The 56276-nt window shown below is 67.4% G+C and carries 51 protein-coding genes (1 of these 51 running past the window's edge); 33 read left to right on the top strand and 18 right to left on the bottom strand.

Annotation, left to right across the window (positions count from 1 at the left end; all coding sequences use genetic code 11):
* The 8 genes in view from KHO18_RS15670 to KHO18_RS15635 are tightly spaced (at most 56 nt apart) and all read left to right on the top strand, a layout consistent with a single transcriptional unit that may run on beyond the window.
* Positions 1-21, top strand: the end of a protein-coding gene (locus KHO18_RS15670; RefSeq protein WP_144197763.1) for an IclR family transcriptional regulator. It extends 819 nt beyond the left edge of the window; only the last 21 of its 840 coding nucleotides appear in the window; its start codon lies off the left edge, out of view; it ends in the stop codon at positions 19-21.
* A 22-nt stretch (positions 22-43) separates the two neighbouring features.
* The gene (locus tag KHO18_RS15665; RefSeq protein WP_144197764.1) at positions 44-847 is read left to right on the top strand and encodes an SDR family oxidoreductase; all 804 of its coding nucleotides are present in this window, start codon (positions 44-46) and stop codon (positions 845-847) included.
* On the top strand, positions 840-2594 hold the full coding sequence (locus tag KHO18_RS15660; protein ID WP_211943488.1) for a thiamine pyrophosphate-binding protein: 1755 nt from the start codon (positions 840-842) through the stop codon (positions 2592-2594). The genes KHO18_RS15665 and KHO18_RS15660 overlap by 8 nt, the downstream gene beginning before the upstream one ends.
* Before the next feature lie 19 nt (positions 2595-2613).
* Positions 2614-3420, top strand: a complete 807-nt coding sequence (locus KHO18_RS15655) for an aspartate dehydrogenase (protein ID WP_144197766.1) — start codon at positions 2614-2616, stop codon at positions 3418-3420.
* A 12-nt stretch (positions 3421-3432) separates the two neighbouring features.
* Positions 3433-4908, top strand: coding sequence for an aldehyde dehydrogenase (locus KHO18_RS15650; RefSeq protein ID WP_144197767.1), 1476 nt, complete (start codon positions 3433-3435; stop codon positions 4906-4908).
* A 34-nt stretch (positions 4909-4942) separates the two neighbouring features.
* On the top strand, positions 4943-5908 hold the full coding sequence (locus KHO18_RS15645; RefSeq protein WP_144197768.1) for a VOC family protein: 966 nt from the start codon (positions 4943-4945) through the stop codon (positions 5906-5908).
* A gap of 56 nt (positions 5909-5964) precedes the next feature.
* A complete protein-coding gene (locus KHO18_RS15640; RefSeq protein ID WP_211943487.1) occupies positions 5965-6921 on the top strand; it encodes a PDR/VanB family oxidoreductase in 957 nt (318 codons plus the stop codon).
* A gap of 22 nt (positions 6922-6943) precedes the next feature.
* Positions 6944-8368: an MFS transporter gene (locus tag KHO18_RS15635; RefSeq protein ID WP_186296828.1), complete on the top strand. Its 1425-nt coding sequence runs from the start codon at positions 6944-6946 to the stop codon at positions 8366-8368.
* Positions 8369-8482: 114 nt separating this feature from the next.
* Here KHO18_RS15635 and KHO18_RS15630 read toward each other — a convergent pair whose 3' ends face one another.
* Entirely contained in the window at positions 8483-8998 is a 516-nt protein-coding gene (locus KHO18_RS15630) for a MarR family winged helix-turn-helix transcriptional regulator (RefSeq protein ID WP_144197770.1), read from the bottom strand.
* A gap of 373 nt (positions 8999-9371) precedes the next feature.
* Between KHO18_RS15630 and KHO18_RS15625 the strand changes: the two genes are divergently transcribed.
* The 4 genes from KHO18_RS15625 (at position 9372) to KHO18_RS15610 (ending at position 14055) form a co-directional block, all read left to right on the top strand.
* Complete coding sequence (locus KHO18_RS15625; protein ID WP_144197771.1) at positions 9372-10238, top strand: IclR family transcriptional regulator; 867 nt, start codon at positions 9372-9374, stop codon at positions 10236-10238.
* Between the two features lie 110 nt (positions 10239-10348).
* Positions 10349-11320, top strand: coding sequence for a Bug family tripartite tricarboxylate transporter substrate binding protein (locus KHO18_RS15620; RefSeq protein ID WP_377732614.1), 972 nt, complete (start codon positions 10349-10351; stop codon positions 11318-11320).
* Between the two features lie 127 nt (positions 11321-11447).
* On the top strand, positions 11448-11888 hold the full coding sequence (locus KHO18_RS15615) for a (2Fe-2S)-binding protein (protein ID WP_211943485.1): 441 nt from the start codon (positions 11448-11450) through the stop codon (positions 11886-11888).
* Positions 11872-14055, top strand: coding sequence for a xanthine dehydrogenase family protein molybdopterin-binding subunit (locus tag KHO18_RS15610; protein ID WP_211943484.1), 2184 nt, complete (start codon positions 11872-11874; stop codon positions 14053-14055). Before KHO18_RS15615 ends, KHO18_RS15610 begins: the two co-directional genes overlap by 17 nt.
* Before the next feature lie 22 nt (positions 14056-14077).
* Here the strand turns inward: KHO18_RS15610 and KHO18_RS15605 are convergent, their stop codons facing one another.
* The 4 genes from KHO18_RS15605 to KHO18_RS15590 form a co-directional block, all read right to left on the bottom strand.
* A complete protein-coding gene (locus KHO18_RS15605; RefSeq protein ID WP_211943483.1) occupies positions 14078-14929 on the bottom strand; it encodes an IclR family transcriptional regulator in 852 nt (283 codons plus the stop codon).
* A gap of 40 nt (positions 14930-14969) precedes the next feature.
* Positions 14970-16106 carry an FAD-dependent monooxygenase gene (locus KHO18_RS15600; protein ID WP_211943482.1) on the bottom strand — a complete coding sequence of 379 codons (1137 nt, stop codon included), beginning with the start codon at positions 16104-16106 and terminating at the stop codon, positions 14970-14972.
* 137 nt (positions 16107-16243) lie between these two features.
* Positions 16244-17035, bottom strand: coding sequence for an anti-sigma factor family protein (locus KHO18_RS15595; RefSeq protein WP_144197776.1), 792 nt, complete (start codon positions 17033-17035; stop codon positions 16244-16246).
* Positions 17032-17550, bottom strand: a complete 519-nt coding sequence (locus KHO18_RS15590) for a sigma-70 family RNA polymerase sigma factor (RefSeq protein ID WP_144197777.1) — start codon at positions 17548-17550, stop codon at positions 17032-17034. The genes KHO18_RS15595 and KHO18_RS15590 overlap by 4 nt, the downstream gene beginning before the upstream one ends.
* A gap of 273 nt (positions 17551-17823) precedes the next feature.
* On the opposite strand from KHO18_RS15590, the gene KHO18_RS15585 reads away from it, so the two are divergent.
* The 3 genes from KHO18_RS15585 to KHO18_RS15575 all read left to right on the top strand — a co-directional run bounded on the left by KHO18_RS15585 (position 17824) and on the right by KHO18_RS15575 (position 20312).
* Positions 17824-18396, top strand: coding sequence for a hypothetical protein (locus KHO18_RS15585; protein WP_211943504.1), 573 nt, complete (start codon positions 17824-17826; stop codon positions 18394-18396).
* 28 nt (positions 18397-18424) lie between these two features.
* The gene (locus KHO18_RS15580; protein WP_092293408.1) at positions 18425-18628 is read left to right on the top strand and encodes a CsbD family protein; all 204 of its coding nucleotides are present in this window, start codon (positions 18425-18427) and stop codon (positions 18626-18628) included.
* Between the two features lie 247 nt (positions 18629-18875).
* On the top strand, positions 18876-20312 hold the full coding sequence (locus tag KHO18_RS15575; protein WP_144197778.1) for a sensor histidine kinase: 1437 nt from the start codon (positions 18876-18878) through the stop codon (positions 20310-20312).
* 23 nt (positions 20313-20335) lie between these two features.
* Here KHO18_RS15575 and KHO18_RS15570 read toward each other — a convergent pair whose 3' ends face one another.
* On the bottom strand, positions 20336-20833 hold the full coding sequence (locus tag KHO18_RS15570; protein WP_144197779.1) for an acyl-CoA thioesterase: 498 nt from the start codon (positions 20831-20833) through the stop codon (positions 20336-20338).
* 228 nt (positions 20834-21061) lie between these two features.
* On the opposite strand from KHO18_RS15570, the gene KHO18_RS15565 reads away from it, so the two are divergent.
* The 5 genes from KHO18_RS15565 (at position 21062) to KHO18_RS15550 (ending at position 26586) form a co-directional block, all read left to right on the top strand.
* Positions 21062-21814 carry a GntR family transcriptional regulator gene (locus tag KHO18_RS15565; RefSeq protein ID WP_144197780.1) on the top strand — a complete coding sequence of 251 codons (753 nt, stop codon included), beginning with the start codon at positions 21062-21064 and terminating at the stop codon, positions 21812-21814.
* 70 nt (positions 21815-21884) lie between these two features.
* Positions 21885-23429 carry an acetolactate synthase large subunit gene (locus tag KHO18_RS15560; RefSeq protein WP_144197836.1) on the top strand — a complete coding sequence of 515 codons (1545 nt, stop codon included), beginning with the start codon at positions 21885-21887 and terminating at the stop codon, positions 23427-23429.
* A 19-nt stretch (positions 23430-23448) separates the two neighbouring features.
* Positions 23449-23874 carry a Zn-ribbon domain-containing OB-fold protein gene (locus KHO18_RS28465; RefSeq protein ID WP_244844826.1) on the top strand — a complete coding sequence of 142 codons (426 nt, stop codon included), beginning with the start codon at positions 23449-23451 and terminating at the stop codon, positions 23872-23874.
* A gap of 3 nt (positions 23875-23877) precedes the next feature.
* Positions 23878-25056: a thiolase gene (locus tag KHO18_RS15555; RefSeq protein WP_144197782.1), complete on the top strand. Its 1179-nt coding sequence runs from the start codon at positions 23878-23880 to the stop codon at positions 25054-25056.
* Positions 25057-25164: 108 nt separating this feature from the next.
* On the top strand, positions 25165-26586 hold the full coding sequence (locus tag KHO18_RS15550) for a DUF1996 domain-containing protein (protein WP_211943481.1): 1422 nt from the start codon (positions 25165-25167) through the stop codon (positions 26584-26586).
* 24 nt (positions 26587-26610) lie between these two features.
* On the opposite strand, the gene KHO18_RS15545 is transcribed toward KHO18_RS15550, so the two are convergent.
* Genes KHO18_RS15545 through KHO18_RS15535 form a run of 3 tightly spaced genes read right to left on the bottom strand, consistent with a single transcriptional unit; the run spans position 26611 to position 30065 of the window.
* Positions 26611-27483 carry an HTD2 family dehydratase gene (locus KHO18_RS15545; RefSeq protein ID WP_211943480.1) on the bottom strand — a complete coding sequence of 291 codons (873 nt, stop codon included), beginning with the start codon at positions 27481-27483 and terminating at the stop codon, positions 26611-26613.
* A 13-nt stretch (positions 27484-27496) separates the two neighbouring features.
* On the bottom strand, positions 27497-28879 hold the full coding sequence (locus KHO18_RS15540; protein WP_144197785.1) for an MmgE/PrpD family protein: 1383 nt from the start codon (positions 28877-28879) through the stop codon (positions 27497-27499).
* A gap of 16 nt (positions 28880-28895) precedes the next feature.
* On the bottom strand, positions 28896-30065 hold the full coding sequence (locus KHO18_RS15535; RefSeq protein ID WP_144197786.1) for an acyl-CoA dehydrogenase family protein: 1170 nt from the start codon (positions 30063-30065) through the stop codon (positions 28896-28898).
* A 281-nt stretch (positions 30066-30346) separates the two neighbouring features.
* Here KHO18_RS15535 and KHO18_RS15530 point away from each other — a divergent pair, with 281 nt between their 5' ends.
* Complete coding sequence (locus KHO18_RS15530; protein WP_144197787.1) at positions 30347-31375, top strand: tripartite tricarboxylate transporter substrate binding protein BugD; 1029 nt, start codon at positions 30347-30349, stop codon at positions 31373-31375.
* Between the two features lie 36 nt (positions 31376-31411).
* On the opposite strand, the gene KHO18_RS15525 is transcribed toward KHO18_RS15530, so the two are convergent.
* Complete coding sequence (locus tag KHO18_RS15525) at positions 31412-32314, bottom strand: LysR substrate-binding domain-containing protein (protein WP_144197788.1); 903 nt, start codon at positions 32312-32314, stop codon at positions 31412-31414.
* Between the two features lie 146 nt (positions 32315-32460).
* Between KHO18_RS15525 and KHO18_RS15520 the strand changes: the two genes are divergently transcribed.
* From KHO18_RS15520 to KHO18_RS15475, 10 genes are all read left to right on the top strand, one after another.
* Positions 32461-33375: an SDR family NAD(P)-dependent oxidoreductase gene (locus KHO18_RS15520; RefSeq protein ID WP_144197789.1), complete on the top strand. Its 915-nt coding sequence runs from the start codon at positions 32461-32463 to the stop codon at positions 33373-33375.
* Positions 33376-33670: 295 nt separating this feature from the next.
* Entirely contained in the window at positions 33671-33817 is a 147-nt protein-coding gene (locus tag KHO18_RS15515) for a hypothetical protein (RefSeq protein ID WP_186296829.1), read from the top strand.
* Between the two features lie 468 nt (positions 33818-34285).
* Positions 34286-36208 (top strand): PrkA family serine protein kinase, encoded by a 1923-nt coding sequence (locus KHO18_RS15510; protein ID WP_144197791.1) that lies wholly within the window; start codon positions 34286-34288, stop codon positions 36206-36208.
* 72 nt (positions 36209-36280) lie between these two features.
* Complete coding sequence (locus KHO18_RS15505) at positions 36281-37558, top strand: YeaH/YhbH family protein (RefSeq protein WP_144197792.1); 1278 nt, start codon at positions 36281-36283, stop codon at positions 37556-37558.
* 57 nt (positions 37559-37615) lie between these two features.
* Positions 37616-39151 (top strand): SpoVR family protein, encoded by a 1536-nt coding sequence (locus tag KHO18_RS15500; protein ID WP_144197793.1) that lies wholly within the window; start codon positions 37616-37618, stop codon positions 39149-39151.
* 157 nt (positions 39152-39308) lie between these two features.
* Positions 39309-40208, top strand: coding sequence for a LysR family transcriptional regulator (locus KHO18_RS15495; protein ID WP_144197794.1), 900 nt, complete (start codon positions 39309-39311; stop codon positions 40206-40208).
* Positions 40209-40325: 117 nt separating this feature from the next.
* The gene (locus tag KHO18_RS15490; protein WP_144197795.1) at positions 40326-41105 is read left to right on the top strand and encodes an aldolase; all 780 of its coding nucleotides are present in this window, start codon (positions 40326-40328) and stop codon (positions 41103-41105) included.
* Between the two features lie 54 nt (positions 41106-41159).
* A complete protein-coding gene (locus KHO18_RS15485) occupies positions 41160-42485 on the top strand; it encodes an MFS transporter (RefSeq protein ID WP_144197796.1) in 1326 nt (441 codons plus the stop codon).
* A complete protein-coding gene (locus KHO18_RS15480; RefSeq protein WP_144197797.1) occupies positions 42482-43102 on the top strand; it encodes a 2-hydroxychromene-2-carboxylate isomerase in 621 nt (206 codons plus the stop codon). The genes KHO18_RS15485 and KHO18_RS15480 overlap by 4 nt, the downstream gene beginning before the upstream one ends.
* A gap of 246 nt (positions 43103-43348) precedes the next feature.
* A complete protein-coding gene (locus KHO18_RS15475) occupies positions 43349-43624 on the top strand; it encodes a hydroxyquinol 1,2-dioxygenase (protein WP_211943479.1) in 276 nt (91 codons plus the stop codon).
* Positions 43625-43673: 49 nt separating this feature from the next.
* Here KHO18_RS15475 and KHO18_RS15470 read toward each other — a convergent pair whose 3' ends face one another.
* Positions 43674-44858, bottom strand: coding sequence for a helix-turn-helix transcriptional regulator (locus KHO18_RS15470; protein ID WP_144197798.1), 1185 nt, complete (start codon positions 44856-44858; stop codon positions 43674-43676).
* 321 nt (positions 44859-45179) lie between these two features.
* On the bottom strand, positions 45180-47519 hold the full coding sequence (locus KHO18_RS15465) for a mechanosensitive ion channel family protein (RefSeq protein WP_211943478.1): 2340 nt from the start codon (positions 47517-47519) through the stop codon (positions 45180-45182).
* 298 nt (positions 47520-47817) lie between these two features.
* On the opposite strand from KHO18_RS15465, the gene KHO18_RS28460 reads away from it, so the two are divergent.
* Positions 47818-48036, top strand: coding sequence for a hypothetical protein (locus KHO18_RS28460; protein ID WP_244844824.1), 219 nt, complete (start codon positions 47818-47820; stop codon positions 48034-48036).
* An 81-nt stretch (positions 48037-48117) separates the two neighbouring features.
* On the opposite strand, the gene KHO18_RS15455 is transcribed toward KHO18_RS28460, so the two are convergent.
* Positions 48118-50286 (bottom strand): alpha/beta hydrolase domain-containing protein, encoded by a 2169-nt coding sequence (locus tag KHO18_RS15455; RefSeq protein WP_211943477.1) that lies wholly within the window; start codon positions 50284-50286, stop codon positions 48118-48120.
* Positions 50287-50536: 250 nt separating this feature from the next.
* Here KHO18_RS15455 and KHO18_RS15450 point away from each other — a divergent pair, with 250 nt between their 5' ends.
* On the top strand, positions 50537-51163 hold the full coding sequence (locus tag KHO18_RS15450; RefSeq protein WP_144197801.1) for a LysE family translocator: 627 nt from the start codon (positions 50537-50539) through the stop codon (positions 51161-51163).
* A 24-nt stretch (positions 51164-51187) separates the two neighbouring features.
* Here the strand turns inward: KHO18_RS15450 and KHO18_RS15445 are convergent, their stop codons facing one another.
* From KHO18_RS15445 to KHO18_RS15425, 5 genes are all read right to left on the bottom strand, one after another.
* Positions 51188-51862: a histidine phosphatase family protein gene (locus KHO18_RS15445; protein ID WP_211943476.1), complete on the bottom strand. Its 675-nt coding sequence runs from the start codon at positions 51860-51862 to the stop codon at positions 51188-51190.
* 154 nt (positions 51863-52016) lie between these two features.
* Positions 52017-53015, bottom strand: a complete 999-nt coding sequence (locus KHO18_RS15440) for a Bug family tripartite tricarboxylate transporter substrate binding protein (protein WP_144197803.1) — start codon at positions 53013-53015, stop codon at positions 52017-52019.
* 160 nt (positions 53016-53175) lie between these two features.
* On the bottom strand, positions 53176-53856 hold the full coding sequence (locus KHO18_RS15435) for a TetR/AcrR family transcriptional regulator (protein WP_144197804.1): 681 nt from the start codon (positions 53854-53856) through the stop codon (positions 53176-53178).
* Positions 53857-53937: 81 nt separating this feature from the next.
* The gene (locus KHO18_RS15430) at positions 53938-54351 is read right to left on the bottom strand and encodes a hypothetical protein (protein WP_211943475.1); all 414 of its coding nucleotides are present in this window, start codon (positions 54349-54351) and stop codon (positions 53938-53940) included.
* A gap of 105 nt (positions 54352-54456) precedes the next feature.
* Entirely contained in the window at positions 54457-56055 is a 1599-nt protein-coding gene (locus KHO18_RS15425; protein ID WP_211943474.1) for a 3'-5' exonuclease family protein, read from the bottom strand.
* Between the last annotated feature and the right edge of the window lie 221 nt (positions 56056-56276).

Here is a 56276-nt window from a genome sequence, read left to right as displayed (position 1 = left end):
GTGTCTTTACATCGGGAATGAGCAAAAGAGGGGAGTGAGGACGATGTCCATGATTCAACTCGACGGCAAGGTAGCCGTCGTGACCGGCGGGTCCTCCGGCATCGGGCTGGCGACCGTCGAACTGTTGCTGGAAGCCGGCGCCGCCGTGGCCATGTGCGGCCGTGACGAACAGCGGCTGCGGCAGGCCGAGGCCTCGCTGCGCGCACGTTTCACCGGCTGCCGCCTCTACGCGGCCCGGTGCGACGTGCTGCAGGCCGCGCAGGTCAACGCCTTCGCCGCCGACGTGGCGCGCGAACTTGGCCCGGTGGACATGCTGGTCAACAACGCCGGCCAGGGCCGCGTGTCGACCTTCGCCAGCACCGAGGACGCGGCGTGGCTGGAGGAGCTGCAACTGAAGTTCTTCTCGGTGATCCACCCGACCCGCGCCTTCCTGCCGCAGCTGGAGCAGTCGGGGCAGGGCGCCGTGGTCTGCGTAAATTCGCTGCTCGCCACCCAGCCGGAGCCGCATATGGTGGCGACCTCGGCGGCGCGCGCCGGCGTGCACAACCTGGTGCGCTCGCTGGCCACCGAATTCGCGCCGCGCGGCGTGCGCGTGAACGGCATCCTGATCGGGCTCGTCGAGTCCGGCCAGTGGCGCCGCCGCTTCGACGCGCGCCCGGAGGAAGACCGCCACCTGGACTGGACCGCGTGGACCGCGCGTCTGGCCCGCCAGAAGAACATCCAACTGGGCCGTCTCGGCCTGCCGCAGGAAGCCGCCCGCGCCATCCTGTTCCTTGCCTCGCCGTTGTCTTCGTACACCACGGGCAGCCATATCGATATTTCCGGAGGACTCTCCCGTCATGCGTAACGAACAACAACAAGTCACCGTGGGCTGCGCCATCGCGGCCTTCCTCGAGCAGTGCGGCGTCAAGGCCGCCTTCGGCGTGATCTCGATCCACAACATGCCCATCCTCGATGCGATGGGCGAGCGCGGCAAGATCCGCTTCGTGCCGGCGCGCGGCGAAGCGGGCGGCACCAACATGGCCGATGCCTACGCCCGCACCACGGGCGGCCTGGGCGTCTGCCTGACCAGCACGGGCACCGCGGCGGGCAATGCCGCCGGCGCCATGGTCGAGGCCCTGACGGCCGGCACGCCGCTGCTCCACATCACCGGCCAGATCGAAACGCCGTACCTGGACCAGAGCCTCGCCTACATCCACGAAGCCCCGGACCAGCTCACCATGCTGAAGGCCGTGTCGAAGGCCGCTTTCCGCATCCGCAGCGCCGACACCGCGCTCTCCACCATCAAGCTGGCCGTGCAGACCGCGCTGACGGCGCCGACCGGCCCGGTCAGCGTGGAGATCCCCATCGACATCCAGGCCGCGCTGATCCCGATGCCGGCGGACCTGCAGCCGCTGCCGGTGCCGCAGCACCAGCCCTCGGCCCGCGCGCTCGACGCGCTGGCCGACCAGCTGGCCAAGGCCCGCCGGCCGATGCTGTGGCTCGGCGGCGGCGCGCGCCACGCCAGCCAGCAGGTCAAGCGCCTGCTGGACATGGGGTTTGGCGTGGTCACCTCCACGCAGGGCCGTGGCATCGTGGCGGAGGACGATCCCCGCTCGCTGGGCGCCTACAACCTCCACAAGCCCATCGAGACCTTCTACCAGACGTGCGATGCGATGCTGGTGGTCGGCTCGCGCCTGCGCGGCAATGAAACCCTGAAGTACGAGCTGAAGCTGCCGCGCCCGCTGCTGCGCATCGACGCCGATCCGGCCTCGGAAGGCCGCTGCTACCAGAGCGACTACTTCGTCAGCGGCGACGCCGCCCTGGCGCTGGATGGCCTCGCCGATCGGCTTGAAGGCCGCCTGAAAGTGGACGCCGGCTTCGCCGCCGACCTGCGCCGTGCCCACGACGTGGCCGTGGGCGCGCTGGTGGACGGCCTCGGCCCGTACAGCGCGCTGGTGCAGGCGCTCCAGCAGGCGGTGGGCCGCAACTTCAACTGGGTGCGTGACGTCACGGTGTCCAACAGCACCTGGGGCAACCGCCACCTGCAGATCTTCGACTCCCGCGCCGGTGTGCACGCGCTGGGCGGCGGCATCGGCCAGGGCCTCGCCATGGGCATCGGCGCCGCCATTGGCGCGGCGGCCACGGCCTCGGGCAAGAAGACCTTCACGCTGGCCGGCGATGGCGGCTTCATCCTGAACCTGGGCGAACTCGCCACGGCGGTGCAGGAGCGTGCCGACATGGTCATCGTGCTGATGAACGACAAGGGCTACGGCGTGATCAAGAACATCCAGGACGCGCAGTACGGCGGCCGCCGCCACTACGTGGACCTGCACACGCCGGACTACGCCCAGCTCTCGAAGTCGCTCGCGTTGCGTCACCGCCGCGTGAGCAACCTCGCCGACATCGGCGCGGCGCTGGAAGAGGCCACGGTCGAGCCGGGCCCGTTCCTGCTGGAAATCGACATGCTGTCCATCGGCAGCTTCAAGACCGTGTTCGCCGGCCCGCCGGTCAACAAGCAGCAGCCGACCGCCAGCCCGACCGCCAGCCCGACCGCCAGCCCGACCGCCAGCCCCGCATCGACCCCGGCGGCAGCCGCTGCGGCGGCGGCTTAAGCCAACCAGGAGAACGTCCATGCTGCATGTGTCCATGGTGGGTTGCGGGGCGATTGGCCGCGGCGTGCTGGAACTGCTGAAGTCGGACCCGGATGTCGTGTTCGACGTTGTGATCGTGCCGGCGGGCACGATGGACGAGGCACGCGGCGCGCTGTCGGCGCTGGCGCCCAATGTGCGCGTGGCCACCGGGCTGGCCGACGGCGACCGCCGCCCGGACCTGCTCGTGGAGTGCGCGGGCCATCGCGCGCTGGAGGAGCACATCGTGCCGGCGCTCGAGCGTGGCATTCCGTGCATGGTGGTGTCGGTCGGCGCGCTGTCCGAGCCGGGCATGGCCGAGCGCCTGGAAGCGGCGGCCCGCCGTGGCAACACGCAGGTGCAGCTGCTGTCGGGCGCCATCGGCGCCATCGACGCGCTGGCTGCCGCCCGCGTGGGCGGGCTGGACGAGGTCATCTACACCGGCCGCAAGCCGGCCCGCGCCTGGGCCGGCACGCCGGCGGCGGAGTTGTTCGACCTCGACGCCCTGACCGAAGCCACGGTGATCTTCGAAGGCACCGCGCGCGACGCCGCGCGGCTCTATCCGAAGAACGCCAATGTGGCCGCCACCGTGTCGCTGGCGGGGCTCGGCCTCGACCGCACCTCGGTCAAGCTGCTGGCCGATCCGCACGCGGAGGAGAACGTCCACCACGTGGAAGCACGCGGCGCGTTTGGCGGCTTCGAGCTGACCATGCGCGGCAAGCCCCTCGCGGCCAACCCCAAGACGTCCGCGCTGACCGTGTTCAGCGTGGTGCGCGCCCTCGGCAACCGCGCCCACGCGGTGTCGATCTGAAGTGAATCTGACATGAGCACACAACAAGTCCTCCCGATCTGCATCGCCGGCGCCTGGCGCCTGGGCTCGGGCGACCGCTACGCCACGCGCTACCCCGCCACCGGCGAAGTCGTGGCCGAACTGAACGCGGCCAGCCTGGCCGATGTGGAAGAAGCCGTGCAGGGCGCCCATCGCGCGTTCCTGACCAGCGGCTGGGCGCAGCGCAAGCAGCATGAGCGTGCCGCCGTGCTGTACCGGGTGGCCGAGCTGATCCGCGCCCGCGCCGAGCCGCTGGCCCAGCGCCAGCGCCTGGACAACGGCAAGCCGATCAGCGAGACGCGCGCGCTCGTCGCCAGCGCCGCCGCCACGTTCCAGTTCTTCGCCGCCGCCTGCGAGACCATGGAGGAATCCATTACGCCGCAACGGGGCGACTGCCTGACCATGAGCGTCTACGAGCCGATGGGCGTGGTGGCCGCCATCACGCCGTGGAATTCGCCGATTGCCAGCGAGGCGCAGAAGATGGCGCCTGCGCTCGCCGCCGGCAACGCCGTGGTGGTCAAGCCGGCCGAAGTGACGCCGCTGATGGCGCTGGAACTGGCCGCGATCTGCGAGGAAGCCGGCGTGCCCCGGGGCCTGATCAGCGTGCTGCCCGGCAAGGGCTCGGTGATCGGCGACGCCATCACCAAGCATCCGCTGGTGCGCCGCGTGTCGTTCACGGGCGGCACCACCACCGGCAAGCACATCGCCCACATCGCCGCCGACAAGATGATGCCGGTGTCGCTGGAGCTGGGCGGCAAGTCCCCGACCATGGTCTTCGATGACGCCGACCTGGACCACGCGGTGAACGGCGTGCTGTATGGCATCTTCAGTTCGTCGGGCGAATCGTGCATCGCCGGCTCGCGCCTGTTCGTGGCACGCGCGAAGTACGAGCCGTTCATGGACCGCCTGGCCGCCGCCGCCGCCAGGCTGCGCGTGGGCGATCCGGCCGACGCGCGCACCCAGATGGGGCCGCTGATCACCGACCGGCACCGCGACAGCATCGAATCCTACGTGGCGATGGGCGTGGAAGATGGCGGCCAGCTGCGCACGGGCGGCATGCGCCCGGACGTGGCGGGCCTGGCCAACGGCTATTTCTACACGCCGACCATCATCGAAGGGCTCGACAACAACGCGCGCATCTGCCAGGAGGAAATTTTCGGGCCGGTGCTGGTGGCGATGCCGTTCGACGACGAGGACGACCTGATCGCCCAGGCCAACGACAGCATCTACGCGCTGGCCGCCGGCATCTGGACGCGCGACTACAAGCGCGCCTGGCGGGTGGCACGATCCGTGCAAGCCGGCAACGTGTGGATCAACACCTACAAGCAGTTCTCGATCTCGACCCCGTTCGGCGGCTGGCGGGACAGCGGCCTGGGCCGCGAGAAGGGACGACTGGGCATCCTGCAATACATGGAACAGAAGGCCGTGTACTGGGGCCTGAACGAACAACCGCTGCCGTGGGCCAACTGAGCCCGGGTATCAACCGGCAGGACGGAGAAGCAAGATGAAGGTATTGGGAATCGACGAAATCACCTACGGCGCCGACGACTTCGACGCGTGCCGTGGCTTCTTCAGTGACTGGGGTCTGACCGTCAAGCGCGACGACGCCGAGGCGCTGGACTTCGAAACGCTGAACGGCTGCCGCGTGCTGGTGCGCAAGATCGCCGATCCGGCGCTGGCGCCGGCCATCGAGGACGGCCCCACGCTGCGCGAGGTGGTGTGGGGCGTGGCGGATCAGGCGTCGCTGGAGGCGATTACCGACGCCATCGGCGCCGAGCCGAGCTTCGTGCGCCAGCAGGACGGCGCGCGCGTGGGCTGCACGGACCCGAACGGGCTGGCCGTGCGCTTCCAGGTCTCGCGCAAGCGCGAAGTGCAGGTGGAGTGCGCGGTGATGAACACGTGGAACGACAAGCCGCGCCTGAACCAGCGCAGCCCGGTCTACGAGCGCGCCGCGCCCATCGAGGTGGGCCACGTGGTGTTCTTCGTCACGGACGTGAAGGCCACCGAGCGCTTCTACGTGGAGAAGTTCGGCTTCGTGCAGTCGGACAACTATCCGGAACGCGGCGCCTTCCTGCGCTGCGCGGCCGAGGGCGGTCACCACGACCTGTTCCTGCTGCAACTGCCGCAGCCCAAGCGCGGCCTGAACCATGTGGCGTTCACGGTGCGGGACATCCACGAGGTCTTCGGCGGCGGCATGCATATGTCCCGTACGGGCTGGGACACCCAGCTTGGCCCGGGGCGCCACCCGATCTCGTCCGCCTACTTCTGGTACTTCAAGAATCCGGCCGGCGGCCTGATCGAGTACTACGCCGACGAGGACCAGCTCGACGCCCACTGGGAGCCGCGCGCCTTCGAGCCGGGCCCGACCGTGTTCGCCGAATGGGCCATCGAGGGCGGCATCGACGGCAATACGCGCCGCCAGAAGAACGCCGGCGGCCCGCAGGGCAAGTTCCTCACGGAAAAGCGCTAAATCGGTGTTGAAGTGTCGTTGCCTCTGGCGAGGCAAGCATTGAGAAGGAAGCAGTCATGAGTGCCAGTCAATCCCTGACGATGCGCGTGCAGGCCATGCGGTTCGAGGCGCGCGGTGTGGTCAGCATCGAGCTGCGCGACCCCAGCGGCGCCACCTTGCCCGAATTCAGCCCGGGCGCGCATATCGACCTCCACCTGGCCAACGGCCTGGTGCGCAGCTATTCGCTGTGCGGCGCGCCCGAGGCGCGCGACCGCTACACCGTGGGCGTGCTGCAGGATCGCAACAGCCGGGGCGGCTCGCGCTTCGTGCACGAGCAGCTGCGCGTGGGCAGCACCCTCACCGTGGCGGCGCCGCGCAACCACTTCGCGCTGAACGAGGATGCCGCGCACACAGTGCTGGTGGCTGGCGGCATTGGCGTCACGCCCATCGTCTGCATGGCGCGTCGGCTGGCCGAGCTTGGCCGGGCGTTCACGCTGCTGTACTGCGCCCGCTCGCGGGAGGAGGCGGCCTTCGTCGACACCCTGTCGGCCTATGGCGACGCCGTGCGCTTCCATTTCGACGACGAGCAGGGCGCGCCGCCGGACCTCCAGGCGATGCTGGCCGGGCAGGACGCCGGCACGCACTTCTACTGCTGCGGCCCCGGGCCGATGCTCAACGCCTTCGAGGCTGCCTGCGCCGCCCACGGCTACGCCAACGTCCACATCGAACGCTTTGCCGCCGACCCGGCTACCGAGGCAGTGCAGGAGGGCGAGTACAGCGTCACGCTGCAACGCACGGGCGCCAACGTGCGCGTGCCGTCCGGCAAGTCACTGCTCGATGCCCTGCTGGAAGCCGGCGTGGCAATGGAGTACAGCTGCCGGGAGGGCGTGTGCGGGTCGTGCGAGACCGCCGTGCTCGACGGCTGCCCCGATCACCGCGACAGCGTGCTCAGCAACAGCGAGCGCGCCGCCAACAACACCATGATGGTGTGCGTATCCGGATGCAAGGGCCAGCGGCTCGTGCTGGACCTTTGAGCCGCTGAGGACACTTCCACAGATGTATATCGATAGCGTAGACGGCGCGGCATCAGCCAGCGCCACGGCCCCCGCGCACCCCCAAACCAGCCCCCGCGCAGTCACGCGCGGCCAGATCATCGCCCGTATCGAGCGGATGCCCGGCAACGCGATGCATATCCGCGCCCGGCTGCTGATCGGCCTCGCCACCTTTTTCGATGGCTTCGACGTGATCGCCATCGCGGCCACGCTGCCGCTGCTGATTGCCAACTGGTCGCTCACACCGGGCCAGATCGGCTTCCTGATCGCGGCGCCTTCGGTGGGCCAGCTGGTGGGCGCGCTGCTGTTCCCGGCGCTGGCCGAGCGCTTTGGCCGGCTGCGCTCGGTGGGCTGGAGCGCGGGCATCATCGGCCTGATGAGTATTGCCTGCGGCTTTGCGCCTTCGTTCGAGATCTTCGCGCTCCTGCGTATCGTGCAGGGGCTGGGGCTGGGCGGCGAACTGCCGGTGGCGGCCACCTATATCAACGAGGTCACGCGCGCGCATGGCCGGGGCCGCTTCGTGCTGCTGTACGAGGTGGTGTTCCCGATCGGGCTGATGGTGTCCAACGCGCTGGGGGCCTTCCTGGTGCCGCGCTACGGCTGGGAGGTGATGTACTTCCTGGGCGGCGTGCCGATCGTGCTGTTCTTTGTGCTGCGCAAGCTGATTCCCGAGTCGCCGCGCTGGCTGGCCGAGAAGGGCCGGCTGGGCGAGGCGGATGCGGCGCTGAGCGCCTTCGAGGCCCGCGCCAGGCAGCCGCTGCCGCCGGTGGGCGATACCTCGGCGTTCGACGCCATGACGGCCCGCCACCCGCGCCGCCGCGTGCGGGACCTCGTTGGCCGCGCCTATATCGGCCGCACGCTGGCCGTGTGGATGCTGTGGGCAACCTGCGGCTTTATCCAGTACGGGCTCTCGACCTGGCTGCCCACGGTCTACAAGACCGTCTACCACGCGCCGCTGCAACTGGCGCTGAACCTGGCGGCAGGGGCCTCGGTGCTGGGCGTGGTCGGGTCGCTGATCTGCGCGATGGTGGTGGACAAGGTGGGCCGCAAACCGGTGATCAACGTGTCCTTTGTGCTGTGCGCGGTGTCGCTGGTGCTGGCGGGCGTGTTCCACGCCTCCACGGTCTACGTGGTGGCCACGTTCTGCGCGCTGGCCATGGGCTTCCTGGCCTGCGGCTTCATCACCGCCTACGTCTACACGCCGGAGCTGTACCCCACCAGCATCCGCGCCATGGGCTGCGGGCTGGGCGGCGCGTGGCTCAAGATCTCGGCGATCTTTGCCCCGGGGCTGATCGCCAGCACCATCGGCAGCGGCAACCTGAGCGTGGCGTTCTACGGGCTTGCCGTGGTGCCGCTGCTGGCCGCCGTGACCGTGTTCTTCCTCGGCATCGAGACCAAGGGGCAGGTGCTGGAGGAACTGGAGGTCTAGCCTCCGGACGGCTGAAACGTATTGTTGGGTCTTCGACGATCATCATGTCGTCATTGCGCTCCGCGGCCTGTACCGGCGCGGGGCGTTTTTTGCTTTTTCTGTCTGGCGACGGGGTCAGTCGCGGGCGGTGCAGATGCCGTGCAGCTTGCGCAGGCCGGTGTACAGGCCGTGGCGCTCCTCGGGCGTCAGCAGGCGGATCACCGATGCCTGCCCGCGCCGGGCCAGCGGAATCACCTGGGCGTGGAGCGCCTCGCCGGCGGGCGTGATGCGGCAGACCAGCCGTCGGCGCGGCGTGCTGCCTTCGGACTCCAGCGTGACGAGCCCCCGGTCCTCCAGCAGCCGCAGCGTGCGGCTGACCAGCGCCTTGTCCGAGGTGGACTGCTTGACCATCTCCGCGAAGGACAGCTCCTTGCCGTGCGCCAGCAGCGCCAGCATGCGCCATTCCGGTACGGTCAGCTCGAACTGCGTGGCGTATGGCTCGGTCACGCTGTTGCGCAGTGCCGTGACCAGCTGGCTCAACATCGTCGTCAGGAAGTCGTTGACGGTGAGTCCCGTGCCCGCCTCGTCGAGTTCGGACCAGGGATCGGCGGCCGGAGGGGCTTGTTCGTGTGCGGAGGTGGGGCTGGACATGGCGAAGTGGAAGCGGGGAAAGAATGCCGCGGGATGCCGCGGGATGCCGCAAGACGGCCGGAAACCGGCCGCGATTGTCTCACAGCTGGCGGGGCTCGCAACTTTGTGCCACGCAGCAAAACACGGCAGATCGCAGAGGCGATGTCAATCGGGGATTGACTTAAGTTGAGTCATCAACAAAGTCGCCCTACTCTGGATTCGTTCCTGATGTGAATCCGGGTTTCATAGATAAAACATATCTGCTAGGGTTCGAGGTGGAGACGTGTGTGCGATCGTGCTGTGCGCGACGCCGCATGTTATACGGATCCGTTGCCAGCCGGCTGATGTTGCAGAAAGCCAGGCGGCAGGACCGAACGCTACGCAGAGAGAGACCATGAACCAGGACCTTCCCAGAGAGGAAACGCAGCAGGAAGTGCAGCAGGAAGTGCAGCAGGAAACGCAGGACACACAGGACAAGTACATCGTGCCGGGGCTGGAGCGCGGGCTGAGGCTGCTGGGTGAGTTCAGCAGCAAGGACCGCACGCTGTCGGCGGCGGAGCTGGCGCGGCGGCTGAAGGTGCCGCGCTCGACGGTGTTCCGGCTGCTGGCCACGCTGGAGATGATGGGCTTCGTGGAACGGACCGATGGCGGGCGCGAATTCCGCCTCGGCATGGCAGTGCTGCGGCTCGGCTTCGACTACCTGGCCTCGCTGGAGCTGACCGAGCTGGGCCGGCCGCTGCTGGACCGCCTGCGCGACGACATCCACTACCCGTGCAACCTGGTGGTGCGGGATGGCCGGTCGATCGTGTACGTGGCCAAGTCGGTGGCGGCGCGGCCGTTCACCAGCACGGTGAACGTGGGCACCCGCCTGCCGGCGCATGCCACGGTGCTGGGGCGCGTGCTGCTGGAAGACCTGTCGCTGGAGGCGCTGCGGGAGCTGTATCCGGAGCCACGGCTGGAGGTGTACTCGGACAGCACGCCGCGCACCGTGGAGGAGCTGTACGAGATGGTGCAGCGTGACCGCCAGCGCGGCTACGTGCTGCACGAGGGCTTCTTCGAGGCCAGTATCTCGACCATCGCCGCGCCGGTGCGTGACCGTACCGCGCGCGTGGTGGCGGCGTTGGGGGCGACCATCCCGGCAGCCCGGATCGATCCGGCGCTGCTTGACTCGATGGTCGAGAAGGTGCGCGAGGCGGCAGGGGAGTTGTCGCGCCTGCTGGATTACCGGCCGACCTTGCAGGACAGGGTGGCCAACGAATGACGCCGGGCTGACGCCCCGGCGGATGGTGAAATCACGGAAGGAACGGGGCTGGCATGAGGAAAGCACGGTGGATGGGCAGGGCGGCGGCAGTGCTGCCGATGATGGCGATCATGGCGATGGGGGGGATGGTGGCGATGCCGGGCGTGGCGCAGGCCGCCCCGGCCTGTCACACGGTGCGGATCGTGGTGCCGTTCCCGGCCGGCGGCCCGGCTGACCAGCTCGCCCGCACGCTGTCGCAGGGCCTCCAGCAGCTGCCGCAGCCGTCCGAGCGCAAGGGCGCGACGATGATCGTCGACAACAAGCCCGGCGCCAACGGCAATATCGGCATCGACGCCGTGCGCCGCGCGGCGGGCGATGGCTGCACCTGGCTGGTGGTGCCGGCCGGCAACCTGACCATCAACCCCACGCTGTTCCCCGCACTGTCCTACAACGTCACGCGCGATTTCCGGCCCGTCTCGCTGCTGGCCAGCTCGCCCAACGTGCTGGCGGTGAACCCGGCGGTCAAGGCGCGCACCGTGCCGGAGCTGATCGCGCTGGCCAGGCAGGCGGATCAGGCGAAATCGCCGCTCGGCTACGCCAGCCCCGGCGTCGGCAGCGGCCTGCATCTGGCCGGCGAGCTGTTCCGCAACAAGGCCGGCGTGACCATGCTGCATGTGCCGTACAAGGGCACCACGCAGGCCGTGACCGACGTGGTGGGCGGGCAGGTGCCCGTGCTGCTCGGCACGTGGCCCACGCTCGCACCGTTCATCCAGTCCGGCGCGCTGCGCGCGCTGGCCGTGACGCAGTCGAAGCGCTCCCCGGCGGCCCCGGACGTGCCCTCGCTGGCCGAGCAGGGCATGCCCGGCATCGACGTCAGTTCCTGGTACGCCCTGCTGGTGCCGTCCGCCACGCCCCAGCCGCTGGCCGATGCGCTGGCCGCCGATGTGCGCGCGCTGTTCGCCACCGCGAGCGTGCGCGATGACCTGAAGCGCCAGGGCCTGGAACCCATGGCCAGCACCCCAGACGCCCTGGCCGCTCGCATCCGCGACGATACCGCCGCGTGGGCCACGCTGATCCGCACGTACCACATCACGGCGGAATAGCCTCCCGGCGTCCTCAGACGCCCCTCCCCAAGTTTCCAACCGAGTCGTACCTGGCCGCACCCTGCGCCGTGCAGGGTGGCCTGCGGCCGTCATTTCAGCGTGACTTCTTGCACGAGCGAGGGCAATCATGGATTTTGTGTTGAACGGAAAAGCGACCCGCTTCGACGGCGACGGCGATACGCCGCTGCTGTGGGTGATTCGCGATGACGCCGGCCTGACCGGCACCAAGTACGGCTGCGGCATCGGCGCCTGCGGCGCCTGCACCGTGCATGTGGATGGCAACGCGCAGCGGTCGTGCGTGACGCCGGTCTCCAGCGTGGCGGGCCGCACGGTCACCACCATCGAGGGGCTCTCGCCGGACCGCTCGTCCAGGGTGCAGCGGGCCTGGATCGCCAAGGACGTGCCGCAGTGCGGCTACTGCCAGTCCGGCATGGTCATGGCGGTGACGGCGCTGCTCAAGCAGAATCCGCACCCCACCGACAAGGAGATCGACGCATCGGTCAGCAACCTGTGCCGTTGCGCCACCTACCACCGCATCCGGGAGGCCGTTCATGCAGCCGCAAAGTGACCGTATCGCCAGCCCCGCCCGGCGCGGCTTCCTGAAGGGCGGCATGGCGCTGGCCGGCGCGCTCTGCATTCCGCTGCCGGCGCTGGCGTCCCGCACTGTGGACAGCGGCCCGCACGGCACGCACGAGATCACGGACTGGATCTGGATCGAGCCGAACGGCAAGATCACGCTCGGGCTGTCGCAGTGCGAATGCGGGCAGGGCGTCTATACCGGCATGCCGCAGGTGCTGGCCGATGAGCTGGACGCCGACTGGCAGCAGGTGGCCGTGACCTTCGTGACCGGCCGGGACGCCTACCGCACCGGCGCCGCGTACGAGGAGCCGCAGCAGTTCGTCGGCGCGTCGATGTCCGCCACGCTGTTCTACCAGCGGCTGCGCATTGCCGGCGCGCAGGCGCGCGAGGTGCTGGTGATGACCGCCGCGAAGCGCCTGCAGGTACGCCCGGGCCAGTGCTACACGGAGAAAGGTCGCGTCTATCACGGCGCCACGGGCCGCTCGTTCAGCTATGGCGAGCTGGCCGAGGAAGCGGCGAAGCTGCCGCTGAACCCGGCGCCGCGCCTCAAGAACGACGCCGCGCACCAGCTGATCGGCAAGGACCTGCAGCGGCTGGACACGCCGGCCAAGGTCGATGGCTCCGCCGAGTTCGGCATCGACGTGAAGGTGCCGGGCATGCTGTATGGCGCGCTGAAGTTCGCCCCCACCGTGACCGGCAAGGTCACCGGCCTGCGCAACGCCGATGCTGTCAAGGCCATGCCGGGCGTGCAGGCCGTGGTGCAGGCGCCGGACGCCGCCATCGTGGTGGCCACGAGCTACTGGCTCGCCAGGAAGGGCGCCAATGCGCTGGAGCTGGAGGTGGATCCCGGCCCGGCCAGGTCACTCGACAGCGACCAGATCCTGGCCGCGCGCCAGGCCGCGCTCGGCGCGCCGGAGGCCGTGGTGGCGACGAAGCTGGGCGATCCGGACGCGGTGCTGGCCGGCGGCGGCAAGGTGGTCGAGGCCGACTACCACACGCCGTACATCGTCCACGCCACGATGGAGTCGGTGAACGCCACCGTGCACGTGCGCGAGGACGCCATCGAGGTCTGGGGGCCGATCCAGGGCCAGGACTTCGTGCGCAACGCGCTCGGCAAGCTCTACCAGCGCCAGCCCGAGACGATCATCGTCCACACCACCTTCCTCGGCGGCAGCTTCGGGCGCAAGTTCCTGCCGGACTTCGTAGTGCACGCGGCGCGGGCCTCGGCGGCAGTGGGCAAGCCGGTCAAGGTCATCCGCTCGCGCGAGGACGACATCCGCCATGGCTTCTACCGGCCCGGCGTGTCGGGGCGCTTCCGCGCGGTGCTCGACGACAAGGGCCTGCCGCGCGCGCTGCATGCCCGGCTCACCGGCCAGTCGCTCTACGGCGTGATCAAGGCCGAGCGCATGGCCAAGCACGGCGGCTGGGACGAGACCATGCTGGAGGCCATCTACGACTGCGTCTATCGCGTGCCGAACCTGAAGGTGGAGATGATTGATGTGAAGCAGCCGATTCCGGTCAGCTTCATGCGCAGCGTGGGCTCCACGTCGAGCATCTTCATGCTGGAGAGCTTTGTCAACGAGATGGCCGACGCGGCGGGCACGGACCCGTACCGCTACCGCCGCGCGCTGCTGGCGCACAACCCGTTGGCGCTGCGCGTGCTGGACGCGGCGGCCAAGGCGGCGAACTGGGACCGCAAGCCGGCGCCCGGCGTGTCGCGCGGATTCACGTTCAACCTTTACACCGGGCGGGGCGAGGCGTTCCAGACCTATGTGGCGATGGCGCTGGAACTGGAGCGCAGCGGCAAGGCGTTCCGCGTGCGGCGCGTGGTGTGTGCGGTGGAGTGCGGGCGGGCGATCAACCCGAACCTGATCCGCGCCAATATCGAGGGCGGCATCGGCTTTGCGCTGACCAACACGCTCAAGAGCGAGATCACGTTCAAGGCGGGCGTGGTGCAGCAGAGCAACTTCCACGACTATCCGCTGCTGCAACTGGCGGAGATGCCGAAGATCGACGTGGTGATCGTGCCGAGCGACCGGCCCCCGCAGGGCTGCGGCGAGGTCTCCCTTGGCCCGGTGGCGCCAGCCGTGGCGCACGCGCTGTACCAGGCGACCAAGGCCCGGCGCAGGTCGATGCCGATGAAGCTGGAGGTTTGACGGCTGGGGGGGGGAGACCCCCTCAGCGCTTGCCGTTCGCCCGGTACCCCAGCAGCGCCGACAGATCCTTCGCCGCCGCCTTCACTTCCTTTTCCACCCGTTCGCGCAGCGTTCCGTCCGCCTCGAAGCGCTGCTGCGGGCCGGCCACGCTGATCGCGGCGATCACGTCCCCGGTGGCGTCCATCACTGGCGCGGCGCAGGCGTCGATGCCCGGCTCGAAGGCCGAGAAGCTCCACGCGCAGCCGCGCTCCAGGTCCGCGCCGAGGATCTCGGCCAGGCGGGCGTGGGTGGCAGGGCTCTGGCCGGTCACGGTCGGCAGGGGGTCATCGCCCAGCCGCTCGCGCAGCGCCTCCGGCGACAGGTGCGCAATCAGCATCCGCCCCGGCGTGGTCAGGTGCGCCGGCACGCGGCTGCCGACCTGGATGTTGCTGACCAGCCCGGTGTTGGGCATGTCCCGCAGCAGGTAGAGCACGTGGCCGCCGTCCGGCACGGCCAGATAGGCCGACAGTTGCAGCGAGCTGCTCAGCTGCGCCAGCACGCGCCGCGCGAAGGTGGTGAGGTCGTTCGCCGCCAGCACGCGTGACGCCAGCTTCAGGAACGAGAACCCCACCGTGTGCCCGCCCTGCGGCAGCCGCTCGACCATGCCCTCGTGCTCCAGCGTGGCCAGCAGGCGCATCACCGTTACGCGGTTCACGTCGATGCGCCGGCCCACCTCGCTCAGGTTGGCGGTCGAGCCGCCCTCGGCAATGAAGCGCAGCAGCCGCAGGCCGCGCATGACCGGGGTCACAAGCGCCTGCGCCGCGCCGCTGGCATCGTCGTTGTCCAGTTCAGTGGCGTTGTCGAGGGAGTCGTCTGGCGCGGCGGTCTTGGGCATCGGCTCGGGGAAAAGAAAAACGGAACGGGTGCAGGCAGGATCAGCCGAGCGCCACGTTCCAGGCGTTGTAATCGTACACCCAGTCCGCGTTGCCGCCGGCCTTGAGCCACTCGTTGCCGCGTGAGCCGATCTGGATGCGGCTGGTGCGGTCGTGGCGGGCCGCCTGGTAGCGCGCCAGCGCCTCGGGGATGGTGTCGTCGCTGGCCTCGGCCAGGCAGCGCGCCAGCACCACGCCGTCCTCGATCGCCATGCCGGCGCCCTGCGCCATGAACGGCATCATCGGGTGGCAGGCATCGCCCATCAGCGCGATATGGCCGGCCGACCAGGACGGCAGCGGGTCGCGCACGTACAGGGCGGAGATCAGCACGTCGTCGCAGGCGTCGAGCAGGGCGCGGGCATCGGGATGGAAGCCGGCGTAGGCGGCGCGCAGGTCCTCGACCCGGCCCGGCGTGGTCCAGGATTCGTTGCGCCAGCTGTCCTGCGCCACGGTGGCAAACACGAAGATCTCGCGGCCGCGGTTGAGCGGGAAGGTCACGATCTGGCTGGTCGGCTCGGGCCCCCACCACTTGGTGAAGGCGCCGAGGTTGGGCACGCCGGCCAGCTTCTCCGCCGGCACCACGGCGCGGTAGGCCACCACGCCAGTGAAAATCGGGTGTTCCTCGCCCAGCAGCGCGGTGCGGACGATGGAGTGGATGCCGTCGGCGCCGATCAGCACGTCCACATCCTCAGTATTGCCATTGGCGAAGCGCAGCGTGGCGCCGCGCCCGCCGTTCTTCGGCGCGATGTGGGTGGCCTTGTGTGCCAGCCGCACGCAGGCGCCCGGCACGGCGGCTTCCAGCGCGGCCATCAGGTCGCCCCGGTGCATGGTCAGCTGCGGCGCGCCGTAGCGCTGCTCGGCTTCGTTCGACATGGCCAGGCGGGAGGTTTCCGCGCCGGTGTCCCAGGTGCGGCTGATGCGGTGCGTGGGGCGGGCTGCCGTTTCGCGCAGCGCGGCGCCGACGCCCAGGCCGTCCAGTGCCCGCACCGCGTTCGGCGTGAGATTGATGTCCGCGCCAACGCGCGCGAACCGCGCCGCCTGCTCGTACACCACAACATCCAGGCCGAGCTTGCGCAGGGCGATGGCGGCGGCCAGTCCGCCAATGCCGGCACCGTTGATGCCGATCTTTCCTGAAACCATGGGGGCGCTCCGTGTGGTGGCCGATGCGTCACGCGTCGGCCGGCTGCTCAATGAAATGTTCAAATATGAACGATAAGTTCATAAAAAGAATATTGAGCACGGCGCCTCCCGTCAAGCGGGTTTCTGGCAGTACTTATTTAGGTGGCATCGCGGCGTGACGGTTCGATCGCCTGCTGCAGGGTGCGCGTCACCGGCGTATCGGTGGGGCTGACCACGGCATAGGAATAGCGGCCCTGCCGCCAGTACTGCGCCAGCAGGTTGCCGTCCTGCCGGTTGCCGTTGCCAAAGCGCAGCAGGTTGCCCGGCGGCCGCACGTAATAGACGATGGTCTGGCCCTGGTTGTTGCGGTACAGGACCATTGCCGCCGTGCCCTGCTCGGTCGGCATCAGCCGCCCGCCGGCGGGCCGGAAGCCGTACTGGGTGAAATCGGGCAGCGGGGCGGGCTGGACGAAGTGACGGTCAAGCCAGGACTGGAGCGCGCGCGGATCGGTCGCGCTTACATCCACCACCTGCGGGCCCTCGCTGGCCGCGAACATGCGGTAGGCCTGCACGGCATCGGCCATCGGCAGGTAGTTCTGGCGCATGGCGATTTCGCGGGTCTGCCAGCCGCCCATGCCGCCAATGCCGAGCGCCATCACCAGCGAGGCGGCCACGGCCATGCGCCGCTGCGTGCGGTCGCGCAGGGTGCGGCGGATGCGGAAGGGGTCGAGCCGCGCGGGGGTGTCCGCCGGAGACGGCTCCGGCAGGCTCGCGCGCAGTTGCTGGGCGGCGGCCCGGATTGCGTCGATCTGGCGGGCGAGGTCCGGGTGCGTGGGCAGCAGCGCGTCGATCTGGGCGCGGCGCGGGGCGTCGAGTTCGCCATCCACATAGGCATGGAGTTCGGCGTCGGCGGGCAGCAGGGAGTGTTGGGTCGTCTTCTGGAGGGTCATTTCAGGACCTGGACGGGGGGACGGGCGGGTTGGCCCTCGGTCATGTCGCGCATGGCTTTGCGGGCGCGCGACAGCCTGGACATGATGGTGCCGATGGCCACGCCCAGCGTATCGGCAGCCTCCTGGTAAGTCAGGCCCTCCACGGTGACCAGCGTGAGCAGCGCGCGCTGCTCGGCCGGCAGGTGGTTGAAGGCCTGCAGCGCGGAGCGGGCCAGCACCACGTCCTCGGTGGAGGGCGCCATGTCGGCATCGTCACCCACGCCGAACAGCGCCAGCACGCCGGCGTAGCGCTTGGCGCGGCGCTGGCCATCGAGGAACTGGCGGTACAGGATTGTGAACAACCATGCGCGCAGGTCGCCGTCGTGGTGGCGGGCGGCGCCGCGCGACAGCGCGCGCTCCAGGCACGCCTGCACCAGGTCGTCGGCGCTTGCCTCGTGCCGGGTCAGCGTGAGGGCGAAGCGCCGCAGGCGGGGAATGACTTCGCGCAGGGCGTCGTCGGTCAGGGTCTGGCTCATGGCGAAATTCCGGGAAGTGCTTGTACCGCTCGCAGCGTAAGACGAACGGCGCGGGCGCTTATTCCCTCGGTGCCCGACTTTATTCCATTGCCACTGAACAAAAATGTGAAGTGTGGGAATTGTCTTACGTACATTTCAGCAGCGGTCTTCTGCTTTGATCTGGTGGGGAAACGTAACCTGCAAGTACAGCGTGGCCATGACGCGGCGAGCAGGAAGCGGCGTGTGGCCCGAACAGGGTTCCATAGGATCCACCAAGAAAAGGAGCACGACATGATGACCAAAAAGTGGCTTGCCGCAGCAATGTGTTCGATGATGTTCGCCGCCCCGGCAGGCTTTGCCTACGCCCAGGCCGGCTCCAAAGCCGACTACGACGCCGCCACGAAGCAGGCGGATGCGGACTACAAGGCGGCCAGCAGCAAGTGCGACGGCCTCAAGGACAACGCCAAGGACGTCTGCAAGGCCGAAGCCAAGCGTGACCGCGACGTGGCCAAGGCCAACGCCGAAGCCAAGCGCGACGGCACCGACAAGGCCCACGCCAAGGCCATGAAGACCAAGGCCGACCGTGACTACGACGTCGCCAAGGAAATGTGCGACGACAAGAAGGGCAACGACAAGGACGTGTGCGTGAAGGAAGCCAAGGCTGCCCACGAACGCAGCCTGGGCGCCGCCAAGACCGAGAAGGCCGCCGCCACGGGCACCAGCACCGACGTAGCCGAAGCCCGCGCCGACGCCAAGAAGGACACCATGGACGCCGCCTACAAGGCTGACAAGGAAAAGTGCGATGCGATGTCCGGCGATGCCAAGGACAAGTGCCAGGCCAACGTGAAGGCCAAGTACGCCAAGTAATCAGTCGGATAGCAACCAGGAGCCAGACATGAATTGGGACCAGATCGAAGGCAAGTGGGAACAGGCCAAGGGCAAGGTCAAGGAAAAGTGGGGCCAGCTGACCGATGACGACCTCACGGTCATCAACGGCAAGCGTGACCAGCTCGCCGGCCGCATCCAGGAGCGCTATGGCTACACCAAGGAGCGCACCGAGGAAGAACTGAAGGCCTGGGAACGCGACACGCGCTGGTAAGCGTAAGCCAGCGCGGGGCCGGCAGCGATGCCGGTGGCCATTCTGCACGGCGGGACTATCAGTCCCGCCGTTTCTGTTTCCGCGCAAAGCTGCCCGATAACACCATTCCCCTTCGGTGGGGCAGGGCCGCAACCGTTGCGAATTCAGCGCGGCTTAGGTCTGAATACAGCCAATTTTAGTGCGGACAGATCGCGCACGCCGTACCATGGCGGTCCCTCCTGCTGCGCCGCGCGCATCGCGGCTGTGCATGTACGCGATCCTTCCCGCCTTCGTTTCCGCGATCTTCCTTGGGTATGGGCTCTATGTGCTCGTGACCCAGGGCGTGACACGCGTGTCGGCCGCGTTCTTCCTGATGTGCGTGACCACTTTCGCGTGGCAGGGCACCTGGGCGTTCCTGTTCCAGGCCACGCACCCGGACGTGGCAGTGGTGCTCGCCAAGGTCGGCTACCTGTTCATCCTGTTCCTGCCGACCACGTTCTACCAGTTCATTTGCGAGGTCACCGAGTGCCGCCGCGAGCGGCCCGCCGTGCTGGCCTCGTACGGGCTGAGCCTGATCCTCGCCGTGCTGCTGTTGACCACGAGCCAGGTGGTGTCCGGCTACTACACCCTGTTTTTTGGCGATTATCCGAAGGCCGGGCCGCTGCATCCGCTGCATGTGGCGCAGACCGCGGTGCTGGCGTGCCGGTGCGCATGGCTGCTCTGGGCGGCGCGCGCCAATGCCACGGTGGAGCGCCGCCGCCGCTTCAACCTGTGCCTGCTGAGCCTGGGCCTCTATTCGCTGGCCGCGGTCGACTACGCGGTCAACTACGGCTACGCGTTCTATCCGCCGGGCGTGGTGTGCATCGCGCTGAGCCTGGGCATCCTCGCCGTGACCGTGGTGCGCTACAACCTCATGCACCCGTACTCGCTGGCGGCCACGGTGGCGCACGAGGTGCGCACGCCGCTGGCCACCATCCGCATGCAGGCGCAGGAGATGGCGCGGACTTTCCCGCAGATCATCGAGGGCTACCAGCTTGCCGTGGCGCACGGGCTGGTCGAAGACCGCCTGCGGCCCGGGCAACTCGCGCGCATGGCCACGGTGGTGGAGGGCATCACGCGTGAGGTGGACGGCACCAGCACGGTCATCGACATGGCGCTGGCCTCCGTCACGCTGGAGCGCGTGGACCGGCGCAGCTTTGCCCCGCACGGGCTGGCCGCCTGCGTGGACGCGGCGCTGGCGCGCTACCCGTTCCAGCCCGGCGAGCGCGAGCGCGTGCGCCTGGCGCCGATGCCTGCCGGCTGGCGCTTCGTGGGCTCGGACACGCTGCTGGTCTACGTGCTGTTCAACCTGCTGAAGAACGGCCTCTACGCCGTGCGCGTGCAGGGTGAGGGCGGGATCGAGATCTCGGCCGAGGCCGTGGGCGGCTTCTACCTGCTGCGCTGCCGCGATACGGGCTCCGGCATTCCCGCTGATGTGCTGCCGCGCATCTTCGACCCGTTTTTCTCGACCAAGGCCCACGGAAGCGGCAACGGCCTCGGGCTGGCCTTCTGCCGCCGCGTGGCCGAGGCGTTTGGCGGGCGTATCGACTGCGAGTCCGTGCCGGGCGTGCACACCACCTTCACGCTGCGGCTGCCGCGCTTCCACCCCACGGCGGAGCAGCCGGACCAGCCGGACGGCCCCCTCCCCACGCGCGCCACCGGCTGAACCAGCCGGCGGCGCGCGACCCATCAGTTAGTCAGCGGCGGCAGCACCAGCTCGTACTCCTTCACCTTTTCGATGATTTCCTTCGGGAAGCGCGTGATGCGCTTGTCCCGGCCCGCGAACACGATCTGCTGGTAGCCCAGCGACACCGGCCGCCCCTCCACGCAGAAGCGGAACAGCAGGTAGGCCGAGCACTGGCGCACCTGGAAGGTGTTCAGGTAGCAGTCCACACGCTGGAACGGGAAGGTTTCCTCCACGTACTCCTGGTGGGCGCGCTTGGTCACGAACACGCCGCCGGCGGCCAGCAGGTTGCCGTGGATGCATTCGTGGAACCAGCGCTCGCGGCAGATGCCCTGCCATTCGAAGTACCGGGCGAAGTAAGTGTTCATGAACGCATTCGAATCCTTGAGATAGATGTCGATCGCATGGTGGAAGGTCTTTTGAGGCGGGGTCTCCAGTACGTACTGGCCAAGCAGGGCCGTACCGCGGTTCAGCACTTGCGGGATCACGTCTCGCATCAACATGGAATGACTCCTTTAGATGGCTGCAAAGCGGCAGCCACGCCCGCCCCGGCGTCGCGCGGGGCATGGAGGCATTCTGCGGGGCTTTGGCAGTGGCCATGGGCGGGACGTGGAGGGGTAAACACACGCGAAACCGGCTCTGGATAAGGGCTCTGCCGTAAACCCTAGTAGTCTAGCCAACTAGACTTTTATAAAGTCGCCCTATCTTATTAGTGCGCCCCCGCGCTGCGCATGTCCGACGCCGCCGCCCAACTTCTTTCCCGCAGCCGCGAGCCTGTCTATCTCCAGCTCGCCACGATCTTCCGCCGGCAGATCGAGAGCGGCGCATGGCGGCCCGGTGAGCAGATTCCGTCACTCGAAGCACTTTGCCGCGAATATGGCGTGGCGCGCATGACCATGCACCACGCCATCTCCCAGCTGGATGCCGAAGGGCTGGTCGCGCGCTCGCGCGGGCGCGGCACCTTCGTCAAGGCGGCGGGCCGTGACCGCCGCCCGCTGGCACTGCCCACAAGCTGGGATCAGGCCGTGGCCGTGGGAGACCGCCTGTCCACCGAGGCCATCGTCGAATCCACCGCAGACGTGCCGCTACCGGATGACCTCGGCATGCCGTGCGACGGCCGCCGCGCCGCCGCCTATCACTTCCTGCATCGCGCCCATCGGCTGGACGGCCGGCCGTTTGCCGTAGGCGAGGTCTATATCGAAGCGGCGGTGTTTGCACGCGAGCCGGAGGCGTTCCGCCAGGGCGCCTCGGTGCCGGTGCTGGACCGCTTTCCCGGCCTGCAGGTCTCGGCGGCACGCCAGCGCCTGTCCATCGTGGCCGCCGGCGGCGATGCGGCCAAGGCGCTGGAGCTGCCGGTTGGCGCGCCGGTGGCCGAGTTGCGCCGCTTCGCCTGCGTGGACGATGTGATCGTGTACTACGCGCGGATCGAGTTCCCGACGGAATTCGTCTGCCTTGATTTCGACCTGCTGGCATCACGTGGCTGATGCGGCACATCCCTCAGACCCACCTAATCACCCGAACGGAACCCGAGACATGGAGACGACCCAATCCCCGATGAACGGCGCGGAAAGCCTGGTCAAGACGCTGCTGGCCTGCGGCGTGGACACCTGCTTCGCCAACCCTGGCACCAGCGAGATGCACTTCGTGGCCGCGCTGGACCGCATTCCCGGCATGCGCTGCGTGCTGGGTTTGTTCGAGGGGGTGGTGACCGGTGCCGCCGACGGCTACGCCCGCATGGCCGACAAGCCGGCCGCCACGCTGCTGCACTGCGGCCCGGGGCTGGCGAATGGATTGGCGAATCTCCATAACGCACGGCGCGCGCAAACGCCCATCGTCAACATCATTGGCGATCAGGCGACCTACCACCGGCCGCTCGATGCGCCGCTGACCGCCGATACCGAAGGCTGGGCGCGTCCGGTGTCCGTGTGGACGCGCACCGCCACCCGTGCCGCCTCGGTGGGCGCTGACGCCGCCGTGGCGGTGCAGGCCGCACGCGGCGCGCCGGGCGGTGTCGCCAGCCTGATCCTGCCGTCCGATGTGTGCTGGGATGCCGGCGGACAGGTGGCCGCGCCGCTGCCGGCGCTCCCGGTGCCCAAGGTCTCGCCGGACGCCGTGCAGAACGCCGCGCGCGTGCTGCGCAGCGGCCAGCCCACGCTGATCGTGCTGGCCGGCAGCGCGCTGCGCGAAGCCGCGCTGGCTGACGCCCACCGCATCGCCGCCGCCACGGACGCCCGCCTGATCACGCCGATGTCCAACGCCCGCGTCACGCGTGGCCGGGGCCGGCTGGCGATCGACCGCATTCCCTATTCGGGCGATGCCGCCCGCGCCAAGCTCGCCGGCATCCGCAACGTGATCCTGGTGGGCGCGCCGGCGCCGGTGACGTTTTTCGCCTACCCGGGCCAGTCGCCGCGCCCGTACCCCGAGGACGCCAATATCCATGTGCTGGCCCGCGCTGAGGAAGATCTTGCCGAGGCGCTGGCCCGGCTGGCCGACGAACTGGGCGCCCGCAACGCCGCGCTGCCGGCTGCCGCCACGCAGGTGCCGCGCGAGACCGCCAAGGGCGCCGTGACCTCCGAGGCCGTGGCGCAGACGCTGGCCGCGCTGCTGCCGGAGCAGGCCGTGGTGGTGGAGGAGAGCGTGAGCTTTGGCCGCGCGTTCTATCCGGGCACCGTGCACGCCGCCCCGCACGACTGGCTGCAGCTGACCGGCGGTGCGATCGGCGCCGGCCTGCCGCTGGCCACCGGCGCCGCCATCGCCGCGCCCGACCGCCGCGTGGTGGCCCTGCAGGCCGATGGCTCGGGCATGTACACGCTGCAATCGCTGTGGACCATGGCGCGCGAGAAGCTCGACGTCACCATCGTGCTGCTGGCCAACCGCAAGTACGCGATCCTGCTGGGCGAGCTGGCCGGCGTGGGCGCCAACCCGGGCAAGACCGCGCTCGACATGCTCGACCTCGGCAACCCGGACCTGGACTGGGTCAAGATGGCCAACGGCATGGGCGTGGAGGCCGCGCGCGCGGACAACATGGAGACCTTTGCCGATCTCTTCGCGATGGCCAACCAGCGCAAGGGCCCGTTCCTGATCGAACTCGTGATCTGACCTGCCTTCCGGAGACCCCATGCCGCAATCCACTCCTGCCGTGACCGATCCCGGTCCGGACAAGCAGTACGCCGAGGCGCTGGCCGCCGGCCAGTTCCGCATCCAGCTTTGCCAGGACTGCCATCGCCATGTCTTCTATCCGCGCAATATCTGCCCGCACTGCGGCGGCGACGCGCTGGCCTGGACCGCGCCTGCCGGCACCGGCACGGTCTACTCGACGAGCGTGGTGCGCCGCAAGCCCGATGCGGGTGGCGACTACAACGTGGTGCTGGTAGACCTGGACGAAGGCGTGCGCATGATGAGCCGGGTCGAGGGCATCGCCCCGGCCGATGTGCGCATCGGCATGCGCGTCAAGGCGCGTGTGGCGCGCGTGGCGCGCGTGGCGCCGGAAAAGAGCGATACCGAACCGGCGCTGGTCGTGTTCGATCTGGTTGGGGAGGGCTGAACCATGGCAAGCAACGGATCGCACCTGCGCGGCGGCGTGGCCATTGTCGGCGTGGGCCAGGCGGGCCTCGGCGAAGCCCATGGCAAGACCGAGATGGAAATCCTCGTGGAGGCGGCCAAGGCGGCCGTGAAGGATGCGGGGATGTCGATGCGCGACATCGACGGCATCGCCACGGCCAGCGTCGGCGCCACCATGTGGGTCATGCCGGTGGCGGAGTACCTCGGCATCCAGCCGAAGTTCGTGGACAGCACGATGATTGGCGGCTCGAGCTTCGTCTCGCACATGCTGCCGGCGATGATGGCGCTGGAAGCCGGCCTCTGCGACGCCGTGCTGGTCTGCTACGGCAGCAACCAGCGCACGTCCACGGTGGGCCGGGCTGGCATCGGAAAGGTGCGCGCCGTGCTGGACCCGCAGCCGTACGAGAACCCCTACCAGCCGCTGGCGCCGATCACCTCCTACGCGCTGGCTGCCGCGCGCCACATGCACCAGTACGGCACCACGCGCACGCAGCTGGCCGAGGTGGCCGTGGCCGCGCGCCAGTGGGCGCGCATGAACCCCGAGGCGATGATGCGCGACCCGCTCTCCATCGAGGACGTGCTGGGCGCCCGCATGGTGTCCGACCCGCTCTCGGTGCGCGACTGCTGCCTGGTGACCGATGGCGCCGGCGCCTACGTGATGGTGCGGGCCGACCGTGCGAAGGCGCTGGCCAAGCCGCCGGTGTACGTGCTCGGCAACGCCACGGCCACCTGGCATCGGCAGATCTCGTCGATGCCGGACGTGACGGTGACGGCGGCGCAGGAAAGCGGCGCCCGGGCCTTCGCGATGGCGGGCCTCAAGCCGTCCGACGTGGACGTGCTCGAACTCTACGACGCCTTCACGATCAACACGATCCTGTTCCTCGAGGACCTGGGCTTCTGCGCCAAGGGCGAGGGCGGGGCGTTCGTCAGCGGCGGGGCCATCGCCCCGGGCGGGCGGCTGCCCGTGAACACCAACGGCGGCGGCCTGTCGTGCGTGCATCCGGGCATGTACGGCATGTTCATCACCATCGAGGCGGTGCGGCAGTTGCGCGGCGAGTGCGGCGAACGGCAGGTGGCGGGGGCGGAGATCGCGCTCGTGCACGGCAACGGCGGGACCTTGTCCAGCCAATCCACCGCGCTGCTGGGCACGGCGGCGGCGCTCTGACCTACATCCCTCACCACACGCGGTGAGGGATGACCCATCATCGTCCATTGTCCTGCAAGGATCGTGGCGGGAACATCCTTCGCATCCACACAGCGAGGGGGTTCCATCATGAAAAGTCGCCTGTATTACTCGATCGCGGTGCTCTGCGGGGGCCTGCTGGTGGCCGCCGTATGGTTAGGCGCCCCGAGTGCGCGCGGCGAGGCGGTTGGCGAGGGTGCCGCCAACGTCAGTTGCAGGTACTCGCACCGCCTGCCCGACGATCCGATCATCTATCCCGGCAAGCCGGGGATCGCGATGTCGCATGACTTCTTCGGCCATACCACCACCGACGGCAACACCACGGCGGAAGACCTGTACACGGAGCACAGCTCCACCTGCGAGAACGCGGCGGACAACACGGCCTACTGGGCGCCTTCGCTGATGCTGCCGGATGGACGCGTGGTGGCGCCCGGATATCACAAGACCTATTACCAGAACCGGGCCTTCCCGGCGAACACGCACCGGCGGGTCACGGTGATTCCGCCCGGGCTCCAGATGCTGGCCGGCGATCACCGGGGCTCGGGGCCCAGCGTGGCGGTCAATTTCCTCTGCACGGGGTCGAAGCGGGGCTACACGCGCACGCCGCCGAACGATTGCGTACCGGACGCGAACGGCAACGTCCAGCTGAACATCGCGCTGGCGTTTCCGAACTGCTGGGACGGCGTGCACTTGCATCCGTTCCGCAGCGGGCGGAACAACATCGCCTATGCCAATTCCGACGGGACCTGCCCGGCGGACTATCCGGTGCCGCTGCCGCACCTGAGCTTCAATCTCGCCTACCAGATCGGCGCCGTGACGGACCTGACGAACGCGCAGCTTTCGATGGACCCGACGCTGGACGACAACGGTAACGTGGTAAGCCTGAACTGGGGCTCGCTGTACACGGCCCATGCCGATTTCTTCAACGGCTGGACCGAAGACGCGATGCGCTACATGGTTGAATACTGCATGAACCTCGGCCGGTCCTGCAGCAGCACCGTGGCCTATGCATTCACCCAGGTCACCGCGGACGCCACGGTGCGCGGCGGCGAAACCGCGAACGACAACTTCGGGCAGGCGGACTCGCTGTTTACCCAGCGCGCGGTCGGCAGCGAGCCGGAATCGAAGATCTACATCATGTTTCCGATTCCGAAGGGCGCCCTGGAGATCCCGCCCGAGTTCACGCCGCAGTACCGGCTGCTGATCTGGGGCGGCGGCGTGGATGCCACGGCCATCATCAGTGCGCACAGCACGACGACCAACTGGCACGAGGACCATATCAACTCCCATAACGCGCCGACTTGCGGCGGCACATCGGCCACGCTGTACCTGGATACCTACAAGCAGTACCGGTACTTCAACGTCACGAATCTGGTCAAGACGGCCATTGCCGCCGGCGAGGACACGGTGTCGTTCTGCATCCGGGGCAACTCGTCCGGCAACGCGTTCAAGTTCGACAGCAAGGAGGGCGCGCACGGCGCCATCCTGTACCTCTACGCGGTGAACTCCTGACCGTGCTGCCGCCGCGCCCCGGCGTCAGCGCGCCACCTCGGCCCAGGCCTGCATGGCCTGGCCGCCGGCATCGTCGCCGGTCCACAGGATGACGCGGCCATCGCGCGCCGGGTCGTCCTGCCCGCCCACGCTGACCGTGTCCTGGTGGAACAGCGGTGCCACGCCACGGAAGCCGAAGCGCGCCACCCGGGCCTCAGGCCGGGCGTGCCGCAGCAGTTCCAGCATCAGCATGGCCTGCAGCGGGCCGTGGACGATCAGCCCCGGATAGCCTTCCACCTCACGCACGTAGTCCAGGTCGTAATGGATGCGGTGCCCGTTGAATGTCAGCGCCGAGAAGCGGAACAGCATGACCGGATCGGCCCGCAGCGTGCGGCCAAACTGCGCCGTGTCGGGATGGACGACAAGGCGCGGGCGCGGCGGCTGGGGGGCACCGCGCTCGGGCATGGCGCGATAGACGATGTCGTGCCGCTCGGTCAGCGCGGTCTCGCCGCCCACCGTCAGCACGTGCTCCACCGTCACGAACCAGAGTTCGCCGGTGCGGCCGGACTTGTGCTGCACATCGGTGATGGTGGAGGTCTTGGTTACCGTGTCGCCCACGCGCAGGCCGCGCGAGAACGTCAGTTCGCCGCCGGCCCACATGCGGCGCGGCAGCGGCACGGGCGGCAGGAAGCCGCCCAGCGCGGGATGGCCATCGGCGCCAAGATCGCGCTGCGGGGCGCGCGGCAGGAAGTAGAGCCAGTGCCATAGCGGCGGCAGGGGCTGGCTGGCGACGGCCTCGCCATCGAGGTCCAGCGTGGCGGCCAGTGCGAGGACCGGTTCGGGCGCGAGGGTCTCGGTGCGCGTCTCCGAGCGGCCGATCCATTCGCGCAGTTGTTCGAGCGTGGGGGTCTGGGTCATGGGTTGTTTCCTATCAGCGGGCGAACGGCAGCCAGTCGCGCACGTCCGCCGCCTGTTCGAGTTGCCAGACGCGCGCGATGATGGTGCGCATCTCGGCTTCCGTGGCGCCGTGCCGGAACGCGGCGAGCTGGATCGCCTTGGCCTCCAGTTCCGGGCGCGACAGCGTGTTGTCCGGGTCACCCTTGGGCACGTCCACGCGGGCGCCGAGCGTGCGGCCATCGGTGGTGCGCACGGTCACGCGGCCAATCCACTGGCGCGGATAGGCGGCGTTGATCTCGTCGTCCAGCTCCATGGTGACCTTCTCGCGGAACGCGGCCACCTCGGCGTCGCGCAGCGCGTGCTCCTCGAACTCGCCCAGGCCCGCATGGGCGTACCACGCGACCAATCCGAGTACGGTGCCCATCGAGAACTTGGCCTGATGGATGGTGCGTGGGTCCACCACGGGGCCGAGCACGTCGATGGCGCCCTGGTGTACGTGGGCGGTGACGGCGGCGATGTCGCCGGCGCGCAGGCCATCGCGCTGCATCAGCGCCTTGAGCGCGTCGGCGGCGGGGTGCGTGTGGCGGCAAGAGGCGAAGAACTTGAACGAGGTCTCGGCCGTGGCCCAGCGCGTGCCCAGGCCATCGGTCAGGGCGGCGGGGTTGGCATCGCTCGACATGCCGGCAGCCATGCCCTGCGCCCCTTCGAGGATCTGCCGGGCGCCGGTAAAGCCCGCGCGGGCGAGCCAGGCCGACTGGAGCCCGTCGGCGGCGGCCTTGGCCGTGTGCAGTTGCTTGGAGTCGGCGGCGTCGCGCAGGAATTCCCACAGGCCGGCGGCCTGCGTGCCGGCGGTGCCGAGCGCCTGGTTGATGCCTTCCGCATCCAGGCCGAACAGCTTGGCCACCGCCGCAGCGGCGGCCAGCGTGCCGACCGTGCCTGTGGTGTGGAAGACCCGGTAGTGCGAGCGGCCCATGAATTCGCCGATGCGGATACCGGCCTCGTAGCCGGCGATGCTGGCCAGCAGCACCTCGGCGCCGGTCTTGCCCTCGGCCTGCGCGGCGGCCACCACGGCCGGGAATACCACGGCGGCCGGGTGCAGGACCGAGCCGTTATGCACATCGTCCTGTTCCACCACGTGGGACGAGGCGCCGTTGATCAGCGCGGCGAAGTAGGGCGAGGTGCGGCGCCGGTCGACAAAGACCTCGGCGTCGCCGTCCTGCGGCCCCATCGCGGCGGCGAATTCCTGGATGCGGCGCACGGCGGGCGCGTCCTTGCCGGCGATGGCGGACGCCATCCAGTCGAGAAACAGGTCCTTGGTGCGCTCGATGACCGGCGCGGGGACGTCGTCGAGCGTCAGGCGGGCCAGGAAGTCGCAAAGCTGGCGCGTCGGATATTGCGGTGCGGCTTGGTCGGACATGGGAATCTCGGCAATCTCAATAGGAACGGGGCAGGTCCAGCACGTGTTCGGCCACGTAGGACAGGATCAGGTTGGTCGAGATCGGCGCCACCTGGTACAGGCGCGTCTCGCGGAACTTGCGCTCGATGTCGTATTCGGCCGCAAAGCCGAAGCCGCCGTGGGTCTGGAGGCAGACGTTGGCGGCCTCCCACGAGGCATCGGCGGCCAGCAGCTTGGCGATGTTGGCCTCCTTGCCGCAGGGCTTGCCGGCGTCGAACAGCTGCGCGGCCTTGTAGCGCATCAGGCTGGCCGCCTCCACGTTGACGAACGAGCGGGCGATGGGGAACTGCACGCCCTGGTTCTGGCCGATGGGGCGGTCGAAGACGATGCGCTCGCGCGCATAGCTGCTGGCGCGCTCGACGAACCAGTAGCCGTCGCCGATGCACTCGGCGGCAATCAGGATGCGCTCGGCGTTCAGGCCGTCGAGGATGTACTTGAGCCCACGGCCTTCCTCGCCGATCAGGTTCTCTGCGGGGATCTCCAGGTTGTCGAAGAACAGCTCGTTGGTCTCGTGGTTGACCATGTTGCGGATCGGCTGGACGGTCAGGCCCTTGCCGATGGCCTCGCGCAGGTCCACCACGAACACGGACAGGCCCTCCGACTTCTTCTTCACCTGGTCCAGCGGCGTGGTGCGCGCCAGCAGCAGCATCAGGTCGGAATGCTGCACACGCGAAATCCACACTTTCTGGCCGTTGACGATGTATTTGTCGCCCTGGCGCACGGCGGTGGTCTTGAGTTTGGTGGTGTCCGTGCCGGTGGTGGGCTCGGTCACGGCCATCGACTGCATGCGCAGCTCGCCGGAGGCGATGCCCGGCAGCCAGCGCTGCTTCTGGGCCTCGGAGCCATGGCGCAGCAGGCAGCCCATGACGTACATCTGGCCGTGGCAGGCGCCCGAGTTGCCGCCGCTGCGGTTGATTTCCTCCATGATCACCGACGCCGCCGTCAGCGGCAGGCCGGAGCCGCCGTAGGCTTCGGGAATCAGCGCGGAGAGCCAGCCGGCCTGCGTCAGCGCCTGGACGAAGGTCTCCGGAAACGCGTTCTGTTCCTCCACCCGCTGCCAGTAGGCGGAATCGAAGCCTGCGCAGAGGTCGCGCACGGCTTCGCGGATTTCCGGGTAAATCTGGTCTTGGTCCTGTTCGGGAAGCATGGCAATGTCGTCTGTGTCGAAGTGTGGCCATTATTCCCGAGGGGCTGCGCCGGGGACATTCGGATTTGCCGAAGCGAGGCTTTGGGGCGGGGCCGCGGGGGTGGGAGATCCGGCCCGGCCGGTCCGGGGGGCGGGGGTCATTAGGGGGAACCTTTGTACTTCACGGGCGCCGTGCTCCGCCTTCGGCAAATCGGAATTGTGCCGCGCGGCGATTGCTTCCACGCTGCGGCCATCGATTCTCAAACCAGACGCGTGCAACACGCGCACCCAGGAGACGCCGTATGAAATCATCCAGGCCGAAGTCCGCCGTGATCGCCCATCATTGCCGAAACGTGCTGTGGGCTGCACTTGGTATGGCCGCCGCCGTGGCCCTGACCCTGCCCGGACGCAGCCACGCGGCAGACCCGTATCCGTCCCGGCCCATCACCATGGTGGTGCCGTTCGCGGCGGGTGGTCCTACGGATGTGGTGGCGCGCTCGGTGGCGGCGGCGATGTCGAAGTCGCTGGGCCAGAGCGTGGTGGTGGAAAACCGCCTCGGGGCGGGCGGCACGGTGTCCGCCGCCTACGTGGCCAAGGCCGCGCCGGACGGCTACACGATCCTGATCCATCACAACGGCATGGCCACGGCACCGGCGCTGTACTCCAAGCTGCCGTACAAGCCGCTGACGGACTTCAGCTTCGTCGGCCAGGTGGCGGACGTGCCGATGACGCTGCTGGGCCGGCACGACCTGCCGCCCAATACGCTGCCGGAGCTGATTACCTATATCAAGCAGAACCAGAGCAAGGTGAACCTGGCGAACGCCGGGCTGGGCGCGGTGTCGCAGCTATGCGGCATGCTGTTCCAGAAGGCCATCGGCGTGGACTTGCAGACGATTCCGTACCAGGGCACCGCGCCGGCGCTGACGGCGCTGCTGGGCGGGCAGGTGGATGTGCTCTGCGACCAGACCACGCAGACGCTGCCGCATATCAAGGCGGAGAAGGTGAAGCTGTATGGCGTGACCACGACCGAGCGCATTCCCGCGCTGCCGAATACCCCCACGCTGCGCGAGGGCGGGCTGAAGGGCTTTGAGGTCAAGGTCTGGCACGGCATCTACGCGCCCAAGGGCACCCCGCCGGCGGTGATCGACAAGCTCAACGGCGCGCTGCGTGCCGGCCTGAAGGACCCGGCGGTGGTGGCGCGGCTCCAGGAACTCGGCGCGGTGATCGTGCCGGCGGACAAGCAGACGCCCGAGGGGCTGCGCACCTGGCTGGCTGCGGAGATCGACAAGTGGTCGCCGATCATCAAGGAAGCCGGGGTGAAGGCTGACTGAAGGCTAACTCGCCCCCAGGGCGGCGGCGGGAGGCGGCTAGACCGGCTCCCGCGCTGCTTCCACCAGATACTGGATCAGCGTTTCGGCGAACTGGGGCAGTTCGCGCCCGGGCCGGCGCACGAGCCGCAGCTCGCGGCGCGCCCAGTCGTCCTCCAGACGGATGAAGCGCAGGACCTTGCGGCTGGCATAGCGGCGCGCGCAGCTGTTCGGCACGATGGCGATGCCAGCGCCGGCTTCCACCATCCGGCACACCGCGTCGAAGCTGCCCACCTGGATCCGCAGGCTGATGCGCTTGCCCATGCCGTTGGCAATCCGGTCCAGGAAGGACTGGATCGCCGAGAACTGGTTCAGCCCGACGAAGCGGCAGCTATCGAGCAGATCGGCGAAATGCAGCGTCTTGAAGGCCGGCAGCGGATGGTTGACCGGGGCGATCACGATCAGTTCGTCGCTGCAGAGCTGCATCGCGTCCAGGTCCTGGGTGGCTACCTCGCCGGCCACGATGCCCAGGTCGGCCGCGCCAGCGCCAATCGCGGAGACGATTTCGGCGGACAGGTGCTCCTCCAGTTCGACATCGACATCGGGGTTCTCGGACAGGAAGCGCGACAGCGCCGTGGCCAGGAAGGAGTTGGTGGCCGTGGTGTTGGCCAGCAGCCGGACGCGCCCCTTCACGCCCTTGGCGTAGGGCCGCAAGTCGGAATGCATGCACTCCAGCTCGCGGAATACCTCCCGCGCGTGGCGCAGCAGGGCATCGCCGGCCGGCGTCAGGCGCACGCCTTTTACCTGCCGGATCAGCAACTGGGTCTGGAACGCCTCCTCCAGCTGCTTGATGCGCGTGCTGGCGGCGGGCAGGGAAAGGAAGCTGCGTTCGGCCGCCCGCGTCAGGTTCTCGGTCTCCCCCACGTTGAGGAAGAGGCGCAGGTCGGTCAAATCGTAGTGCATGGTTTCGTTCGTGCCAAAGGCCACTTTTGTGATTTGTGAATTCCAAAGTCAGCGCCGACAATCTATCGTATCTTGCGCCGCAATAAAACGGGGATGTTCCCCGGATCGGCGGCGATGGCGCCCCAGCGCGCAACAGGAGCGAGACGATGAGCGGTTTGATGGCAGGCAAGGTGGTGATTGTGACGGGCGCGGGCGGCGGGATCGGGCGAGGGATCGCCCTCGGCATGGCGGCGGCCGGTGCCAAGGTGGTGGCCAACGACCTGGGCGTGAGCATGACCGGCGAGGGCGGCGACGCCGGCCCGGCCGAGCGCGTGGCGGCGGAGATCCGAGCGGCGGGCGGCGAGGCCGTGGCCAACACCGACAGCGTGTCCGGCTGGAGTTCGGCCAATGCCATCGTGCAATGCGCGCTGGACCACTTTGGCCGCATCGACGCGGTGGTCAACAACGCCGGCAACCTGCGCGACCGCATGTTCTTCAAGATGAACGAGGAGGAGTGGCGCTCCGTCATCGACGTGCACCTGAACGGCACGTTCTATGTCAGCCGCGCGGCGGCCAACTACTTCAAGGACCAGGAAAGCGGGGCGTTCGTGCACATGACGTCCACCTCGGGCCTGATCGGCAACCTCGGCCAGGCCAACTATTCGGCGGCGAAGCTCGGCATCGCGGCGCTCTCGAAGTCCATCGCGCTGGACATGGCCCGCTTCAACGTGCGTTCGAACTGCATCGCACCATTCGCCTGGAGCCGCATGACCAGCTCGATTCCGTCCGAGACGCCGGAAGAGAAAGCCCGCGTGGCCCGGCTGCAGAAGATGGAGGCGGGCAAGATCTCGCCCGTGGCCGTGTTCCTGGCCAGCGACGCCGCGCGCGAGGTCAACGCCCAGATCTTCGCCGTGCGCGCCAACGAGATCATGCTGATGAGCCAGCCGCGCCCGGTGCGCTCGGTGCATACCAGCGAGGGCTGGACGCCGGAGACCGTGGCGGAGATCGCCATGCCGGCCATGCGCGGCAGCTTCTTCCCGCTCGAGCGCTCGCCCGACGTCATCAACTGGGACCCGATCTGATCCCGCATTGATCCCGTATTGATCCCCGCACGTGTGATCGTGCGGGCGCTCGCCGCAACGATTGCTGCGATGCAAAACGCAACGCCCCCATCGTGGCACGCAAAGTGCTCATCCCGTCCCGTAGCGGCACAGGCCCGCACTGCGCGCACTTGCGCGGTGCGTGGCGCGGGCGGGGGCCGGGAGCAAACGCAATGTCGGTGCATGGGCGCGGTTCGGGCGTGGGATTCGGCGCGGGGCTCGGCGTGGGGTGCAAGTCCAATTGGCACTCGGAGGCCGACACTGCTGACGGCGCGTCATGAATCGTCGCGCGGCAACTTGCCGCAGTGAAAACACCGACGCGCGCGTGGTCATCGTCGTCACGCGCACGATGGTCGAAAGACATGTCATGGAGGCAGCCGTGCAAGCCGGCCGTCGTGCGGTGGTGGTCACGCATTGCGCATGACGTCATGCATGAATCGTTCGTTTGCACGATGGCGGATGGCCGCGTGCGGCTTCATAGTGAAGGCATTCTGTGGCAGCGATGTCGGTGCATGACCGACAGACGTGTCAGACGTTACTGGATTCGATACATCGTTACACACGGCGTTGTGCACTTCACGCCGGAAAGGTGTAAGGTGTGTCACAAGCATGGTCAATGGCCCGTCGCAGCGGGATGAGAACAGCGAGGGATTCGTGCAGTGCGAAACGCGAAGCAGGTTGTGTTGCATTGCGTGTCGCAAGGAACGAACGGGACGTGCGTAACACGTCAACTCCGTCCTCATGAACGCCGTTATTTGACTATGATGAAGTAAAGACTTCGCAACATGGCAACTCCGCCAGGCCGGGGTGGTGGAACGCAAAATTGCCGCGAATGTCTTAGGGGAGTCAAACTGCCTTCGCCTCGGACGTGGGACTCTGACGGGAGTGAGGTATGGACATTTTTGGCCACTACGCCACGCGCTTCGAAGCACGCAAGGAAGAGGAATACAGCATCCAGGAGTACCTGGAGATCTGCAAGAAGGATCCTACTGCCTACGCGACTGCTGCCGAACGCATGCTCGCCGCAATCGGACAGCCTGAACTGGTGGATACCCACCACGATCCTCGACTGTCCCGACTGTTCTTCAACAAGGTTATCCGGGTCTACCCGGCCTTCCGCGACTTCTACGGAATGGAAGACACGATCGAGCAGATCGTCTCTTTCTTCAAGCACGCGGCGCAGGGCCTTGAGGAACGCAAGCAGATTCTGTATCTGCTGGGGCCCCCGGGCGGCGGCAAGTCGTCTCTCGCGGAAAAGCTCAAGGCGCTGATGGAAGAGATTCCCATCTATGCGCTGAAGGGCTCCCCCATCCATGAATCGCCGCTCGGGCTGTTCTCGGCCGATGAAGACGGCAAGATCATGGAGGAGGACTATGGCATTCCGGTGCGCTACCTGAATACCATTCCCTCGCCGTGGGCGGTCAAGCGCCTGCACGAGTTCAACGGCGACATCACCAAGTTCCGCGTGGTCAAGCTCAGGCCATCGGTGCTGTCGCAGATCGCGATTTCCAAGACGGAGCCTGGCGATGAAAACAACCAGGATATCTCCTCGCTGGTCGGCAAGGTCGACATTCGCAAACTGGAGGATTTCCCGCAGGACGATCCGGATGCCTATTCCTATTCCGGCGGACTTTGCCTGGCCAACCGAGGCCTGCTCGAGTTCGTGGAAATGTTCAAGGCGCCCATCAAGGTCCTGCACCCGTTGCTGACCGCCACGCAGGAAGGCAACTACAAGGGTACGGAAGGCTTCGGCGCGATTCCGTTCGATGGCGTGATCCTTGCCCACTCGAACGAGGCGGAATGGCAGACATTCAAGGCTGACAAGAACAACGAGGCATTCCTCGACCGGATCTATATCGTGAAGGTGCCGTACTGCCTGCGCGTGTCGGACGAGGTCAAGATCTACGACAAGCTGCTGCGCAGCAGTTCGCTCTCGGCGGCACCCAACGCCCCGAACACGCTCAAGATGATGGCGCAGTTCGCGGTGCTCACGCGGATCAAGGAGCCGGAGAACTCGAACGTATTCTCGAAGATGCGTGTCTATGACGGCGAAAGCCTCAAGGACGTGGACCCGAAGGCGAAGTCGTACCAGGAATACCGCGACTACGCCGGCATCGACGAGGGCATGAACGGGCTGTCCACGCGCTTCGCGTTCAAGGTGTTGTCCAAGGTGTTCAACTTCGACAATACCGAGGTCGCGGCCAACCCGGTGCACCTGCTCTATGTGCTCGAGCAGCAGATCGAGCGCGAGCAGTTCCCGCCGGAGCAGGAGGCCAAGCTGCTCTCGTACATCAAGGAGTACCTCACCACGCCGTTCGTGGAGTTCATCGGCAAGGAGATCCAGACCGCCTACCTGGAGTCGTATTCCGAGTACGGCCAGAACATCTTCGACCGTTACGTGGTGTTCGCCGACCTGTGGATCCAGGACCAGGAGTACCGCGATCCGAACACCGGCGAGATCCTCGATCGCAACGCGCTGAACGATGAACTCGAGAAGGTGGAGAAGCCGGCTGGGATCTCGAACCCGAAGGACTTCCGCAACGAGATCGTCAACTTCGTGCTGCGGGCGCGCGCCAACAACGGTGGCAAGAACCCGGTCTGGACCAGCTACGAGAAGCTGCGGATGGTGATCGAGAAGCGCATGTTCTCCACCACGGAGGACCTGCTGCCGGTGATCTCGTTCAACGCGAAATCGACGCGGGAGGACCAGGACAAGCACGAGAACTTCGTCAACCGGATGGTGGAGAAAGGGTACACGCCGAAGCAGGTTCGACTACTGGTGGAGTGGTATCTGCGCGTCAGGAAATCGTCGTAACAGCAACCGGACGCGGTCTCCTTCATCCACGCGACCTGGCGGTTGCGGCTTATCAAGGCGGGCGGACGGCTTATGGCTACGGTCATCGATCGGCGCGAAAACGGCGGCAACAAGAGTGCCGTCAACCAGCAACGCTTCATCAAGCGATACCGCGAGCAGATCCGGCAAGCGGTGGCGAAGGCGGTGTCCGGCCGGAAGATCATGGACATCGAGCAGAGCGGGCAGGTGTCCATTCCGGTCAAGGACATCACCGAGCCGATTTTTCATCACGGCCAGGGCGGCAAGCGTGAGTGGATTCACCCCGGCAACAAGAAGTTCGTCCGGGGTGACAGCTTCGATCGCCAGCAGCAGGGCAGTGGTGGCGGCGGCTCGCGGGCCAGCGACAGCGGCGAGGGCGAGGACGATTTCGTCTTCACGCTGTCGCGCGAGGACTTCCTGAATTTCTTCTTCGAGGACATGGCGCTGCCAGACCTGGCCAAGCGCCACCTTGCCAAGATTGCCGAGGTGCGCAAGGTGCGTGCCGGGTTTTCCATCGACGGGACACCATCGAATCTCTCCATCCTGCGTACGATGCGCAGTTCGCTCGGGCGCCGGATCGCGCTGTCGAGCCCGTACCAGAAGCGGCTGCGCGAGCTGGAAATCGCCTACAGCGAGGAGATCGAGCAGAACGGCCCGTATACGGACACGGCGGTGGAGATGATGGAGAAGATGCGGCACCTGCGCGCCTGCGTGGACCGCGTGCCCTTCATTGAGAAGCTCGACCTGCGCTACAACAACCGCGTGCTCAAGAAGCGCCCACAGGCCCAGGCGGTGATGTTTTGCCTGATGGACGTGTCCGGCTCGATGGACGAGAGCCGCAAGGACCTCGCCAAGCGCTTCTTCATGCTGCTGTACCTGTTCCTGAAGCGCAACTACGAGCGGATTGACGTGGTGTTCATCCGTCACCATACGGTGGCCAAGGAAGTGGATGAGGAAGACTTCTTCCATTCGCGCGAATCGGGCGGCACGGTGGTGTCCAGCGCGCTCAAGCTGATGGTCGAGGTGATTCACGACCGCTATCCGGCGAGCCAGTGGAACATCTACTGTGCGCAGGCCTCCGACGGCGATAACTGGGCGGGGGACTCCGAACTGTGCGGCCGGCTGCTGCGCGAATCGATCCTGCCACTGGTGCAGTACTACGCCTACGTGGAGGTGGCATCCGAGGAGCCGCAGAACCTGTGGGAGGAATATCTCACGGTGAAGAACCAGTTCGAGCACTTCGCGATGCAGCGCATCATCGGTGCCGACGAGATCTACCCGGTGCTGCACGATCTCTTCCAGAAGCGGGCCGCCTGGCCCGGTGGCAGGTAGCGGCGCGCCAGCACGGCGGCGCATCCGCGTACGTTCATGGGATAAGGGAGGAAGTTCATGGCTTACCTATCCACGGGCTCGGAGTGGACCTTCGAGCTGATCCAGCGCTACGACCGCGAAATCGCCCGCATTGCCGGCGACTTCGGGCTCGACACGTATCCGAACCAGATCGAGATCATCACGGCTGAGCAGATGCTTGACGCCTATGCGTCTGCCGGGCTGCCGGTGGGGTACAACCACTGGTCGTACGGCAAGCACTTCCTCGCCTCGGAGCGCAGCTACCAGCGCGGCCACATGGGCCTGGCCTACGAGATCGTGATCAACTCCAATCCGTGCATCGCGTACCTGATGGAGGAGAACACGATGCCGATGCAGGCGCTGACCATCGCGCACGCCTGCTATGGGCACAACTCGTTCTTCAAGGGCAACTACCTGTTCCGCACCTGGACCAACGCCGACGCAATCATCGACTACCTGCTCTTCGCCAAGAACTACGTGGCCGAGTGTGAGCAGCGCTATGGCGAGCAGGAAGTGGAGTTGCTGCTGGACTCCTGCCACGCCTTGCAGAACTACGGCGTGGACCGCTACAAGCGGCCCAAGAAGCTGTCGATCACCGAGGAGCAGGCACGCCAGACCGAGCGCGAGAGCTACCTCCAGATGCAGGTGAACGACCTCTGGCGCACCCTGCCCAAGCACCGGCCGCACCTGCTCAAGGAGGAAGAGGAGGCGATGGAACCGGAAATCGCCTTCCCGCCCGAGCCGCAGGAGAACCTGCTGTACTTCATCGAGAAGAACGCACCCAAGCTCCAGCCGTGGCAGCGCGAGATCGTGCGCATCGTGCGCAAGATCGCGCAGTACTTCTACCCGCAGCGCCAGACCAAGGTGATGAACGAAGGCTGGGCAACGTTCTGGCACTACACGATCCTGCATCAGCTGTACGAGGAGAAGCTGGTCAACGATGCCTTCATGCTCGAACTCCTGCAGGCCCACACGAACGTCATCTACCAGCCGCCGTACCACAGCCCTTACTACAGCGGCCTGAACCCCTATACGCTGGGCTTCCTGATGTTCCAGGACCTGCGGCGCATGTGCGAGAACCCGACCGAGGAGGACCGCCGCTGGGCGCCGGAAATCGCGGGCAGTGACTGGCGGCAGACGCTGGACTTCGCGATGCGCAACTTCAAGGACGAAAGCTTCCTGCTCCAGTTCCTGTCGCCCCGCGTGATCCGCGAGCTGAAGCTGTTCTCGGTGCTCGACGACGACCGCGAAGGCAAGCTGCGCGTCACGGCGATCCACGACGACGAAGGGTATCGCGCGATTCGCCAACTGCTGGCGAACCAGTACGATCTCTCCAATATGGAGCCCAATATCCAGGTGACAAACGTGGACGTGGGCGGGGACCGCTCACTGACGCTGCGTCACCTGCAGAGCGACCGCCGCCCGCTGGCGCACAGCTTCGACGAAGTGGTGCGCCACGTGACGCGACTCTGGGGCTTCACCGTGCGGCTCGAGGTAGCGTACGAGGACGGCCGGCGCGAACTCAAGTACGAGTGCAAGCCGGAGCGGAAGCACCAGCATCGGAAGGCGGCTTAACGGAGCGCTTTACTGGCACGAACGTTGCTGCACTGATACCCGGACTCGGCCATGCCCCATGGCTGGGCCGGGTATCTGCGCATTGCAGCCGCACGCGGCTGCTGTACCGTGTCGACAAATGACTTAACTGGCCCATCCATGGAAGCCAGCCGCTCCCATGGATACGCCTGACCGTCTTCTCCGCATTTTTCTTCGTATTGCCGAACTCAAGTCGCTGTCCAAGGCGGCGGAGGATCTCGATCAGACCCAGTCGGGTGTCAGCCGGCAACTGGCGACGCTGGAGGCGCAGCTCGGCAAGCCGTTGTTCGTGCGAACGGGCCGCGGCGTGGCCTTGACCGAGGCCGGGCAGAAGCTGCAGGAGGCCCTTGAGGGGCCTTATCGCGCGATCGACCAGGCTGTGGATGCGATCCGCGATGCGCACGGCACCACGCAGGGCACCGTCCGGCTGGCAGTCGTTCATACCGTCAGCTATTACTTCATCGCCGATGTGGTGGCCAGCTTTGTCAGCGCCCATCCCAATGTCAATCTCTCGCTGATGGGACGTAGCTCTGCCGATGTGGTGGCGCTGGTGGAGAGCGGCAAGGCTGATCTTGGCGTGGTCTACGACACCGCGGTCGATACGGCAACCCTGACCACACATCCGTTGTTTGAGGATGAGATGTGCCTGGTCACGCTGCAGCGGCCCGATGCGCCGCAGTCCATCCCCGGCGACGGGCTTGATTTGCGCGGCCAGCCGCTGCGGCTGGTCGGCTTTCCGCACGGTTACGCGCTGCGGCGGATGGTGGAGAGCGCCGGGTTGCAGCCCACGTATGTGGCCGAAGCCGAGACCGTCGATGCCATCCTGAAGCTGGTCTCCGCTGGCGTGGGGGATTGCATACTGCCGTGCCGGCTACCCGACAAGCTGCTTCACGAGTACGGCTTGCACAAGCTGAAGATCCGCAGCCCGCTGCTGCGTCGCCGCATGGTGGCCGTCACTCACGCCGCCCGCCACGCGCTGCCGCTGGCCGACACCCTGCTCGCCTCGGCCTTGCAGGTGGCCCGCACCCTCAAGCCGTGACGCAGTGAGATAGCAGCTATGCGCGTGGCTGCATAGCACGGCAGGCGCCTCGTTTTCATACTTCCCTTCATGCCGCCGCACTGGTTGCCGGCCGGCATTCCACGGAGAAGAGAAGACATGAACGCCCCCCTCAGAGACAAGTCGTACTTCGACACGCGCGCCACTAACGAGATGGCCAGGCACCTGCGCAACAGGCCGCGCACCATGCAGGAGACCATGGCCTACGCCTGCCGCATCCTGGCGATGACCGAGCAGGAAGCGGGACTGGCCGGCCAGATCAGTGTGCGGTCGGAGCGCCCCGGCGCCTACTGGACGCTACGCTTCGGCCTCGGCTTCGACGAGGCGACGCCGGACGACTTCATCGAGGTGGACCGAGACCTCAACACGCTGACGGGTGACGGCATGCCGAACCCCGCCACGCGTTTCCATCTGTGGGTGTACGACGCGCGCCCGGACGTCAACTCGATCATCCATACGCACTCGCCCTGGGCCTCGGCACTGGCCGCAGCGCGCCAGCCGCTGGTCATCGCCCAGATGGACATGACGCCGCTGCACGACGATTGTGCATTCCTGGGCGAGTGGCCTGGCGTGCCGATCGCGGACCAGGAGGGCGTGATCATCTCCGCCGCGCTGGGCAACAAACGGTCGATCATCCTGGCGCACCACGGCTACCTCACCGCCGGCCAGACCTGCGAGGAGGCCACCTATCTGTCGGTCTACCTCGAACGCGCCGCGCGCATGCAGATTCGCGCGCAGGCTTTCGGCCCGCTGACGCCCGTGGACGATGCACTCGCCCGCGAGGCCCACGACTACCTGCTCAAACCTTCCATCGTCAACGCCACGTTCTCGTACTGGGCGCGCCAGACGCACGGCATCGCGCCGCTGCCGCCCGCCTGAGTGCCTGCCGCCGGCGCATGGCCGACGGCTTACCCGAATCCAAGGAGCGTTACGATGAACAAGATTCCTGGCGCGCGCTCACGGCGCGCGTATATCACCGCGGGCCTGGCGAGCATGATGGGCACGACGATCGAATGGTATGACTTCTTCCTGTACGGCACGGCTGCCGCACTGATCTTCAACAAGATCTTCTTTCCGTCATTCGATCCCCTGACGGGGACGCTGGCGGCCTTCGCCACCTACTCGGTGGGGTTCTTCGCCCGGCCGCTCGGCGGCATCGTCTTCGGCCATTTTGGCGATCGGATGGGCCGCAAGTCGATGCTGCTGATCACGCTGTTCATGATGGGTATTCCCACGATCCTGATCGGCCTGATTCCGTCGTACGACAGCATCGGCTACTGGGCTGCCGTGGCGCTGGTGCTGCTGCGGTTGCTACAAGGGATTGCGGTCGGCGGCGAGTGGGGCGGCGCGGTGCTGATGGCCGTGGAGCATGCGCCCGAAGGCAAGAAGGGCTTCTTTGGCAGCCTGCCGCAGGCCGGGGTCGCGCCGGGGCTGGTGCTGTCGTCGCTGGCGATGGGGATGGTGGCGACGCTGCCGGAGCAGGACATGCTGACGTGGGGCTGGCGCGTGCCGTTCCTGGCGAGCGTCGTCCTGCTGGCGGTAGGCTGGTTCATTCGCGCCAAGGTGGCCGAGTCGCCGGACTTCGAGCAGATGAAGAAGCAGGGCGACAAAGTGGAAATGCCGGCAATGGTCGTGCTGCGCCAGTATCCGCGCCAGGTGCTGACCGTGGTGGGTGGCCGGCTGGCCGAGGTGACGTGGTTCTACACGGTGGTCACGTTCGCGCTGGCTTATGCCACCGGCACGCTCGGCATTCCCAAGACGGTGATGCTCGACGCCACGGTCTGGGGCGCTGCCATCGCGCTCTTCACCATGCCCCTCTGCGGCATGCTGGCCGATCGCATTGGCTTCAAATGGGTGTTCATGGCCGGTACGGTTGGCATCCTGCTGTTCTCGTCGCAGTTCTTCGACCTGCTGCAGTCGCTGGATCCACGCAATATCACCATCGCGCTCGCCATTGCCATCGGGCTGGTCTACGCCTGCCTCTACGCACCGGAAGGCAGCCTCTTTGCCGCCCAGTTCCCGGCGGAGGTGCGCTACAGCGGCATCTCGATCGCCGTGCAGGTGTCGGGTGCCATCGGGGGCGGCCTGGCGCCTATCGTCGCCACATCGCTGCTGAAGTACGGCGGCGGCAGCCCTACCTATATCGTCTGGTATCTGGGTGCGCTGAGCGTCATCGCGTTCCTGAGTGCCGCCTGCATGCGGGAAACGGCGCTCGGCGGGTTACCCGTGGCGGCGGTCAACGGGAGCCGGCACGTATGAGCCGCGCGAACCGACCTGTCATCGACTATTACTTCTGGATGAATTCGGACTGGGCGTATCTGGGCGCAGACCGGCTCGATGCGCTGGCGCGGCGCCAGGGCGTCGAGATCCGGCATAAGCCCGTGAACCTGCCTGAGGTGTATGCGCGAACCGGGGGCGTGCTGCTTGGCCAACGCTCGCCGGAGCGGCAGCAATATCGCATCACGGAGCTGGTGCGCTGGTGCCGCAAGCTGGATATCCACGTCAATCCGATGCCCAGGTACATGTGCCCGAACGCGGACCTGGCATCCGGCCTCGTCATCGCAGTGGATGCGCTGGGGCTGCCGGTGCTGGAGCTGTACAAGGCCATTCTCCGCGCGCAATGGTGCGAGGAGCGCGATATCTCCTCGGAAACCACGCTACGCGAGATCCTCGCGTCGCAGGGGTTCGATGTGGACGCGACGCTCGCGCGGGCGCGCTCGGCGGAAACCCGGGAGATATACCGGCGCAATACCGACGAAGCCGTGGCCGCCGGGGTGTTCGGATCGCCGTCTTATGTCTTCGATGGGGAGCTGTTCTGGGGCCAGGACCGGCTGCACATGCTGGAGGTGGCTGTCGCGGTGCGTCTGACGGTGTAGGCCTATGGGGGGAGCTGGCGATCCGGCACGTTGCTGCTCGCCAGTTCTTCTCTTGTACGCCTTTGTATCAGGCCGTGTGCGCGATACGCGCCGTGACACTAAGGGGGTAAATACGCCACGAGCGCGATACGTGGGCGGATTTAAATAGCATCCATGGCAGCGCAACGCGACAACGACACAGCGAATCGCTGCCTTGGCATCACTGACAACCGCAAACCGCTCACGCATCCATCAAGGAAACTGATCATGTCCAAGACCCTCACCTCCCGCCTGGTCCTCGCCGTTGCCCTCGCTGCCGCCGCTGTCGGCGCACAAGCTTCCGTCCTCGGTGCCCGCGACCCGTACAGCGATGGCGCCCGCGCCGTGCAGAGCGCGCGGGATGTCTTCAGCGAGGGTGCCCGCTCGACGACGCAAGCCCGCGACCCCTACTCTGAAGGCGCGCGCTCGGCGGACCCGTATCTCGACGGCGCCCGCTCGGTGCAAGACCAGCGCAGTCCGTTCACCGACGGCGCCTACGCCTGACGCCGCGGCTGGAAGCTGAGATTGCGTAGGGGGCTGAAGTGCGATGGTGTTATCGCAACCGCGCCGCCCGCGGCCGGGCCGTCGACGACGCCCCGGCCCGCTCCAGGTCCACCCCTGGCAGCAGGTGCAGCAGCCGCACCAGTTCTGACTGCCGGTGCGTGCCGGTCTTGCGCAGCGTGTCGCGGATATGCACGCGCACGGTATGGGGCGAGAGGAACTCGCGCTCGGCAATTTCGTTCAGCGTTTCGCCGGCGGCGAGGCGGATCGCGATGATGCTTTCCTTCTTCGACAGGCCGAACAGCGAGGTCAGCACGGCGGCGTCCAGCACGGAGCGGGACTCGGAGTTCCCCAGCAGCATCATGGCCGCCGGCAGTTGCCACGGGCCTTCGACCGGCTGGCGCGAAACCAGCGGCATGACGATGATCGGTACCGGCTGGCCGCCCGAGGTGATATGCATCCAGGACCCAGCGGCGGCGCCGCCGTTGCGGCCGCCATGCACGGCGGCCTGGAGCAGGTCGCGCAGCACGCCCTGCAAGGTTTCCGGCCGTGCGCGCAGCACGCCGTTGTCGAGCGCGAGGTTGGCGTCGGCCTGTACCAGCGATTCGGCCCAGCTGTTGGCGTAGCGCACGCGCATGTCGGCCTGGAGCACCATCACGCCGAAGTCGAGGGTATCGAGGCCGGCCAGCCCCAGCGAAGCCAGGCCGCTCAGTTCGAAGTTGCGGTGCTGCATGCGGGCGGCGCGGGCCCAGTGCGGCATCACCTGCGCCAGGCGGCGCTCGCGATGATCGGCGGGCATGAAGTCGTCGCCGCCACCGGGGGTGGCGCTCATCAGCACGCAGACTTCGGAGGTGTCGAATAGCCGCACGCCCCGGGCGAGGCCCATGCAGTCATAGAGGCCGCCGCCGGCTGCCACGGGTCTTGTCAGCAGTTGGGTGTCGGGGCCGGACGCCATGGCGACCGACGCCGGCACGGCGTCTGCGGTGGCGAAGTGTCCGGGCAGGGCGCGCATGCTGTCCGGCATGGTGCCGAGGCTGGTGTAGCAGCCGTTCGGCGTCACGCCCAGGCGTGCATGGCCTGCGAGCTTGTCCCAGATCAGGTAGCGCGGGCTGCCGGTGCAGGTGTAACGGGAAAAGAGGTCGAGCGCCTCTGGCATGGCCGCCACGTCCATGGCGGATTCATAGATGCTATCGACCAGACGATGGAAGACATCGTCGGCAGACGGGTGTTCGCCCATTCTCATTTCCCCCGGTGGCAAACGCCTTTTCCTCAGGACCACTGCGGCGAGGCGTGGTCCCCTGTTTTATGTTTGGATACTGCCGGCCGGAGGTTGGCCGGCCGTCACGACGATGATCCCGCACAAGCCTTGCATCGGGCCATCCCGCCTTGGGAGGGAGCCGGGCACGGGCGCGGTCCCGGCCGATGTGGCGCGGGCTCGCGTGATAGTAATGCGCGTTCCTCGATATTTAAAGCATTCCTGGCGAATGTTCCGGCTCCGCATTGCACAAATGCGACAACTTTGTGACATCTGGGGACCATGCAGCACAACCGCCCGCCATCAAGCCGATTTCCCGGCGGCCCGCGTGACGAATTCGACGCCTGGCGGGGCGGCCTCCGCGCCGGTCTTGCCGCCGGCACCATCCAGGCTGATCCCGCCGTTATCCACGCGCACGGTCAACTGCGGTGCGGCCATGCGGATGCCGGCTTCGTCGAAATTGCGCTTCAGCCGCATGTTGAAGCCCCGCGTGATCTCGGCCTGCATCAGCGGCCTGGTCTTGAACTGCGCCAGCACCACGATGCCGTTGGGGTCGAAGCGGTCGAGCCCGAGAATGTCCAGCCCTGAGAGCAGGTTGCGGCTGTAGCGGTGGTCGCGGGCCAGCTCGGCGCCGGTGGCCCGGATCACCTCGGTGGCGCGGTCGATATCGCTCTCGTAGCCCACCGCAATGCTGAACACGGCGAAGGCATAGCCGCGCGACAGGTTTTTCACCGCCTTGATCTGGCTGTACGGCAGCGTGTGCAGCGCGCCCTTGCCGTCGCGCAGCTTCACCGTGCGGATGGTCATGCCTTCCACCACGCCGGCGTGGTCGGGCAACTCGATCGAATCGCCGATGGCGATGGAATCCTCGATCACGATGAACAGGCCGGTGATCAGATCCTGCACCAGGCTCTGGGCGCCGAAGCCGATGGCCAGGCCGACCACGCCGGCGCCGGCCAGCAGCGGCGTGACGTTGACACCCAGGTTGGCCAGCACCGCAATCATGGCGATGACCAGCAGCCCCACGAACGACGCGTTGCGCACCAGCGGCAGGATGGTCTTGGCGCGCAGGCTCGGTTGCTGGCCGCGCCCGTGGCCCGGTGTGAGGGTCTGGGTGATGGCGGTGTCGATCAGCAGCCAGACCAGCCACGCCAGCAGCACCACCCCGACCACGCTGAGGATCGATTCGGTGATATGCCGGCCCAGCGTGGTGGAATCCGCCAGGCGGATGATCGACGAATTCCAGACACGCGCCACCAGCTCGACGAACGCCATCCAGATGATGACCCGCACCAGCGCAATGCCGAAGCGGGCAAAGCGCTGGATATAGGCCGAGCGCCGGCGGTCCCGCAGGCGCGGGGCGCGCACCGTGGCCTTGGGCGAGCGGCCCGCCACCAGGGTCAGCAGCAGCGCCGCCACGAACAGTGCCACGGTGAGCACGGCGCGGCGCAGGAACTCGTCGGCGTGCCCGGTAGCCATGATGGTGCCGACCACGGAGGACAGCACCACGGCCAGCATCGGCAGATACCAGGCGTGCCCGGCCAGGCGCAGCAGGTCCACGATGGCCGGGTGGGCCTGCCGGAATGCCAGCGGCCGCAGCGCAATCAACTGGCCGACGGCACGGCGGAAACGCACCGCGAAGAAGGCAATCAGGATGGCGGCGAGGATGTTGGCGAAGGTGCCGACGAGTGCGGCGAGATTGACGCCCAGCGCGGTCACCACGCGGGGATCGGTGCTGGCCTCGCCCAGCGCGGCCAGCGCACCGGTTACGAAGAGCAGCCACGGCGAGTGCTTGAGCAGGTCTCGCACGGCGTTCGAGCGGTGCGCGGAGTGGAACAGCGCGAAGATCACCTGGCACGTGGCGGACATAATCGCGCCGGCCACGATCGCATACGCCACCATCACGCCGCCCATGCTGGCGGGCGTACGGCCGTAGACCTTGTACGCGAGCAGTACGGTCATCGCGAATGCCACGACCCACGGCCCGATCCGGCGCAGGAAATAGATGCCGACGTCTATCCATGACGGCACGGAGGGCAGGTGGGCCGGTTGCGCGGGCCGCAGGCGGTTCCGGTGGATGCGCCGCGACAGCTCCCAGAGCAGCCAGCCGGTCAGCGCCCAGCCGGCGAGGATGGTGGCGAACTCACGCACGGACACGCTCGCCGGGCGGGTGTCCTGGATGGTCAGCGCCTCGCGCCATTCCTGCCCGGCGAACTGGATGCGCCAGCCCCAGTATTGCCACGCGCCATGGTCTTTGCCCGGCGCCTTGTCGATTTCCTCGAGAGCCTTGGCGACAGCGCCAAGCAGTCCGGGCGAGGGCGCGGACGCAGCCGCGACATCCGACGCGGCAACGGGGGCCGAGGCGCCATCCGCCACGCCGCGCCGCAGCGTCTGTAGTTGATTCAGGAGATTCTGGCGCTCGGTGTCGTTCTGCAACGTGGCGATGACCTGGTCCAGCGACTGCGCGAGCGCCGCGCTGGCGGGCGCGGCAGCGGGTGGCGAGGCCGGGGCGGTCTGCTTCTGCGTGCCCAGGGCGAGCGCAGCCAGCGGGCTGCCGGCGGCGTGGGCAGCCAGCGGCAGCACACAAGCAAGCAACAGGAAAAGCCAGGCCAGCCAGTCAGGGCGATGCGAGATACGGGGCATGAAAGGGGCGCAGCGGCAGGGGCCTCAGCCGCGTGTGGGGCGAAAAGACAGGATCGCGCCACTGTAGCGCATCGCCCGCGCCGGTGCGTGATGGCGCGTGATGGCGCCGGTATAGCGGGTATCGACGAAAATTCAAAAAAACTGAATAAGTAATTGGAACTTCGTCTCCGTATCAATCACTTTGGAAGCCTAATATTCAACCCATGGACGGCGCACACAGGCCAAAGACAAGGCAAGACGATGTGGCGGCCGACCAGAAGACATTCAAATTCACTTAATGACATATCGGAGAGAAATCATGACCAAGACCACCGCCCTCAAGATCGCCGCTTCCCTGGTCGTTTCGCTGGCCACCCTCGGCGCCGCCCAGGCTGGCACCGTGCCCGCCGATCAGTACGGCTACCAGTTCCGCACCGGCGCGCCGGCAGACCAGTACGGTTACGGCTTCCGCACGCACGACGCCTTCACCGATGGCGCGCGCAGCTTCGACCCGTATCTGGACGGCGCGCGTGGCTGATGCCCGAAGCCCGGTCGCTGGGAAAAAGGCGCCGTGCCTGTCGCACGGCGCCTTTTTCCTTTTTCCCTTTTTCCATTGGCGTCAGGGCAGGACCGGCTGGGCCACCGCCCGCGCGATGATCGCATCGGCATCGCGCTGCAGCAGGAAGCGTTGCGCCACGAGGTCGTTGGCGGCCGCCGTCACCGCGGCCACGTAACCGGCCTGGTTTGTATACAGCGATTCGAGCGAGGGCCGTCCGTCGCCGGCCGAGACACGCGCCGCCTCGGTCTTGTGGAACGGGAGGAATGAGCCCGTCAGGTTCGACAGATCCACGATACCGGGCGTGGCGACATAGTTGAACTCCACGCTGGTGCCGAGCGGCGCGCGCGCCTCCACGCTGTGGATGCCGGCCTTCGGGATACCCGTGGAGGCGTCCACCTGCGGCACCAGGATCGCGTAGTCGCGGTTCAGGTAAGCAGGCGGCAGCATCGTGGCAATGCCGGACTCGTCCTCGCGCCGGTACTGCGGGCCGAAATCGAGCAACGGATAGCGGTTGTAGCGCGCCAGGTACTGGAAGTCAGGCACCGCCGTTTGCACGCCGCTCACGGCCCACGTCACGCCCTTCATGGCGGGGAAGGCCACGTCGGCCGGGCGTACCAGCGAACCATCGGCCAGTGCCGGCACCTGGCTCGCCGGCGGGGTGGTGCCGCGCACGACCCAGTCTTCGAGGTCGATGAACAGCGCGCGGAACGTATCGTTATGCTGGATCACCGTGCCCGCCGGGTAGACGTTGCGCGTCGGCGCGAAGCTGATGCTGGCCGTGCCACCTGCCCCGCCGTGCTGGGCGCCCGCGTAGTAATAGATGCGGGCGTTGTCCGGCTGCTTCAGGTCGGCGAAGCCGTTGGCGTCGGTCAGCACCGGGGAGCCCTGCAATTGCCAGAACTCGGTGCCGGACAGGCCGAGGAAGAACTTCGGGCAGGTGTTGGACGCCGAGCAGCGCGCCATCACACCGCCCTTGGTGCCAGAGATGTCGTCCACGTAGTCCTTGTCGAGGCCGCGCGGTGCGGTCTGGCCGAATGCCGTGTGGTCGGTGCGCAAGCCGCCCCCGCCGCCGGGCACGGCAAAGCGCGTATTGATATTGGTCTGGCGTGCCGCCACGTGGGCGTAGATGCCGTCGAACACCTTCGAGCCGTCCAGCGCCTGGTTGAAGCCCAGGTGCAGGAACGTCTTCATCGCATTGCCGGACTGCGACGTCCCCTGGCCCAGCGCGTGAGTGATGCGGCCCGCCACCGGATTGGGCGTGCCGGCACTGTCCGCGGCCTTGCTGCGGAAGAAGCTCACGGTGTCCCGCAGCGCGGCCAGGCCCACGCCCATCACCTTCGGGTCCTTCGCCACGTACACGAGTTCGTAGAGATACTTCGGATCGAAGCCGCCGCGCAGGCAGATGCTGGCCGGGTCGGGCGTGCCGGGGAAGGCGTTGGCGCCGGCGTCGCAGGTGGCGAATTTCCAGTCGCTGGCGGGAATCGCCACGCGCGCATCGGTCTCGTTGACGCGCCGCGTGAGCGAGTAGCCGGGCTGGGTGTTGTCGAGGCTGGCCGGCGCGTAGGGGATCATGGTGCCGTTGAACACGCCGCCGGGCAGGGTCATCGCCGGCGCGGCCGCGCCTGGCACCAGTTCGGTCCGATAGGTGCCCGTGATCGAGGTGCCATCGGCATTCTTCGCCACCGGCACCGTCACGGTCAGCCGCGCCGGGCTGGACTTCGGCACATCGCCCTGCCAGGCCGAGTACAGCAGCACGTAGCCGCGCTCCAGGTAGACCGCGTCGCTCGGGCTCGCGGTGGGGTTGACCATGGTCAGGATATTGCCGCGATTGGGCGCGTCGTAGCGCAGCACGCCGCTGGCCTTGCTCATGTCCTTGGGCTTGAGCATGACGAAGTCGGCCGAGTACTCGACCATGCCGTTTGCGTTGACGGGCGCCAGCGCCAGGTCCTGGATGATGGCGTTCCTGGGGTCCTTCGGATCGACCTCGCCGCTGATGGTGCCCGTCAACTGCTCGTACTGCCCCACGCTGCCGTAGCTGCCCGCGAAGTCCTGTGTGCCGGTGATCTTGAGCGTCTGCGTGGGCGCATGCGTCTGGGGCGTGCCAGCGCCACCGCCGCCACTGTTCCCGCCGCCGTTGTTGTCGTCGCTGCCACCACAGGCCGTCAACATGGCCATGGCGCCCGTCAGGGCGAGCGCCACCGCGTGCCGCATCGGTGCACGTGCTTGCATCGTCTGTCTCCTCGTTGTCGTTCGGGAATTGCTTGCGTGGCAGCCCGTGAGGATTGCCGCGCGCGGTCGCCGCCCGTTCGTGCGCACCGCTGTCGAAGTGAGAGCAGTGTAGGAGTGACCGATTAAGCTGATAAATTGATTGTTTGGATGAATTGATCGAGGATGTAGATCGATGGTCAGCGGCACGCCGGGGGCAACGCGCTGCGCGGCGTTCCGCTACCATGACGCTCTCAACGTACGGAGCGCACCGATGCCTTCGATCGACACCCTGCTGACTTTCCTCGGGATTGCCGTTCTGCTGAGCCTTGCGCCCGGCCCTGACAATATCTTTGTGCTGCTCCAGTCGGCCATGCACGGCACGCGCGCCGGGCTGACCGTGGTGCTCGGTCTCTGCACCGGACTGCTCGTGCACACGGCGGTGGTGGCGGTGGGGCTGGCCGCGCTGCTGGCGGCGTCGGCGTTGGCCTTTACGGTCCTCAAGATCGCCGGGGCGCTCTATCTGGTCTGGCTGGCGTGGCAGGCGTTTCGCGCGCCGGTGGGGGAGATGGCACCGCAACATGCCGATGGGCATCCGCCCCGCCGCATGTACTGGCGTGGTGTGGTGATGAATCTCACCAATCCCAAGGTGGTGATCTTCTTCCTGGCCTTCCTGCCGCAGTTCGTGGTGGCCGAGCGCGGGCACGTCGCGCTGCAGTTGATGGTGTTCGGCTTCGTGTTCATCCTCGCCACGCTGCTGGTCTTTGGCGCGATTGCGTGGTTCTCGGGCGTGTTCGGCCGGGTGCTGATGCGCTCGGCCCGCGTGCAGCGGGCGATGAACTGGTTCGCCGGCACGGTGTTCCTCGCGCTGGCGGGGCGCCTCGCGCTGTCGCAGCGCTGAGGCGGGTAGCCTGAAGCGGGCGTCTCAGGCGAAGGTGATCGCCTTGCGGCGCTCGGCGTGCTCAAGGTGCGGCACGCTGTTGAAGCTCAGCAACCGCTGGGTGCCGCGTCCCACAATCAGTTCGCAGAAGCCGGTATTGCGGAACTGCAGGTTCAGTTCGATGGCGGTCTGCGTCGGCGCGCCAAGCAGGTCGGCCACGGCGCGGCCGATGGCGCCGCCCGAACTGACCACGAGCAGCGCATCCTCGCGCGCCGCGCCCTCGGTGGCATGCGCCAGCGCAGACTGCATGCGGGCGCCGAAATCAGTCCAGGTCTCTGGCATGCCGGTCAACGAGTCCTGCGTCCAGGCCGCGAACGCCGCGCGGAACGTGCGCCAGTAGTCCTGGTAGTCGCCGTTCTGATGCGCGCGATGATCGGCCCCCTGGGTGAAGCTGCGATACAGCGCCTCGCCGTCGTATTCATTGAGGCCGGGATGGGACGCCACAGGGGTATCGGCTGCCCCCATGCCGGCGAGGATCTCGGTGGCGGTGTCCTGCTGGCGCACCAGCGTGCCGGCCACCACGCGCCGGAAGCTGACGCCCCGGTCGCGGAAATACTCGCCCAGCCAGCGCGCCTGCTGGCGGCCCACGTCAGACAGGCAGTCGTAGTTGGCGGCCCCGAACGAGGCTTGTCCGTGACGGACCAGGAATAGCGTTGCCATGGGAAGGCGGCGTCTCGCGCCGGAAAATCATCGTGAGACGGATTCTAGAAGCCTGCCCCCCGCCCGCAAAGCAAGCTGCTCCCGAATTCATACCGGCCATCGCCGCGCTGCATTGTCCGGCGCGGGGGTGGCGGCCCGGAGGTGGCGGCCCGGGTCAGTCCAGCGTCACTCCGGTGTCGGCGGCCAGCTTCAGGGCCACCGGCAGGTAGGCCTTGTAGGCGCGCGCTGCTTCCGCCGGGGTGTTGCCGATGGGCTCGGCGCCCATCTCGTCGATCTTCGCCTGGAACTCGGGCGACTTGACCAGCGCGACGACCTCGCGGCCCAGCTTCTCGACGATGGCTTCGGGCGTCTTGGCGGGCGCCATCAACGTGGTCGGCCCGACGATCTTGTACGCCTCATCGCCATAGCCCGCTTCGGCGAAGGTCGGCACATCGGGCATGCCGCGGGCGCGCGTGGTGCCGGACACCGCCAGTGCCCGCAGCTTGCCGGTGGCGACGTACTGCCGCAGCGTGGTCACGGAACTGATGGTCATGTTGACCTGCCCGGCGAGCAGGTCGGTGACCAGCGGGCCTTCGCCGCGATACGGCACGTGGAGGATATCCACGCCGTAGGTCTTGTCCATATAGGCCTGGATGGTGTGCGGCAAGGTGCCGGGCCCCCATGAGCCCATCCGCAGCTTGCCCGGCGACTGCTGCGCGTAGGTCAGCAACTCCTTGACGGTCTTCGCGGGCACCGTCGGGTTCACCGTCAGCACGGTGCGCGCCATCGCAATGTCCGAAAGCGGCCGCAGGTCGGTGCGGGGGTCGTAGGGCAGCTTCTTGTATAGCGCGATGTTGGACGTGATCGGCCCGGGAATCGTCATCAGCAGCGTATAGCCGTCCGGGGCGGACTTGGCGACGAAATCCGTGCCGATGATGCCGCCCGCGCCGCCCTTGTTCTCCACGACGACGGTCTGGCCCAGGCGCTTGGACAGCCCGTCGGCCACCTGGCGCGCCAACGTGTCGGTCAGGCCACCAGCGGGATACGGCACGATCAGGCGAATCGGTTTGGTCGGGTAGTCGCCTTGCGCATGCGTGGCCAGTGAAACCAGCCCGAGCATGACGCCGGCAACGCGCGCGGCCAGTCTCCTGCGGGACGCGATGGAATGCTTCATGGTGTTGTCTCCACGTTATATCCGGCCTGAAAACAGGCGGCGCCGCTATGTTGCGGCGAGATCGGACGGGCCCCATTGGGGGCAGGGCCGTCCGGGTAAGCGGGATGAAGCGGGGAAGCGGGGTGAAGCGAGGCGGTGACGGTACGGCGGGCGGGGGCGTTCAGAGGTCCAGGTAGCTCGCCACCATGCGCGTGAGTTCCACGGGCAGCCGTTCATCGGCAAGCGTGAGCGGGCCGGGGTCGTTCAGCACGGCGTTGACGATCATGCCGAAGACCACCTGCATCGCAAAGCGCACGCGCTGCTCGGCTTCCTCGGCAGGGACGGGCAGGCGCGGCACCAGCAGCGCCACGAGCCGGTCGACGATTTCCTGGCCGTTCTTCTGATGCGGCAGCCATTCCTCGGGGCGCGTGGTGGCGTGCTTGAGTGATGCGCGAATCACGCCCCGGTTGTTGTGGCAGCCGGTCAGCAGGAAGCGCATCGTCTTCTCGACGATCTGGCGCGGCGGCGTCTCGCCCCAGCGCCCTTCGTCCAGATAGCGCGCCACGGAGGCGTCGGTCTCTTCCATCACCAGCGTGCGCAGCGCATCGAAGAACGCCATCTTGTCGCGGAAGCGTCCGTAGAAGGCGCCCACGGACACCTGGCAGGCGGCTGCAATCTGCGCCACCGAGACGGCGGCGAAGTCGCGCTGCGCCAGCAGCTCGCGGCCGGCGGTCAGCAGGGCCTGTTCGGTTTCCTTGGCGCGACGCTGGCGGGGTGGCTGGAGAATCGAGGGGGTGTCGATGCGGGGGAAGGCAGTGGACGGCGAGTTGCTATTCGTCACACTCGGAAAGGAAGCTTGCATGGCGGTTTCCGTATTCGAATTCGGATTCGGTTCTATTGTTCGCACATTACGGTTTCCTATACCGCAGCGTCAAGTTGGGGTTTACGATCCGGATTCGGCCTTGCGGGGCAGTCCCGCGCACTGGCCGACCAGTGTCTGCACGCAGCAGGCATTGCCGCTCCATTCCCCGCCGGTGACCTTGCCGTTGGCGCCGGCCAGCAGCTTGCGCTGGCATCGTGCCGTGGTGGCGGGTGGCTCAAGCTGCGCATCGCGCGGGCCGCTGCCAGGCGGGTGCGCCGTCGGCAATTCGTCGATCCATATATAGGCGGTGCCCGCCGGCGTGCTCTGCACGGACTGCGGCGGGCCCCACTGGGCCTGCACCTGCTCGACGGGCGCGCCCTGCCAGGATGCGAAGATCCGATGCATGGCGCCGCCATCGACGCCGGTGCAGCCAATGGTTACGCCAGCCGCGCAGAGCACGGCGGCGGCGAAAGGAAGGCGGGGCAACGCGGGCATGGCGGCTCCATCTAGGTAGCGAACCCTCCTCGGCAGACTAGCCGAGTGGGCGCCCAGGTGGCAACGCGCCAATGCGCGCCGCCGCACATTGCTTGCCGGCCCCGATCAGGCGAACAGGGTGAGGGTTTGCGTATCCGAGGAACGTTCGGTTGTCCGGGCTGGTCGCTTGATCGAAGGGCCGGGGGTGCGCGTGGGCGCCGGCGGCTCCGGCGGCGTCAGCGCAAACGGCCGGGACGACGCGAGCGGCACCGCTGAGGCGCGCAGGGCATCCAGGCGCGGCGCGAGGATCTGGTAGGTATCGACATCGAACCTGGCCGGCACGGCGAGCAGGGCCGCCGCCGCGTCGAGGTCCGGCACGGACCCGAGGTAGCACCAGTTCTCCAGCACGTGCCACGGCTGCTGCGGATGATCCAATTCCCGCCACGCCACCGCGCCCGCGAACGGCCACGGCTGCAACGCCAGCGTGGCGATGGCGGCCATCGTCCGTTCCCGATGCGCCGCGCGCGATTCGTCGCCCGTGCAGGCGCCCGCGCAGCGATGCAGCTGTCGCGCGAAACATGGATTGCCGCGCCGGTGCGTGGGCTCAAGCATCAGCGTGGTCAGGCAGAGCGTGTGTTCCTCCGCCAGTTCGCGCAGGCGGGCCTGGGCTGCGGCGCGGCTGCCGAACGCGCCATAGAGATTGGCATGGCGGCTGAAATCCACGTGCCGGTCCGAGCGCAGGCGCGGCACGGGCAGGCCATCGGGCATTTCCCACGAGAACAGCTCGCTGTTCTGGCGCAGCAACTGGTTGTGCAGCGGCTGCAGTGACTTGACCAGCTGCGCCTCCATCAGCAGCGCGCCGACTTCCCCGCCGGTTTCGTGCCACGCCACGCGCCGCACACCCCGCGCCAGGCGCATCTCCTTCTCGTGGCGATGGTCGCCCGAGAAATGGCTCTTGATGCGCTGGCGCAAGTGAATGCTCTTGCCGACATAGAGCGGCGCGTCCTCGTCACCATAGAACAGATAGACGCCGGGACGATCGGGCACCTCGTCGAGCGCGGTCTCGGACAGGCCGGCCGGCAGGCTCGCCTGCTTCACCAGCGACTTGACGGCGGATTCCACCAGATCCACGGAATACAGACCATGCAGCTTCTGCCAGAACTGCCAGAGCAGTTCGGCGTCCGCCAGCGCGCGGTGACGCCCCTTGGGCGTCAGGCCGAAGCGGGCGATCAGCGCGTCCAGCCCATGGCGCTCCACCGACGGGAACAGCGCGCGCGACAGCCGCACTGTACAAAGGACGTCGGCGCGGAAGGTGATGCCGGCGCGCCGGAACGCATTCTTCAGGAAGCCGTAGTCGAAGCGCGCGTTGTGGGCCACGAAGAGGCGCCCCTGCAGCCGCTCCGCCAGCGACTCGGCAATCGACTCGAACGTGGGCTTGCCGCGCACCATTGCTTCAGTAATGCCGGTCATGCCCTGGATGAACGACGGGATGCTGGCCTGCGGGTCTAGCAGCGTGTCCCACTCCTGGATGCCGTCGGGGCCGACTTCGACCACGCCAATCTCGGTAATGCGGTCGCGCTGGGCATCGGCGCCCGTGGTTTCCAGGTCGACGAATACGATCGGCCGCGCGAGGGCGGTGGCGAGCGAGTGCGCATCGAGGGCGCCGGCGTCGCGGCTCGCGAGGCGTTCGGGCACGTAGGTCATCAGGTCTGGCGGTGTCGTCATGGGGCGATTCTACTGCGCCCGAAAATTCTTTTGCGAAACCCCTTGCCAGCCTGCGCTGGCTCCCTTAATATTCGCCCCCTCGCAACACAAACCGCGCTGCAAACGCAGCAGCGACAAGGGTTGCGGGGTTGATGGGTGGTCGGGCTGAGCAGTTTTGCAGCGCTGACTGCAGCGAAAAAAACTTCGCTGACCTGTTGACGAAACGTAGATAGTTCTTCATA

Origin of the sequence: Cupriavidus campinensis (assembly GCF_905397395.1) — a bacterium.
In the GTDB taxonomy this organism is placed as follows: Bacteria; Pseudomonadota; Gammaproteobacteria; order Burkholderiales; family Burkholderiaceae; genus Cupriavidus; species Cupriavidus campinensis.
This window is presented reverse-complemented; position numbering and strand designations above follow the sequence as displayed.

Excerpts from the sequence above, each read along its gene's own strand:
- KHO18_RS15665 (WP_144197764.1), top strand. The coding sequence starts at position 44 with ATGTCCATGATTCAACTCGACGGCAAGGTAGCCGTCGTGACCGGCGGG.
- KHO18_RS15660 (WP_211943488.1), top strand. The coding sequence starts at position 840 with ATGCGTAACGAACAACAACAAGTCACCGTGGGCTGCGCCATCGCGGCC.
- KHO18_RS15655 (WP_144197766.1), top strand. The coding sequence starts at position 2,614 with ATGCTGCATGTGTCCATGGTGGGTTGCGGGGCGATTGGCCGCGGCGTG.
- KHO18_RS15650 (WP_144197767.1), top strand. The coding sequence starts at position 3,433 with ATGAGCACACAACAAGTCCTCCCGATCTGCATCGCCGGCGCCTGGCGC.
- KHO18_RS15645 (WP_144197768.1), top strand. The coding sequence starts at position 4,943 with ATGAAGGTATTGGGAATCGACGAAATCACCTACGGCGCCGACGACTTC.
- KHO18_RS15640 (WP_211943487.1), top strand. The coding sequence starts at position 5,965 with ATGAGTGCCAGTCAATCCCTGACGATGCGCGTGCAGGCCATGCGGTTC.
- KHO18_RS15635 (WP_186296828.1), top strand. The coding sequence starts at position 6,944 with ATGTATATCGATAGCGTAGACGGCGCGGCATCAGCCAGCGCCACGGCC.
- KHO18_RS15630 (WP_144197770.1), bottom strand. The coding sequence starts at position 8,998 with ATGTCCAGCCCCACCTCCGCACACGAACAAGCCCCTCCGGCCGCCGAT.
- KHO18_RS15625 (WP_144197771.1), top strand. The coding sequence starts at position 9,372 with ATGAACCAGGACCTTCCCAGAGAGGAAACGCAGCAGGAAGTGCAGCAG.
- KHO18_RS15620 (WP_377732614.1), top strand. The coding sequence starts at position 10,349 with ATGGCGATGGGGGGGATGGTGGCGATGCCGGGCGTGGCGCAGGCCGCC.
- KHO18_RS15615 (WP_211943485.1), top strand. The coding sequence starts at position 11,448 with ATGGATTTTGTGTTGAACGGAAAAGCGACCCGCTTCGACGGCGACGGC.
- KHO18_RS15610 (WP_211943484.1), top strand. The coding sequence starts at position 11,872 with ATGCAGCCGCAAAGTGACCGTATCGCCAGCCCCGCCCGGCGCGGCTTC.
- KHO18_RS15605 (WP_211943483.1), bottom strand. The coding sequence starts at position 14,929 with ATGCCCAAGACCGCCGCGCCAGACGACTCCCTCGACAACGCCACTGAA.
- KHO18_RS15600 (WP_211943482.1), bottom strand. The coding sequence starts at position 16,106 with ATGGTTTCAGGAAAGATCGGCATCAACGGTGCCGGCATTGGCGGACTG.
- KHO18_RS15595 (WP_144197776.1), bottom strand. The coding sequence starts at position 17,035 with ATGACCCTCCAGAAGACGACCCAACACTCCCTGCTGCCCGCCGACGCC.
- KHO18_RS15590 (WP_144197777.1), bottom strand. The coding sequence starts at position 17,550 with ATGAGCCAGACCCTGACCGACGACGCCCTGCGCGAAGTCATTCCCCGC.
- KHO18_RS15585 (WP_211943504.1), top strand. The coding sequence starts at position 17,824 with ATGACCAAAAAGTGGCTTGCCGCAGCAATGTGTTCGATGATGTTCGCC.
- KHO18_RS15580 (WP_092293408.1), top strand. The coding sequence starts at position 18,425 with ATGAATTGGGACCAGATCGAAGGCAAGTGGGAACAGGCCAAGGGCAAG.
- KHO18_RS15575 (WP_144197778.1), top strand. The coding sequence starts at position 18,876 with ATGTACGCGATCCTTCCCGCCTTCGTTTCCGCGATCTTCCTTGGGTAT.
- KHO18_RS15570 (WP_144197779.1), bottom strand. The coding sequence starts at position 20,833 with ATGTTGATGCGAGACGTGATCCCGCAAGTGCTGAACCGCGGTACGGCC.
- KHO18_RS15565 (WP_144197780.1), top strand. The coding sequence starts at position 21,062 with ATGTCCGACGCCGCCGCCCAACTTCTTTCCCGCAGCCGCGAGCCTGTC.
- KHO18_RS15560 (WP_144197836.1), top strand. The coding sequence starts at position 21,885 with ATGAACGGCGCGGAAAGCCTGGTCAAGACGCTGCTGGCCTGCGGCGTG.
- KHO18_RS28465 (WP_244844826.1), top strand. The coding sequence starts at position 23,449 with ATGCCGCAATCCACTCCTGCCGTGACCGATCCCGGTCCGGACAAGCAG.
- KHO18_RS15555 (WP_144197782.1), top strand. The coding sequence starts at position 23,878 with ATGGCAAGCAACGGATCGCACCTGCGCGGCGGCGTGGCCATTGTCGGC.
- KHO18_RS15550 (WP_211943481.1), top strand. The coding sequence starts at position 25,165 with ATGAAAAGTCGCCTGTATTACTCGATCGCGGTGCTCTGCGGGGGCCTG.
- KHO18_RS15545 (WP_211943480.1), bottom strand. The coding sequence starts at position 27,483 with ATGACCCAGACCCCCACGCTCGAACAACTGCGCGAATGGATCGGCCGC.
- KHO18_RS15540 (WP_144197785.1), bottom strand. The coding sequence starts at position 28,879 with ATGTCCGACCAAGCCGCACCGCAATATCCGACGCGCCAGCTTTGCGAC.
- KHO18_RS15535 (WP_144197786.1), bottom strand. The coding sequence starts at position 30,065 with ATGCTTCCCGAACAGGACCAAGACCAGATTTACCCGGAAATCCGCGAA.
- KHO18_RS15530 (WP_144197787.1), top strand. The coding sequence starts at position 30,347 with ATGAAATCATCCAGGCCGAAGTCCGCCGTGATCGCCCATCATTGCCGA.
- KHO18_RS15525 (WP_144197788.1), bottom strand. The coding sequence starts at position 32,314 with ATGCACTACGATTTGACCGACCTGCGCCTCTTCCTCAACGTGGGGGAG.
- KHO18_RS15520 (WP_144197789.1), top strand. The coding sequence starts at position 32,461 with ATGAGCGGTTTGATGGCAGGCAAGGTGGTGATTGTGACGGGCGCGGGC.
- KHO18_RS15515 (WP_186296829.1), top strand. The coding sequence starts at position 33,671 with ATGAATCGTCGCGCGGCAACTTGCCGCAGTGAAAACACCGACGCGCGC.
- KHO18_RS15510 (WP_144197791.1), top strand. The coding sequence starts at position 34,286 with ATGGACATTTTTGGCCACTACGCCACGCGCTTCGAAGCACGCAAGGAA.
- KHO18_RS15505 (WP_144197792.1), top strand. The coding sequence starts at position 36,281 with ATGGCTACGGTCATCGATCGGCGCGAAAACGGCGGCAACAAGAGTGCC.
- KHO18_RS15500 (WP_144197793.1), top strand. The coding sequence starts at position 37,616 with ATGGCTTACCTATCCACGGGCTCGGAGTGGACCTTCGAGCTGATCCAG.
- KHO18_RS15495 (WP_144197794.1), top strand. The coding sequence starts at position 39,309 with ATGGATACGCCTGACCGTCTTCTCCGCATTTTTCTTCGTATTGCCGAA.
- KHO18_RS15490 (WP_144197795.1), top strand. The coding sequence starts at position 40,326 with ATGAACGCCCCCCTCAGAGACAAGTCGTACTTCGACACGCGCGCCACT.
- KHO18_RS15485 (WP_144197796.1), top strand. The coding sequence starts at position 41,160 with ATGAACAAGATTCCTGGCGCGCGCTCACGGCGCGCGTATATCACCGCG.
- KHO18_RS15480 (WP_144197797.1), top strand. The coding sequence starts at position 42,482 with ATGAGCCGCGCGAACCGACCTGTCATCGACTATTACTTCTGGATGAAT.
- KHO18_RS15475 (WP_211943479.1), top strand. The coding sequence starts at position 43,349 with ATGTCCAAGACCCTCACCTCCCGCCTGGTCCTCGCCGTTGCCCTCGCT.
- KHO18_RS15470 (WP_144197798.1), bottom strand. The coding sequence starts at position 44,858 with ATGGGCGAACACCCGTCTGCCGACGATGTCTTCCATCGTCTGGTCGAT.
- KHO18_RS15465 (WP_211943478.1), bottom strand. The coding sequence starts at position 47,519 with ATGCCCCGTATCTCGCATCGCCCTGACTGGCTGGCCTGGCTTTTCCTG.
- KHO18_RS28460 (WP_244844824.1), top strand. The coding sequence starts at position 47,818 with ATGACCAAGACCACCGCCCTCAAGATCGCCGCTTCCCTGGTCGTTTCG.
- KHO18_RS15455 (WP_211943477.1), bottom strand. The coding sequence starts at position 50,286 with ATGCAAGCACGTGCACCGATGCGGCACGCGGTGGCGCTCGCCCTGACG.
- KHO18_RS15450 (WP_144197801.1), top strand. The coding sequence starts at position 50,537 with ATGCCTTCGATCGACACCCTGCTGACTTTCCTCGGGATTGCCGTTCTG.
- KHO18_RS15445 (WP_211943476.1), bottom strand. The coding sequence starts at position 51,862 with ATGGCAACGCTATTCCTGGTCCGTCACGGACAAGCCTCGTTCGGGGCC.
- KHO18_RS15440 (WP_144197803.1), bottom strand. The coding sequence starts at position 53,015 with ATGAAGCATTCCATCGCGTCCCGCAGGAGACTGGCCGCGCGCGTTGCC.
- KHO18_RS15435 (WP_144197804.1), bottom strand. The coding sequence starts at position 53,856 with ATGCAAGCTTCCTTTCCGAGTGTGACGAATAGCAACTCGCCGTCCACT.
- KHO18_RS15430 (WP_211943475.1), bottom strand. The coding sequence starts at position 54,351 with ATGCCCGCGTTGCCCCGCCTTCCTTTCGCCGCCGCCGTGCTCTGCGCG.
- KHO18_RS15425 (WP_211943474.1), bottom strand. The coding sequence starts at position 56,055 with ATGACGACACCGCCAGACCTGATGACCTACGTGCCCGAACGCCTCGCG.